This window comes from Curtobacterium sp. 260 (assembly GCF_030803485.1).
Taxonomy (GTDB): Bacteria; Actinomycetota; Actinomycetes; order Actinomycetales; family Microbacteriaceae; genus Curtobacterium.
The window spans coordinates 453,974-511,644 of the sequence record NZ_JAURUY010000001.1 but is presented as its reverse complement, the minus strand read 5'-3'; the positions used below and the strand labels follow the sequence as shown (position 1 = coordinate 511,644).

Genomic DNA, 57,671 nt, shown 5'->3' with positions numbered 1-57,671 from the left:
GCTCGCGCCCGCGGCCTCGACCCCGGGGAAGGTCAGCAGGATCGCGCCGACCGCGATGATGACGAGCACGGCGACCGTGAGTCGGCGGATGATGAGGACCTGGGTGCGGATGCGCCGTGCCACCCGGTTGTCGGGGACGTCGACGCGGTAGCGGTGCAGGCCGAGGTCCTCGAGGAAGATGGCGATCTGGCACGCCAGCCAGCAGCCGACGGCGATGGTGGCGATGAGGAAGGCGTGCGAGACCTCGTCGCGCCACGGGTAGGTGTCCTCGTCGTGCGGGATGCTCGTCGTGAAGGCCGTCCAGAGCAGCGCGATGAGCAGGATCGACCGCGCGGGGTGCTTGGTGCGCCGGGACAGGACCGCGGCCCAGCGTTCCCGGCGGGCGATGGTCCGGAGCACGAGGTGCAGGACGAGCGCTGCGGCGGCCGTCACGAGCAGGGCGATCCCGATCGCGACGAGGAGTCGGAGGAGGGTGTCCATCCGTCCATGCTGTCGGACCGGCGTCGGTGGGCGTTCAGCGTCGGCACACCTGTGGTGTCGTTCAGGGTGGGCTCCCGTTCCACCCCGGGCCGTCCACACATGTAGGTTGGCGCGCATGACAGCGCAGAACGACACGGGTGTTGCGAAGCCCGCGAACGACTTCTCGCACGAGCAGGAGGGCTACCAGCACGGTCTGAAGCCCCGGCAACTGCAGATGATCGCGATCGGTGGGGCCATCGGCACCGGGCTCTTCCTCGGCGCGGGCGGACGCCTGAACACCGCCGGCCCCGCGCTGGCGGTGACCTACCTGATCGCCGGCGTCTTCGCGTTCTTCATCCTGCGCGCGCTCGGCGAGCTCGTCCTGCACCGCCCGTCCTCCGGGTCGTTCATCTCCTACGCCCGCGAGTTCTACGGCGAGAAGTTCGCCTACGCAGCCGGGTGGATGTACTTCCTGAACTGGGCGATGACCTCGATCGTGGACACGACCGCCGTCGCGCTGTACCTCCACTACTGGAGCGCGTTCACCGCGGCACCGCAGTGGCTCCTCGCGCTCATCGCCCTCGTCGTCGTGCTCGCCGCCAACATGGTGGCCGTCAAGGTGTTCGGCGAGCTCGAGTTCTGGTTCGCGCTCATCAAGGTCGCCGCACTCGTCGCGTTCCTCGTGATCGCCCTCGTCTGGCTGATCTTCGCCTTCCCGGTGGAGACCGGCGGCGAGGCGGTCCGCACGGGCTTCTCGATCTGGGCCGACAACGGCGGACTCATCCCGAACGGCGTGCTGCCGGCGGTGCTCGTCGTCCAGGGCGTCGTGTTCGCCTACGCCGCCATCGAGCTCGTCGGCACCGCGTCCGGCGAGACCCAGGACACCGAGAAGGTCATCCCCCGCGCCATCAACTCCGTCGTCTTCCGCATCGCGGTCTTCTACGTCGGGTCGGTCGTCCTGCTCTCCCTCCTCCTGCCGTACACGTCGTACAAGGACGGGCAGAGCCCCTTCGTGACGTTCTTCTCGTCGCTCGGCAACCCGCAGGTCGGCGTCGTCGCCGGGTCGATCATGAACTTCGTGGTGCTCACCGCGGCGCTCTCGTCGCTGAACGCGGGGCTGTACTCCACCGGCCGCGCGCTGCACTCGATGGGCATGAACGGCTCCGCGCCGAAGTGGACCACGAAGATGTCGAAGGGCGGTGTGCCGTACGCCGGCATCCTGCTCACCGCGGCGTTCACCGTCGCGGGCGTCGCCCTCAACTACTTCGTGCCGGCGCAGGCGTTCGAGATCGCGCTGAACGTCGCGAGCCTCGGCATCATCACCGCGTGGGGCACGATCATCCTCTGCCAGATGAAGCTGCGGCAGTGGGCGAAGCAGGGGCTCGCGAAGGAGCCGTCGTTCAAGCTGCCCGGCGCCCCGGTCACCTCGTGGTTGACGCTCGCGTTCCTGGCGTCGGTGGTCGTGCTCATGGCGATCGACTACCCCGTCGGCACGTACACGATCGCCTCGCTCGTGGTCATCATCCCGCTGCTGATCGTCGGCTGGTTCCTGCAGCGCGACCGCATCCTCCGCATCGCCGCGCTCCGCGAGGGTGTGACCGGGCCGTTCCCGATCGGTGTCCGCGACCCCGCGAACCAGGTCCGCCGCGACGGACAGGACGGACCGGGCAGCTCCCGCGGCTGATCGCGCCTCCCGGACAGGGTCCGGTGCGCGCCGGTACGATCGGCGCGTGCCGGACCCTTCTGTCTCCCCCACGCTCGACCTCCAGCTCACCTGGCGCGGCACCTTCGGGCGGATCCGGGTCTACGAGGACACCGTCCGCGCGGAGACGAGCTTCGAGCGCGACGCACTGACGCGGGTGCCGACTGACCAGGTCACCGGGTGGCGCATCGAGCCGTGCGACTTCGACGCGGTGTGCGTGGAGTTCGTGTGCGAGGACGAGACGTTCCGCGTGCTGCTCGACACCGGCGACGAGCGGGTGGCGCGGCTCGGGCTCGAGCGGGCGCTCGGGGCGCCGCTGCCGCCGGCTTCCTGAGCCGTCCGGGTCGCTCGACGCGCGCGAGACGCCGGCATCAGCGCGAGACGCCGGCATCGGCGCGAGACGCCGGCATCAGCGCGAGACGCCGGCATCAGCGCGAGACGCCTGCGTTCGTGCGAGACACCGCAGGCGCCGCAAGACGCCGCCGGATACAGCGGCGTCTCGCCGGGACGGCGGCGGCTCACGAGCGCGTGGTGACCTCGGACGGACGGGAGGCGCGGTACCAGCCGGCACCGCCCCTCCCGTCCGTCAGGTGGTCAGGCGGACCGCGTCAGACCAGCAGCAGGATCCCCGCGACCACGGCGGCGAGGGCGATCGCGATCGCGATGAGCAGCAGCACCAGGTGCACCGTGTAGAACGTCGTCGGCTTGCCGGCCGCGTCGCGCGCCCGGCTGTCCTTCGCGACCCGCTGGAAGAAGCGCGGCCATGTCACGAGGTTGAACACGGCGGCGAGGAACAGGACGATGGCGGCGAAGACGGTCACCCGACGAGTCTAGACAGCGACGCGACCCCGGCTCGTGACCCGAGCGTGAGCCCGGGGGTGCTCGGCCGCCCCCAACGCGGCCGAGACCTCCCCGGCGTGCCGACGACGAGGGACCCCGTCGTGTAGCACGTGCTACAGACCCTACACGGAAGCACGCCGCAACGTCGAGCGCTGCTCGGGAACGTGATCCGACCGATGCAGACGAGCAGGACTCAGACGGAGTCGCGAGCAGGGGCGAGCGCTTCGTCGAGCGCGGACTCCGCCTCGGCGAGCACGATGCGCTCGTCGGCGTCCAGTGGTCGGCGCGAGCGACGGGCACCGTCGTTGATCTCCACGATGGTCCGGCTGAGCCGCGTCGCGGTGTCCTCGGTCGCCGGGTAGGCGTTGTCGGTACCGATGCGGGCGTGCAGCGGCTCGAGGGCGGCCAGGGCGGCGTCCAGGCGGCGCGCACGGCGTCGACGGGAGAGCTGGTGGCCGATGACCAGCAGCAGCATCCCCGAGGCCATGCAGAGCACCGCGCCGGGCGTCGTGACGTCGTACGGCGGGGTGAGCGCGCGGGTGACGTCGAGGCGACCGACCACGTGTGCGACGTCCATCACGGCGACGACGACCATCCGCGCGACACCGAGGACCCCGCCGAGCACGATCACCCACAGCCCGACCAGGTCCGCCGCCGTCCGGGCCTCCCGCAGGCGCATGATGCAGATCACACCGGTGGCGCCGACCGCGGTGCCGAGGTAGGTCGTCTGCGCGATCGAGTAGACGGCCGCGGCGGGCTGGTGCCCCGCGACGAGCATGAACGTCGTCGTGGTCGGCGGCTGGTCGAGCGCGAGGAACGCCGCCACGACCACCACCACGACGACCGCGAACGCGACGATGATGGCGGTCCGCAGCCACCGCCACGCTGCGCCGACGGCCTTCGCGACACCCCAGAGGAGCGTGCTCGTCCCGGCGATCATCAGGCAGTCGCTGACGACCGTGACGACGTTGCGGCCACCGACGAGCGGGTCGAGCCAGCGGTACAGCGGATCGACGTTCGTGACGATCGTCGCGGTGAACAGCAGGAACGTCACCGCGAGCGTCCGGTCCTGCCCCCGCTGCAGTCGGAACAGCACCACCGTCCCGACGACGAGGACCACCGCCATCGTGACGGAGACGATCACCCGAAGACCCCGCGGAAGGCGCTCGGACGACCTCGGTTCGACCGGATGAGGGCGGCGAGGCGGTCGGCGAAGAGCTCGGCCTCGTGCTCGTAGGTGTTCGAGAACAGCCCGCGCGCGAGTGCTCGCTCCACCTTGTACTCGGGGACGTCCGGGATCACGTCGCGCACGTAGGCCGACTGTGCCGCGTGCTCCGAGTGCCGGTGCAGCACGTGCCCGAGCTCGTGGCCGATGACGAACGACCGGAACGTCGCCGAGTTCGTCGGGGAGATCATCACGAGGTGCTGGTGCTCGAGCGTCGCCACGAACCCGCAGACCGGCTCGGCGCTGAGGAACGACTCCTCGCGCACGACGACCGGCTTGCCGACGTGGTCGGCGGCAGCGGCGACGGCCTGGTCGATGTCCGACCACCCCTCGGCTGCCCCGCGGGCCCAGAAGGCCTCGACCGAGGGGTCCGTCACGCCACACCCCCTCGTGCCGACTCCTCCTCGAGCACCTGGGCGATGCGCCGCAGGGCCTCGGGTGAGAGCTCCCCCGGGAACGTCCGCGCGGCGAAGCCGCTCACCCGCGCCGACCGCAGGGCACGGACGAGCGCGATCTGGGCGCCGATCCGTTCGGGCACGGCACTGTCCTCGAGCAGGAAGCGTTCGTCGACCTCGAAGAACCCGGCGAGCAGGCGCAGGAGGTCGGTGTCCCGGTTGCGTCGGCCGTCGCCGGAGAGCATGTACGTCCACTTGGCGCGGGAGAGCGAACCACCCTGCGCCGCGACGTACTCCTCGATCGCCGCGAAGGGCACGGGAGCGCCGCGCTGCGACTCCTCGAAGTCGAGCAACAGGTTGAGTCGACGAGCGAGCTCGGCAGCGTCGAGCGCGCCGCCCCTGGGATCCACGGTCGTCATGTCGATCGGACTCCTCCCCAGTCGTCGGCTGTGCACGCCATCGTAGCGCGGGCCGCCGACGGCGCGCGGCTACCCTCGAGCACGTGCCCCGCCACTTCCCGTCGACCATCGCCGGCACCGTCGAGCACGAGATCGTCGTCACGAGGTCGCGGTTCGTCACGACGGTCGTCCCCGTCAGCGGGGTCGAGGACGCGGAGCGCGCCGTCGCCGAGGTCCGCCGCCGGTACTGGGACGCCCGGCACAACTGCTCCGCGATGGTCACGGGGGTCCTCGGCGACCAGGCACGGTCCTCCGACGACGGGGAGCCGTCCGGGACCGCCGGGGTCCCGATGCTCGAGGTCCTGCGTCGTCGCGACCTGACCGACGTGGTCGCCGTCGTGACCCGGTACTTCGGTGGGGTGAAGCTCGGTGCGGGCGGACTCGTCCGCGCGTACTCGACCTCGGTGTCCGAGACGCTGGACCGCGCCACGACGCTGCAGCGCGTCGAGCTGACCCGCGTCGACGTCACCGCGCCCCACGCGGACGCCGGCCGCATCGACAACGTGCTGCGGCAGTGGGTGCAGCAGCACGGAGCGACCTTCGACCCACCGACCTACGGCAGCACCGTCGGGTTCACGCTCTGGGTCCCCGAGGACGCGCTCGACGTCCTGGGTGCCGAGCTCGCGGCGGCGACGGGCGGTGCCCTCGCACCCCTCGTCGGCGGGACGCGCGTGGTCGACCTCCCGACCACCTGAGGCCTCCCCGGGTCGGACTCGAGCACGTCGAGATCCTGGTCGCGGATCTGAGCCCCGACTGCACTCCGCGCGTGTCGCCCTCCGGGGCCGCCGACCGGACCGTCCCGGGGAACGAAGAAGGCCCGGTCGGAGTGATCCGACCGGGCCTTGCGGTGCGCCCCCTCGGACTTGAACCGAGAACCCACTGATTAAGAGTCAGTTGCTCTGCCAATTGAGCTAGAGGCGCATGGTGTTCAGTTGTCTGTCGCTCTCGCACTTCCGTGCTGCAACGGGAAACAACATTAGCATGACTTTCGCGTGCCCACGACCACTCGGGCGCCGCGACCGAACAGGAGCACCATGACCGACCGTCTCGCAGCCGGCGACACCGCCCCCGACTTCACCCTCCCGGACCAGGACGGCGCGCAGCACAGCCTCGCGGACCTGCGGGGTCGCAAGGTGATCGTGTACTTCTACCCGGCGGCGTCGACCCCCGGCTGCACGACCGAGGCCTGCGACTTCCGCGACAACATGTCGTCGCTCCAGGCGGCCGGCTACGAGGTCCTGGGCATCTCGAAGGACGAGCCCGCGAAGCTCAAGACCTTCCAGCACGAGCAGGCGCTGACCTTCCCGCTCCTCAGCGACCCGGACCTGTCGGTGCACCGGGCGTACGCCGCGTGGGGCGAGAAGAACAACTACGGGAAGATCGTCACCGGCACGATCCGGTCGACGATCGTCGTCGACGAGGACGGCGTCGTGCAGCTGCCGCTCTACAACGTGAAGGCGACCGGGCACGTGGCGAGCCTGCGGAAGAAGCTCGGCCTGGTCTGAGACCCGCCCCACGACGCACGGGAGGCGCGGTGCCGGTCGGCCCCGCGCCTCCCGTCCGTCACACGGTCGCGGCTACTCGTCGCGTGCGTCGCGCGGGACGAGCCATCCCGTCACGGCACGCGAGAGCACCAGGGTGAGCCCGAGCAGCGCGGGGATCAGGAGGGCCCAGCCGACCCAGGCGACCCGGAACACGCCCTGGAACGCACCGATGGCCAGGGCACCCTGCAACACCTGCCACACGAGGATGCCGGCGCGGACCCACGCCCGACGATTCCGCAGCCCGACGACCAGCGAGACCAGCCACAGCGCGGCGACCGCGCAGAGCAGGGTGAGCGCGACGGCCGAGGCGATGCTCGACGCCGGCGCGACGATCGACTCCACGAGCAGCACGACGGTCGTGACGACGAGCGCGAGGGCCTCGAGCCCCACCACGACGAGCAGGGTCGTGACGGCCGGCGGGCGGCCCGGGACGTGGTCCGGAGCGGTCGGGGTGGTGTCGGGCACAGCAAGCCTCCAGCATCGGGACCCTTGATTTGGTCATCCCAGTATGGAACGATATTCGAGGTCGTTTGGACGGCACGATGTGGTGTGCGTCTCCCGCGGTTCGACGCTTCTCCCCCGAGCGTCCAGCGGGCGTCAGACTCGCTCCCAGCGGAAGCCTCCCCCACAGGTTCCCCTCGTGCCCTGTGCATGCCAGCGTTCCGATCCCCGAGCCGCGGCCCCGGCCTGCCGTTCGAGCATCGACATCAAGGAGCACCACACATGGACTGGCGTGACCAGGCAGCCTGCCTCACCGCGGACCCCGAGCTCTTCTTCCCCGTTGGGAACACCGGACCGGCCGTCGACCAGATCGAGAAGGCGAAGTCGGTGTGCGCGCGGTGCACCGTGACCGAGATGTGCCTGCAGTACGCCCTCGAGAACAACCAGGACTCCGGTGTCTGGGGCGGCCTGAGCGAGGACGAGCGTCGTGCGCTGAAGCGCCGCGCTGCCCGCGCCCGCCGCGCCTCCTGACGCAGCGCTCCTGACACGACGACGCCCGTCCCTCCCCCGGGAGCGACGGGCGTCGTCGTGCGCGCGGGCGTCGCAGGCGTGCGGTGCCGCCCGCGGTCGCCCGCCGTCGCCGTGTGACGGCCGCCGTCGCCCGCGTTCGCCGTGGGACGGCCGCACAACCGGAAGCACCTCGCACCACGGAAGCCCGCGGCGCGAGGTGCTTCCGGTTGTGCACGGGCAACGGACGCCACACGAACACGCCCGCGACGCGTCGGGCTAGGCGGCGCCGGCGGCCGTCAGCCAGCGGAACGGGATCGTGATCGTGACCTCGGTCCCGCTGCCGGTGAGCGTGTGCCAGTCGATCGTGCCGCCGAGCTCGCCCTGGATGAGCGTGCGGACGATCTGCGTGCCGAGACCCGAGCCGACCTTGCCCTCGGGCAGGCCCACACCGTTGTCACGGACCTCGATGTCGAGGTGGTCGTCGGCGCGGTTCGCGACGATCTCGACCTCGCCATCGCGCCCGTCGAGCCCGTGCTCCACGGCGTTGGTGACGAGCTCGGTGAGCCCGAGCGCGAGGGGCGTCGCGGCTTCGGAGGGCAGCACGCCGAACTCACCGGTCTTCTTCGGGCGGACGGTGGTGTTGTGCGATGCGGCGACCTCGGTCACGAGCTTGAGCACCGAGTCGAACACCTCGTCGAAGTCGACGTTCTGGCTGAGACCGGTCGACAGGGTGTCGTGCACGACGGCGATCGCGGCGACGCGGCGCATCGCGTTCTGCAGCGACGTGCGGGCCTCGTCCGAGTGGGTCCGTCGGGCCTGGATCCGCAGCAGCGACGCGACCGTCTGCAGGTTGTTCTTCACCCGGTGGTGGATCTCGCGGATCGTCGCGTCCTTGGTGATGAGCTCACGCTCCTGGTGCCGCAGCTCGGTGACGTCGCGGCAGAGCACGATGGCACCGATGCGCTCCCCGTGGTCACGCAGCGGGATCGACCGGAGCGACACCGTCACGCCCTTCGCCTCGACGTCGGCGCGCCACGGCGCACGACCGGTCACGACGAGCGGGAGGGACTCGTCCACGTCGAGCTTCGCGCCGATGAGCTCGGTGGTCACCTCGGCGAGGGACTTCCGCTCGAGCTCCCCCTCGAAGCCCATGCGGTTGAACGCGCTCAGGCCGTTCGGGCTCGCGAAGGTCACGGTGCCGTTCGTGTCGAGGCGGAGCAGACCGTCGCTCGCGCGGGGCGCACCGCGGCGCGGACCAGCCGGCGCCCCGAGGTCCGGGAAGTCACCGGTCGCGATCATGCCGAACAGGTCGTTCGCGCTCGCGGTGAAGTTCAGCTCCTGGCGGCTCGGCGTCCGCATCTCGTCCTGGTTCGAGTGCCGGGTGACCACGGCGATCGGACGGTCGGTCGTCTCGGTGCTGTTCGTCGTCAGCCGGCGGAGCACGGGGATCGCACGGACCCGGGTCGGCGTGTCCTCGTACCAGTCGGGTTCGGCCGAGTCGACGACCGTCGCACTCGCGAAGCACTGGGTGACCTGGTCGCGCCACTCCTCACGCATCTCCTGCCCGACGATGTCGCGGTAGAACAGGGTCGCCGCCGAGCTCGGACGCGCGTGCGCCACGGCCATGAACGAGCCGTCCACGGCCGTCGGCACCCACAGCACCATGTCCGCGAAGGAGAGGTCGGCGAGGAGCTGCCAGTCCCCCACGAGCAGGTGGAGCCACTCCACGTCCGCTTCCGAGGACCGGCCTTGTGCGAGGACGAGATCACTGAGGGTCGACACCCGGCAAGTCTAGGTGCGCCCGTCTGTGGAGAACGACGCCCCTCCACAAGCACGACGACATCGGTATTTCACATGCGCAATTTGTCCGTACGCTCGGAAGCGGAGGGGACATGGCGGCAGGAGAAGCGCGTCCGATCACGGCGGACGACCAGAGCGGACCGGTACCGCGGACGCTCGCCCCGGTGACCGGCAGGACACCGAGGAGCCAATCCGAGCACCGGGAGCTCGTGGCGGCGAGCGGGGACCACCCCGACGTCGCGGACTGCGCCGAGGCCGGGACGTCGTCCGAGACCACGACCACGACGGCGACACCGGACGTCGCCGACACGGCGCGGGCGCTCGGGCTGTGCGTCGTCGAGGTCCTGACCGGTGGGCGCGAGGTCGACAGCATCGCGCGCTGGATCACCGAGGACGTGCAGCGGCACCTGCTGCAGCGTGCCGCCCTCGGCGCTCGGGCGCGGTCGATCGGGAGACGGTCCCGCGCCCGCCCGATCCTGCAGGTCGGGAGCGTCCGGGTCTGCGAACCGGCGCCCGGCGTCGCGGAGGCAGCCGTGGTGGTGCACACGCGCAGCCACGCGCGTGCCGTCGCGCTCCGGCTCGAGCTGCGGCAGGGGCGCTGGCGAGCGACCGCGATCGGGGTGCTCTGATCCCGCACCGGGGACACGACGGACGGGAGGCGCGGTGCCGTCCGGCACCGCGCCTCCCGTCCGTCGTCGTGGAGCGTCAGCCCTTCTTGGCGGCCTGACGACGCTCCGCGCGGTTCCCCGCGGCAGCCTGTCCGGAGGCGGTCGCCGCGTTGCCGAACGCCGACCCGTGCTCCGGACCGGCGGCCTCTGCCTCGGCCTCGGCCTGCGCGCGCTGCGCGCGAGCGGTGGCGGCCTGCTCCAGGCGTCCGCGCTCGTCGCGCACCTCGACCTCGCCGTCGATCGACGGCGCCGAGTACTCGAGGCCGGTGGCCTCGGACTCCCCGAGCCCCTTCGCCTCGATGACCGCGTTGTCGCCGTCCGACTGCACCTGGACCTCGAGGTTGAACAGGTACCCGACCGACTCCTCGCGGATCTGGCCCATCATGCTCTGGAAGAGCGCGTAGCCCTCGCGCTGGTACTCGACCAGCGGGTCGCGCTGTGCCATCGCGCGGAGGCCGATGCCGTCCTTGAGGTAGTCCATCTCGTACAGGTGGTCACGCCAACGACGGTCGATCACGGAGAGGACGACGCGGCGCTCGAGCTCGCGCATGGCCTCGTCACCGAGGAGCTCCTCACGCTGCTGGTACGCGAGCTTGGCGTCGGACAGGATCTCGCGTGCCAGGAACTCGCGCGTCGCCTTGCCCTTCGAACCGGCCTCGGTGATGACCTCGTCGATGGAGATCGAGATCGGGTACAGCGTGCCGAGCTCGGTCCACATCGCGTCGAGGTCCCAGTCGTCCGGGGAGCCCTCGCCGGTGTGCGTGTCGATGACGTCGTCGATCACGGCCTTGAGGAACGACTGCGCACGGTCGTTGATGTCGTCACCCTCGAGGATGTGACGGCGGTCGCTGTAGATCGCCTCGCGCTGGCGGTTCAGGACGTCGTCGTACTTCAGGACGTTCTTGCGGATCTCCGCGTTGCGGCCCTCGACCTGCGCCTGGGCGGACCGGATCGCCCTGCTGACCAGCTTGTTCTCGATCGCCATGTCGTCCGGCACGTTCGAGCGGCCCATCAGGCTCTCGGCCGCACCGGAGTTGAACAGGCGCATCAGGTCGTCGGTCAGCGACAGGTAGAAGCGGCTCTCGCCCGGGTCGCCCTGACGACCGGAACGACCTCGGAGCTGGTTGTCGATGCGGCGCGACTCGTGGCGCTCCGTACCGAGGACGTACAGACCGCCGGCGTCGCGGACCTTGTCGGCCTCTTCCTTGATCTCGGCCTTGACACGGGCGAAGACGTCGTCCCAGGCGGCCTCGTACTCCTCCGGCGTCTCCGTCGGGGACAGGCCCTTGGCGTGCATCTCCTGCACGGCGAGGAACTCGGAGTTGCCGCCGAGCATGATGTCGGTACCGCGGCCGGCCATGTTCGTGGCGACCGTGACGGCGCCGAGTCGACCGGCCTGCGCGACGATCGCGGCCTCGCGGGCGTGGTTCTTCGCGTTGAGGACCTCGTGCTTGACGCCCTTCTTCGCGAGGAGCTTCGACAGGTACTCGGACTTCTCGACGCTCGTGGTGCCCACGAGGACCGGCTGGCCCTTCTCGTGGCGCTCGGCGATGTCGACGGCGACCTGCTCGAACTTCGCCTTCTCGTTCTTGTAGACGAGGTCGGTCTGGTCGATGCGCTGCATCGGCTTGTTCGTCGGGATGGGGACGACGCCGAGCTTGTAGGTCGACATGAACTCTGCCGCTTCGGTCTCGGCGGTACCGGTCATGCCGGAGAGCTTCTGGTACAGGCGGAAGTAGTTCTGCAGCGTGACGGTCGCGAGGGTCTGGTTCTCGGCCTTGACCTCGACGCCCTCCTTCGCCTCGATCGCCTGGTGGATGCCCTCGTTGTAGCGCCGGCCCATGAGGATGCGACCGGTGTGCTCGTCGACGATGAGCACCTCACCGTTCATCACGACGTAGTCCTTGTCCTTCTTGAACAGGGCGACGGCCTTGATCGAGTTGTTCAGGAAGGAGATGAGCGGGGTGTTCGCCGACTCGTAGAGGTTGTCGATGCCGAGGTAGTCCTCGACCTTCTCGATGCCGGGCTCGAGCACGCCCACAGTGCGCTTCTTCTCGTCGACCTCGTAGTCCTCGCCCGGGATCAGGCGGGTGGCGATCGACGCGAACTCGGTGAACCAGCGGTTCGCCTCGCCCGAGGACGGCCCCGAGATGATGAGCGGCGTGCGGGCCTCGTCGATGAGGATCGAGTCGACCTCGTCCACGATCGCGAAGTAGTGGCCGCGCTGCACCATGTCGGAGGCCTGCCACGCCATGTTGTCGCGCAGGTAGTCGAAGCCGAACTCGTTGTTCGTGCCGTAGGTGATGTCGGCCGCGTACTGCTCGCGGCGCTCGGCCGGCGACTGGTTCGCGATGATGCAGCCGGTGGTCATGCCGAGCGCACGGAAGACGCGACCCATGATCTCGGACTGGTACGACGCGAGGAAGTCGTTGACCGTGATGACGTGCACGCCGCGCGACGGGATCGCGTTGAGGTAGGCGGCGGTCGTCGCGACGAGGGTCTTGCCCTCACCGGTCTTCATCTCGGCGATGTTGCCGAGGTGCAGGGCCGCGCCGCCCATGAGCTGCACGTCGAAGTGCCGCATGCCGAGGGTGCGCTTGGCTGCCTCGCGCACGGCGGCGAACGCCTCCGGCAGGAGGTCGTCCAGGGACTCCCCGTTGGCGTACCGCTCGCGGAGCTCCTTCGTCTCGTCCTGGAGCTCCTCGTCGGTGAGGCTCGCGAAGTCGTCCTCGAGGTCGTTGATGGCCGAGGCGTACGCCTTCAGCCGTCGGAGGGTCCGTCCTTCGCCGATGCGGAGGACCTTCTCCAGCACGTTTGCCACGTGAGCTCCTTACGGGGTCGTCGCGCGCGACCTGCGCGATCCGAACAGCCAGTCATGCTAGCAACCCGCCGGAGCGCTGCGCTGGGAGACGGGCGGTGCACCGAGCAGGGACCGCCGACGAGGGCAGCGGGTGCGCACGGTCCGACGAGGACCGCACGCACCCGCTGGTCGGCGACGGTGCGCTACGCGACGGCCGCTGACCCGACGGCGTCGGCGTCGGCGGTGCTGGCGTCCGCGCTCCCGTCGTCGATGCCGATCACGCCGTAGTCCCAGCCCTTGCGGCGGTAGACGACGCTCGGACGCCGGGTCTCGGCGTCGACGAAGAGGTAGAAGTCGTGCCCGACCAGCTCCATGCGGTAGAGCGCGTCGTCGAGGGTCATCGGGGCCTCGGTGAAGACCTTCTGCCGGATGACCACGGGCGAGTACGCCTCGACGTCCTCGTCGTGCGACTCCTCGACCACGGGGACGGCACCGGTCGCGACGGTCTCGATGAGCCGTCCGTCGGCCGGCGTCACACCCATGCGCTCGAACCCGGTGCCGGCGGCCTCGGCCACGGAGGTCGGGCGGTGGCGACCACGGTGCACCTTGCGGCGGTCACGTGCCCGACGCAGGCGCTCGGTGATGCGGGCGAAGGCGAGGTCGAACGCCGCGTACTTGTCCGAGGCGGCGGACTCGGCCCGCACGAGGGGCCCCGGGCCGATCAGGGTGAGTTCGACGCGGTCCTCACCCTGGGCGCCGCCGGCCTTCTCGTTGTGGCGGCTGAGGCGCACCTCGAAGGCGAGGGCGCGGTCGGCGAGCACGTCGATCTTCTCGGACTTCTGTTCCACGTAGGTGCGGAATCGGTCGGTGACCCCGACGTTCCGGCCCGTGATCGTCACGTCCATGTGGCGGCTCCCATCCGTACTTCGGCGCGTCGCCTCCATCCGGCGATCCCGAACGCCTTGCCGCGAGGCTAGACCCCCGGCCCGAGCGGCGTCACCACCCACCGGCGGGTCGCGCAGGACACCCACCGGACGCTCAGGCGTCGCCGGGCGTCCACCCGGCGTCCACCCGGCCGACCAGCGCCGCACCCACGGGGCCGGTGCACGACCCGTCCTGGTGCTGCCCGAGCGGTCACTCCTCGACCTCGGCGAGCGCGACGCACCGCACCACGCGCCCCCCGGCCGCACGGACCGCGCGGACCGCCTCGGCCATGGTGACGCCGGTCGTGACCACGTCGTCGACCACCACGACGTCCCGGCCCGCGACGTGCGCCGCACGGAGCGTGCCCACCGTCGCCTCGACCCGTTCGAGTGCCGTCCGCTCCTTCTGGCCGTGCACGACGCGCTTCGTGGCGCGGGAGCCGGGCCGGTCCGCGAGGACCCGCCCCCGGACGCGCCGGAGCGCCTTGCGCGGCGCGCGACGGGCCCGCCCACGCGCAGCACCCGCGCGGCGGAGCAGCAGCACGACCGGGTCGAACCCGCGCCGCCGCGTCCCGGCACGCGACGGCGGCACACGGACGAGCAGCGCTCCCGGGACGTCGGCCAGGGCCCCGTCGACGAGCGCGCCGAACCGTGGCGCGAGCACCGGCACGAGGTCCGTCCGGCCACGGAGCTTCAGGTCGAGGACGAGGGCCCGCACGGTGTCCCGGTAGGCGAAGGCCGCGTCGAGTCGGACACCCGCGACCAGCCGGCGTCGCTGCGGCTCGGCGTCGAGTGCGTCACGGCAGGGCCGGCAGACCGCGCGGTCCGGCGCACCGCACCCGACGCAGGCCACGGGGAGCACGAGTCCGAGCACCGCGGCGACGGCGTCCGACCAGGCGGACGGTGCGGTGGCAGGGGCGGTGGGAGGGGCGCCGGCAGCGCGGGTGCGCCGGCGGCGCGGGTCGGTCGTGGACACGGGGTGATCGTGACGCCCGGCACACCACCGAGGTGGGCCGTCGCGGCGGACGGTGGACGGGCCTCCCGGCCGCGCCGCGCGTGCAGGAACGGCCGCGCCGCGCGTGCAGGGACGACCGCGCCGTCGGTGCAGGGACGACCCTGCGGCCCGCGCAGGGGCGCGCCGCAGGGGCGACGCGTGCCGCGTCAGCGCTGGGTACCGAGCACGTCCGCGGCGACCCCCGTGGTGTCCCAGCGGCCGCCGGTGGACTGCAGGACCGTGCCGTCCGACATGCGCAGCAGGACCGATCCGCCGCTGCCGCCCGCCACCGAGGTCGCCGTCCCGTCCGGCTTCGGCAACGTCGTCGACTGGCCGCCGACCGTCGACCGGACGACCTCGGGGCCGGCCTCCGTCTGCCCGACCGACACGACGTCGCTGTCGTTCACCCAGGCCGCACCGACGGCGTCACCCGTGGTCGCCTGCACGCGCACCGGCGAGCCGAGGCCCGTCGGCGTGCGGTCGCTGCCGCGGACGATCGCCATCACGTACAGGGCGGGCCCGTCGCCCGTCTCGATGAGGGCGAGCGCCCGTGTGGAGTCGCGGGAGATCTGGAACGAGACGAGCCGACCGCGTGGCAGCGTCGTGGCGACCTCGTGCGGGTCGCCACCCAGCCCGTACGCCGTCACCCGGCTCGTGTCGTCACCGCTGCCGACCCAGACGAAGCCGAGGTCGTCGAGCGTCGGCGGGACCAGTCCGTCGGTCGCGTCGATGCGCAGTGCGTCCCGACCGCGCACCACGACCACGCCGCTGGCGTTGCCCACCGCGGCGACCGTGCCGGACGTGGAGAGCGAGAACGACTCCGGGTCGAGGGAGGCGATCGTCGTGCTCGCGTCGCCGCCGAGGGCCGCGATCCGACCGTTGCCCGTCGCGTACCCGACCTCGTCGTCGCGGTCGACGAGCGGTCGCGGGTCGACGTCGGGGTTGAGACGCGCCGTCGCGTCCTGCTGCTCCGGCTCGGCGAAGGTCGCCCCCTCGATGGTGATCGAGACGGACGACACCGAGGCGACCGACGCGAGCGAGCGGGTCAGCTGCTCGCGCATGCGCGCCTTGTCCTCGCCGCTCGAACCGAGGGCGTCGCGCGACAGGTCGACGAGCGCGGAGCCGTTCTCGATCGTGACCGCGTTGAGCGAGAGCTGCGTCCCCTCCGGGAAGGCCGACACGACGGCGCCCTTGAGCCAGTCGGACGGCCCGGCCAGCAGCGCGCTGGCGATGCGGGTGCTCGTGGACGACCGGGCGAGGAACCACCGTTCGTCGGGTACGAGGTAGCGGTACGTCGGATCGAAGAAGTACAGCGCGTGCTGCTGGAACTGCGACTCGAAGCTCACGGGCGTGAGGATGATCCCGTCCGGGGCGTAGGCGATCCGCCACTCCCCGCCCTCGCGGACGAACTGGAACGTCAGGGTCGACGTCGTCGGCCGGACCGCCTGGGTGTACTCGCCGTCGGCGTCGACGGTCGCACTGGCGGTCAGCGTGTAGGTGAGCTCGCGGTCGGCGACCCGCTCGATCGCGCCGCTGCCCTGCAGGACGGTGACGCCGCGGCGCGGGTTCCACTTCTCGGCGAACCCCGTGGCGAGGAACTCGCGGGCGGTGCCGTAGTCGTCCTGCGCGCCGGTGCCGGCGGCGACGAAGCCGCGCAGGATCGCGGTCTGGTCCATGCCGGCGACCGGTCGGTCCGGGCGGAGCTCGAAGCCGGAGATCGCCTCGTCCTTCACCGACTGCCCGGTACGCACGCCGCCACCCGTCGGGATCGCCGCGCACGCCGAGAGGGCGACCACGGAGAGCGCCGCGAGCGTCACCACCACCAGGGTCCGGAGTCGTGCGCGCATCAGTCCTCCCCCCGAACGGCGCGGGGGCCGTCGTAGGTCTCGTCGAGTTCGGGCAGCGGGATGGCGGAGGTCGCGGTGCCGAGCGACTCGCCACGCGGCAGGGTCAGCACGAACGTCGAGCCCTCGCCGGGGCGCGACCACACGTCGATCCGACCGCCGTGCAGGTTCGCGTCCCCGAGGGAGATCGCGAGACCGAGGCCGGTGCCGCCGATGGTGCGCTTGCGGCTCGGGTCGGCGCGCCAGAAGCGGTCGAACACCCGCGCTGCGTCCTCCGGTGGCATCCCGACGCCCTGGTCACGGACCGCGATCGCCACGGACCGGGAGTCGCTGTCGACGACGACCTGGACGGGCTTCGCGTCGCCGTGCTCGACCGCGTTGCCGACCAGGTTCCGCAGGATCCGCCGGATGCGCTTCGCGTCGAGCTGCATCGTGGTGTGGCCGCCGGGGGTGACGAGCTGCAGGTCGACGCCGGCACGGTCGGCGAGCGGGCGGAACTCCTCGACGATGTCGGCGGCGAGCGCGGCGGGCACGACGGGTTCGGTGTCGAGCTGCACCGCCTGGGCGTCGTAGCGGGAGATCTCGAGCAGGTCGGCCAGCAGCAGCTCGAAGCGCTCGACCTGTGCGTGCAGGAGCTCGGCGGACCGGCTCACCGACGGCTCGAAGGCGTGCCGCGAGTCGTAGAGCATGTCGCCCGCGAGCCGGATCGTGGTCAACGGCGTGCGGAGCTCGTGGGAGACGTCGGACACGAAGCGCTGCTGCACGCGGGAGAGCTCGGCGAGCTGGGTGATCTGCCGGCTGACCGCGTCGGCCATGTCGTTGAAGCTGCGCGCGAGGATCGCGATGTCGTCGTGACCCCGGACCGGGATGCGCTCGTCGAGCCGGCCGGCGGCGATCTTGCGACTCGTCTCGGCGGCACCGCGGATCGGCACGACGACGAGCCGCACCACGAGCGAGGTGACGAGCGCGATGAGGACGATGAGTGCGACGCCGCCGACCGACAGCGTCTGTGACACGAAGTCGAGGGTCTGCTGCGCGTCGGACAGGTCGTACACGATGTAGAGCTCGTACTGTCCGGCGCTCGGGACCTGCAGGACGGACCCGACGGCCAGGCCCGGCTCGCGGCGGCCGCCGTCGTCGAGCTGCACGGGCTGCAGGCTCAGTCGCCCGGTGTCCTTCCCGACCTCGCGGCGCAGGGCGTCGGTGATCACGGCGTCCGGGAAGCCCTGGCTCGCGAGGTTCTGCAGGGTCTGGGGCGTCGACTGGCCGGGCGTCCGCTCGATGGCGATGCTCGTGCCGCCCGGGCTCGTCGTGTTCGAGAGGATCGCCTGCTGCGCCTCGCTCTGCAGGGTCTCCAGCTCGGTCTGGTTGTTGTCCTCGGCCGCGGTCGCCGCGTCGAAGATGCCCTGCGCGACGATCGTCGCCCGGGCCGACTCGGACTCGATCTGGTCGCGGCGCTGCGCGTAGACGTTGTTCGAGATGCTGATCATGACCGCGGTGCCGATGACTGCGACCGCGAGGCCGGTCGTCGCGACGGTGATCGCGACGCTGCGCACCATGAGCGACCGGCGCCACAGCCAGGCGACCGCGTACCACCCGCGACGGAGCCAGCGGCGGAGCCGACGCCGCACACGGGCGGCGCGACCGGGGAACCCGCGGCCGGCCCGCGGTGCGCCCCCGCCCCCCGCGGTACCGGACGACGCCGACGGCACGGTGCTCAGGCTCCTCCGGCCCGGTAGCCGACACCGCGGACGGTGGTGACGATCTTCGGGTTGTCCGGGTCGTGCTCGATCTTCGCGCGGAGCCGCTGCACGTGGACGTTCACGAGCCGGGTGTCCGCCTTGTAGTGGTAGCCCCAGACCTGGTCGAGGAGCATCTCGCGGGTGAAGACCTGGTTCGGCTTCTCGGCGAGCGCGCGGAGCAGGTCGAACTCGAGCGGGGTGAGCGCGATCACCGTGTCGCCGCGACGGACCTCGTGCGCGGCGACGTCGACGGTCAGGTCGCCCGCGTGCAGCACCGACGCGTCCCCCGCCGTCGGCCGCAGCCGCGTCTTGATGCGCGCGACGAGCTCCTTCGGGTTGAACGGCTTGACGACGTAGTCGTCGGCACCGTTCTCGAGGCCGGCGACGACGTCGGCGGTGTCGCCCTTCGCCGTCAGCATGATGATCGGGGTGCCGCTGTCCGCGCGGATCCGCTTGCAGACCTCGATGCCGTCGATCCCCGGCAGCATGACGTCGAGCAGCACGAGGTCGGGCTTCGTGCTGTGGAACGTCTCGACGGCGTCGTTGCCGTCGGCGCTGAACTCCGGGTCGTACCCCTCGGAACGGAGGACGATGCCGATCATCTCGGCGAGGGCCTGGTCGTCGTCGACGACGAGGATGCGCGGTGTCATGTGCATGGACTCCGTGGGACGGGCGGCGGTGCCGAGAGCCGGCACCCACAGTCACGATAGCCGAGCACCCGTCGCACCGGGATCTTGCGACAGTATGGGTGCACGGTCGTGCGTTCCGCTGCGCGACACGAGCACGACGAGGGGGCGGCGATGGCCGACTGGCAGGTTCCGGGATCCGGTGGGGGCGAGGACCGGACGGGAGGCCCGTCCCACCCCGCAGGGCAGCCGTCGTCCGCCGGGTGGTCGGGGCAGCAGCCGTGGCCGGCCCAGCAGGGCTGGCAGCAGCACGCCGGCCCCGGGCGTCCCGGTCCCGGTCCGCAGCGACCGCCGGCGCAGCGCCCGGTCGTCCCGCTCCGTCCGCTCGGCCTGGGCGACGTGCTCGCGGGGGCGTTCACGGTGTTCCGGCGGAACCCGCGCGTCCTGCTCCTCTGGAGCCTGCTGCTCAGCGGTGTGCTCGGGCTCCTCGCGACGCTGGCGAGCACCTTCGGGCAGCAGTCGCTGCAGGCGCGCAGGTCGTCGGCGGTCGAGGCCGGCGGGAGCGGCGCGGGGGACGTCGTCGCCGGGTCCGTGACCCTCTTCCTCGTGCTCTCGGTCGGGCTGCCCTTCCTGGCCTACCTGGGCCGGGCCTTCCTCGTCGCGCCGGTCGCGGCGGACACCGGGCAGCGCGTGCTCGGGCGCCGCGCGAGCTTCCGCGGCCTCTGGGCGCTCCTCGCCGGTCGGCGGTGGCCGGTCCTCGCGTGGATCCTGCTGCAGCTCGCCGCGGGCCTGGTCCTCGGCGCGGTGTTCGGCGGACTCGTGGTCGGCATCGCGGCCGGTCTGGTCGCGGGTCGCTCCGGCATCGGCGGCTTCATCGGCGCGTTCTTCCTGCTCGCCCTCGGCGCACTCGTCGTGGTCGCCTGGCTGGCGACGAGGTTCGCGTTCACCGTCCCCACGATCGCCCTCGAGGGCCGGGGCGTCTTCTCGGCAGCGGCGCAGTCGTGGCGACTCACCCGCGGGGCGTTCTGGCGCACCTTCGGCATCGTCCTGCTCGTCCAGGTCGCATTCGGGATCGCGGGGTCGATCGCGTCGATCCCGCTCACGTTCGGCACGGTCCTGGCCATCGGCGCCTTCGACCCGCTCGGTCAGACGGGCGCGGCCGCCGGTGTGGGCGTCGGGGCCGTCGTGGCGATCGTGCTCGGTGCGCTGCTGTCCATCGCCGTGCAGTGCGTCACCGACGTGCTCAGCGCCTCGGTCCTGACCTTCCTCGCCCTCGACCGCCGCATCCGCACCGAGGCGCTCGACCAGCGGATCGCCGCGCACCTGGACACCGGGGAGCCGTCGGACCCGTTCGCACCGGCGCCCGCCGTCGCCCGCCCGCCGTGGCCCGGTCAGCAGGGGCCCGGACAGCAGGGCCCCGGACAGCCCTGGCCGGGTCAGCCGTCGACGCAGCAGTGGCCCGGCCCGCAGCAGCCCACGCAGCAGTGGCCCGGCCCACAGCAGCCGTCGCAGCAGTGGCCGGGGCAACCGTGGCCGGGCGGCTCGTGACGCTCGGTCCGGACGAGGCACGTCGACTGCTCGAACGCGAGCTCGAGCGAGCCGACTACGACGGTGCGCGCGCGACCTGGTGGGACCGGGCCTCGCGCCACGTGCTCGAGTGGCTCGGGTCCTTCCGCCCGGGCGGCGGGCTGGACTCCCCCGTCCTCGGGCAGTCCGTGCTCTGGATCGCGGTCGTCGTGCTCGTGGCGGTCGTCGTGCTCGTGGTCGTCGCCCGCGGTCTCCCCCGTCGCCGGGCCCGCACCGCGCGGTCCGACGACGGGAGCGTCTTCGACGCCGACGACGTCCGGTCCGCCCGCGAGCTCGGCGACGCCGCCCGCTCCGCCCTGCGCGCGGGCGACTGGTCCGCCGCGGTCCTCGACGGGTACCGCGCCGTCGCGCGCGGACTCGCCGAACGCGACCTCGTGCGCGAGGTCCCCGGCGCCACGGCACGGGCCGTCGCCGGCCGCGCGGCACCGTGGTTCCCCGACCACGCGGACCGGATCGACCGGGCAGCGCGCGCCTTCGACGACGTCCGGTACCTCGGCACCGAGGCCGACGAGGCCACGGCACGCTCGGTCATCGACACCGAGGCGACGGTCCGCGGTGCCCGACCCGCGGTCGCACCGGCGGTGTCGACGTGAGCGCCGCCGCGACCGCGATCCGCGTCGTCCGCGCCCCGGGCAGGCTCGGTCGTGTCGCCTTCTGGGTCGTCATCGTGCTCGTCGGCCTGCTGCTCGCCGGGCTCACCGCGGCCGTGCAGTCCTCCACCGACCCGTCCCGCGAGCCGCTCGACCCGGCCTCGACGACGGCGAGCGGTGCCCGGGCGCTCGTCCGGGTGCTCGAGCAGCAGGGCACCCGGGTCGACGTGGTCGACCGCGTGGACGGCCTCGACGGCGACGCACTCCGCGGTGCGACGCTCCTGGTCGACGACTCCGCCGGCGCCCTCGACGCCGGGGTCGCCCGCCGACTCGGTCGCTCGGCCGAGCACGTCGTCCTGGTCACCACGGACCAGGCCGTACTCGACGCCCTGGGCCTCGACGTGGTCGCCGCCGGCCCCGTGCTCGGGGACGACACCGTCGCGACCACCGGGTGCGCCGTCCCGGCCGTCGCCGCCGCCGAGCGCATCACCACGAGCGGCCAGGGCTACCGCCCGCCGTCGGACGGCCCCGTCCCGTCCGGCACCGACCTCTGCGCCACGACCGGCAGCGGGGACGACCGCGTCGCCGGCATCGTCCGGACCGCCACGCCCGGCGGCGACGTCACCCTGGTCGGCACGACGGGGGCGCTGCGGAACGACACGATCACGACCGCGGGCAACGCCGCCTTCGCACTCGACCTGCTCGGTTCCGGTGACCGGCTCGTCTGGTACACGCCGACCCGGACGTCGGCCGACGCCGCGCCGACGATCGGCTCGCTCGCACCGTCGTGGGTGCCCGGCGCCCTGCTGCTGCTCGGCCTCGTCGCGGTCGCGGCCGGTGTCTGGCGCGGTCGCCGGCTCGGGCCGCTCGTCGTGGAACGGATGCCCGTGGTCGTCCGCGCCTCCGAGACCACCGAGGGGCGCGCACGCCTCTACGCCAGGACCCGGGACCGCACGCACGCGCTGGACACCCTGCGGCTCGCAGCGCTCCGACGGGTCGGGCACCGCCTCGGGTTCCCCCGCGGTGCGCACGTCGACGAGGTCGTCCGTGCCGCGGCCCGCGCGACCGGTCGTCCCGACCCCGCCGTCGGCGCCGTCCTGGTGGGCGGCCCGACGACCGACGACCGTGCGCTCCGCGACGGCGCAGCGGCCCTCGACGAGCTCGAGCGTGCCGTCCGCGCGGCGACCGGCGCCCCCGTCCCGCAGACCTCCACCCCCCGAACGCCCCACCGCAACCGACGAGGAGCACGACCGTGACCGATCCGTCACCCGCCCAGGAACCGAACGGCACGACCCGGACCGACGCTGCGTCCACCACCAGGACGCGGCCCGCCACGGAACCGGACGCCACGGCACGCCCGACCGGCGGCACCGACGCGCTCCGGGACGCCTTCGGCCGGCTCCGCGCCGAGGTGGGCAAGGCCGTCGTCGGCCAGGAGGGCGCCGTGTCCGGGATGATCGTCGGCATCCTCGCGCAGGGCCACGTCCTGCTCGAGGGCGTCCCCGGCGTCGCGAAGACGCTGCTGGTGCGCAGCCTCGCAGCGGCCATGTCGCTCGACACGAAGCGCATCCAGTTCACCCCGGACCTGATGCCCGGGGACGTCACGGGCTCGCTCGTGTTCGACGCGTCGACCGGCACCTTCCCGTTCCGCGAGGGCCCGGTCTTCACGAACGTGCTGCTCGCCGACGAGGTGAACCGCACGCCGCCGAAGACGCAGTCCGCACTGCTCGAGGCGATGGAGGAACGCCAGGTCAGCGTGGACGGCGCCGCGCGGCCGCTGCCCGACCCGTTCTTCGTCGCCGCGACGATGAACCCCATCGAGTTCGAGGGGACCTACACGCTGCCGGAGGCGCAGCTCGACCGCTTCCTGATGAAGCTCACGCTCGACGTGCCGCCCCGGGACGTCGAGTGGCAGGTGCTCCGTCGGCACGCGGACGGCTTCGTCCCGCGGGACGTCCGGTCCGCCGGAGTCCGGCCGGTGCTCGGCGTCGACGAGGTCCTCGCGGCGCAGCGGGCCGTCCGCGCTGTGGGGGCGCGCGACGACGTCCTGGCGTACGTGGTCGACCTCGCCCGCGCCACCCGGCAGGCGCCATCCGTCCGCATCGGCGTGAGCCCCCGCGGTGCGACGGCGCTCCTCGCCGCCGCGAAGGCGTGGGCGTGGCTCACCGGCTACGACGCGATCACGCCGGACCACGTGCAGGCGATGCTCCTGCCGGTCTGGCGGCACCGGCTGCGCGTGGCCGCGGACGCCGAGCTCGAGGGCGTCGGGGCGGACGGGGTGCTGCAGCAGGTCGTCGAGCAGGTCCGGGTGCCCTTCTAGTGGCCGTCTCCGGTCGCTTCGTCGCGCTCCTGGCGGTCGCGATCGTCCCCACGGTGCTGCTCGGCAGCGCCTGGGGCGGCGTGGCGTGGGCGGCCGTCGTGGTGCTCGCCGCCGGGCTCGACGTCCTGCTCGCCGCCGATCCGGGCTCGGTCCGCGTCGAGCGACGGATGCCGCAGCTGGTCCGACGCGGCAGCACCGCCGACGGCACGCTCGTCCTGGCGAACGACGGACGTCGGCCGCTGCGCGCGGTCGTCCGGGACATGTGGGAGCCCTCCGCCGGCCACGGGCCGCACCGGATCCGCTCGACGGTGCCCGCCGGGGAACGCCGGACCGCCCGGGTGCGCTTCACGCCCTTCCGTCGCGGCCGTCGCACCAGCGCCGGGGTCGCCGTCCGGTCCTTCGGCCCGCTCGGCCTCGCCGCCCGGCAGGCCGTCCTGGACGCGCCCGGTTCGCTGGTGGTCACGCCGCCCTTCCGATCGCGTCGGCACCTGCCCTCCCGGCTCGCCCGGCTCCGCGAACTCGACGGTGAGACCACCCTGCAACTGCGGGGTCACGGGACGGAGTTCGACTCCCTGCGCGACTACGTGCGCGGCGACGACGTGCGGTCGATCGACTGGCGCGCGACCGCCCGGCGGCAGGACCTGGTCGTCCGGACGTGGCGACCGGAGCGTGACCGCCGCGTCGTCATCGTCGTCGATGCCGGTCGTGCCGGCGCCGGACGCGTCGACGACGAGCCGCGGCTCGACACGTTCATCGAGTCCGCGCTGCTGCTCGGCGCGCTCGCGACGGCTGCCGGCGACCGGGTCGAGCTGGTCGTGCTCGACGACACCGTCCGCGACCGGGTCCACGGTGCGACGCGGACCGACGTGGTGCGACGCTTCGGCGAACGGCTCGCACTCGCCGAGCCGGGCCTCGCGGCGACGGCCTGGTCGGCGGTCCCGGCAGCCGTCGACGCCGTGACGACCTCACGTTCGTTCGTCGTGCTCCTGTCGAGCCTGGACTCCGTCGGCGCCTCGGCCGACCTGCTCGCGGTGCTCCCCCGGCTCGCGCGACGGCACGCCGTCGTCGTCACGAGCATCGCGGACCCGGCCGTCGAGCGGATGGCGAGCGGGGTCGCCGAAGCCGGTCACGGGACACCGGAGCAGCGGGACGGACGGATGTCGCGCCTCCTGGCCGGGTCCGGTGCCGAGCGCGACGTCTACCGACGAGCGGCCGCGGAACGGACCCTGCTCGACGCGGACGGCGTCGGGGACGTCGCACGCCGGGCCGGCGCCGAGGTCGTGCGCGGTGGGCCCGGGACCGTGCCACCGGCCGTCGCCGACGCGTACATCCGCGCGAAGGCGGCCGGCCGGCTCTGAGCCGCGGGCGGCGGGCGCACGACCCACGGCGCAGCCCTCGGCTCAGCCCGCGGTGAGCGCCGTCGCGCCGCGCTCGAACTCCTCGACGTCACCGCGCTCACCCGCGCGGAACGCACGGCCGCCGAGCACCCACTGGTACCAGAGCACCGCGGCCAGTGCGACCGTGCCGATCCCGATCTTCACCGGCCACGGCCAGTCCTGGCGGGTCACCACGCCCTCGACCAGCCCGGAGAGGAGCAGGGTGAGCGCGAGACCGACCGCGACCGTGAGGAGGGCTCGACCGTCCTCCGCCAGGGCCTGCGCCCGCGTGCGCGCACCGGGGGCGATCCACGACCAGCAGATCATCAGGCCGGCGGCACCGGCGAGGAAGACCGAGTACAGCTCGAGCTGACCGTGCGGAGCGATCCAGAGGAAGAAGTCGCCGAGCCGCCCCTGCGAGTGCATGATCGCCGCGGAGACGCCGAGGCTCACCGCGTTCTGCACGATCGACACCGGGACGTAGAGCCCCGTGATGCCGAAGGCCACCATGCGTGCCGCGATGAAGGCGTTGTTCGACCACACCTGCGCGGTGAACGCCCCCAGGCCGTGGTCGGAGTAGTACGCCTGGAAGTCCTCCGTCGCGTACTGCCGCAGGGCCTCCGGCGTGCCGAACGTCGTGACCGCTCCCGGGGTCGACGCGATCCACACGGCCACGATCGCCGTGATCGCGACCGTTGCCGCCGCGACCCAGACCGTGACCCAGCGGATGCGGTACAGCGCCGCCGGGAGGTGCCGCGCGAAGAACGTCGTGACGGCGGTCAGGGGGTCGACCGGCGTGCCCGTGAAGCGCAGTCGTGCGCGGAACACGGTGCGGGACAGGCGGTCCCCCACCGCGGAGCCGGGCGCGACGCCGCGGACCCGCGCGAGGTCGGTCGCGACCTCCTGGTAGCCGCTGACCAGCCGGTCCGCGTCCGCGCCCGACCCGTGTCGGGCGCGGGCGAGCCGGTCGACCTCGTCCCAGCGGTCGCCGTGCACCGCGCTGTAGGCCTCCAGGTCCACGTGCCTCCCCCGATCGCACACACCGGGCCCCCGAGGGGACCCGCTCACGAGAGAATGATCCCATGGGGAAGACGCGCGTGCCACGCGACCTGTCCGACGCCCGCTTCGGCGGGACGCTCGACGAGACCGCCGACGAGCTCGTCGTCGGCGAGGCCGTCGCGCTCGACGTGCAGCCGGCCGGCATCGTGCTGCGACTCGCGGCGGCGCTGCTCGACGGGGTCTGCCTCGTGGCGCTGCTCGCCATGCTGCTGTTCGGGCTCGCGAGGGTGTGGCCGCCCGGCGCCGACACCGTGTGGCTGCTGCCCCTCGGCATCGGGGCCGCGGTGACGGTGCTCGTGCTCGTCCCGGCCGGGGTCGAGACCGTCACGCGGGGCAAGAGCGTCGGACGGTACGCCGCCGGGACCCGGGTGGTGCGGGTCGACGGGGGCGCGATCGGGTTCCGGCACGCCTTCACCCGCGCACTGGTCGGGCTGCTCGAGCTCTGGTCCACCCTGGGCTCCGTCGCGTTCGTCGTGGCGCTGTTCGGCTCGCGCCCCAGACGCCTCGGCGACCTGCTCGCCGGCACCTTCGTGCAGCACGAACGCGGCGCACGTCGGCGTGACGTCGAGGTCCTGCTGCCGGTCGAACTCGTGCCGTGGGCAGCGGTGGCGGACGTGTCGGCGCTGCCGCAGCGGCTCGAGGACCGCCTCGGGGCCTTCTTCCGGTCGGCCGGCGACCTGCGGCCGGAAGCGCGCGAGACCGCCGCGCGGATGCTCGCGGCGGCGGTCGCGGAGCACGCCTCACCGGTGCCGGACGTCCACCCCGAGGTGTTCCTCGCGGGCGTCGTCGCCGTGCGGCGGGAGCGCGACGTGCGGGCACTGCGGGCGCGGGCAGCACTGCTCGACGGTGCAGCGGCCGTCGCCGGGGCGAGGCCGCCGGGCTTCCCGCGCTGAGGCGCTGGCGCCGCCCCGCGCGGCGACGGGAGCCGAGCAGCAGCGCGGTGCCGGCGCGGTCAGTACCGGTAGTGGTCCGGCTTGTAGGGGCCCTCGACGGGCACACCGATGTAGGCGGCCTGCTCCGGCCGGAGCTCGGTGAGCCGGACCCCGAGGGCGTCCAGGTGCAGGCGCGCGACCTTCTCGTCCAGGTGCTTCGGCAGCACGGAGACCCCCGTCGGGTACTCCTCGCGCCTCGTGTGCAGTTCGATCTGCGCCAGGACCTGGTTCGTGAACGAGTTGCTCATCACGAACGAGGGGTGCCCCGTCGCGTTGCCGAGGTTCATCAGCCGCCCCTCGCTCAGCACCAGGACCGAGCGGCCGTTCGGCAGCCGCCACTCGTGCACCTGCGGCTTGATCTCGACCTTCTCGACCCCCGGCAGCGCCTCGAGCCCCGCCATGTCGATCTCGTTGTCGAAGTGTCCGACGTTCGCGACGACCGCCAGGTGCTTCAGCGCGAGCACCTCGTCGACCCCGACGACGCCGAGGTTGCCGGTGCAGGTCACCACGATGTCGACCTCGCCGGCGACGTCCGCCAGCCGGGCGACCTGGTAGCCGTCCATCGCCGCCTGCAGTGCGCAGATCGGGTCGACCTCGGACACGACGACCCGGGCGCCCTGGCCGCGGAGCGCCTCGGCGGCGCCCTTGCCGACGTCCCCGTAGCCCACGACGAAGGCGACCTTGCCGCCGATGAGCACGTCGGTGGCCCGGTTGAGCCCGTCGGGCAGCGAGTGCCGGATGCCGTACTTGTTGTCGAACTTGGACTTCGTCACCGAGTCGTTGACGTTGATCGCCGGGAAGCGCAGCTGGCCCTTCCGAGCGAGCTCGTACAACCGGTGCACGCCCGTGGTGGTCTCCTCGGTGACGCCCTGCACCTCGGCCGCGATGCGGGTCCAGCGATCGGTGGAGCGCTCGAGCGACGCGGCGACGGTCGCGAGCACGATCCGCCACTCGGCGCTCGCGTCGGCCCCCGGCTCCGGAGCACGTCCGGTGGCCTCGGCGTCCGCACCGGTGTGCAGGAGCATCGTCGCGTCCCCGCCGTCGTCGAGGATGAGGTTCGGCCCCGTCCACGACTCCCCCGCTGCAGCGGCCTCGGCGCTCCAGTCGAAGATGCGGTCGGTGCACCACCAGTACTCGTCGAGCGTCTCGCCCTTCCACGCGAACACCGGGACGCCCGCGGGTGACGCCGGGGTCCCCGTGGGCCCCACAGCGACCGCCGCGGCGGCCTCGTCCTGCGTGGAGAAGATGTTGCAGCTCGCCCAACGGACCTGCGCGCCGAGGGCGACGAGGGTCTCGATGAGGACCGCGGTCTGGACCGTCATGTGCAGGGACCCGGCGATCCGCGCACCGGCGAGCGGCTGCGACGGCCCGAACTCCTGACGCAGGGCCATCAGGCCCGGCATCTCGTTCTCGGCCAGGCGGATCTGGTGGCGACCCGCCTCGGCGAGGGCGAGGTCGGCGACGCGGAACGGGGCGGCGGTGCGGGTCTCGGTCGACATGGCGTCAGTCTGGCACGCCGGGAGGCGCGGACCGTCAGACGACGTCACGGACGTCGGGCGGGCCTCCAGGCCGCACCGGGAGACGCTGGACGGACCGGCTCACCTCCGGCGGGGGGGCCGGGACACGTCCCACCGGAACCGACGCACACGGCGGCCGTCGGTCGGCGGCGCGGGCCACCGGGACCGCCGTGCGCCGCTTCAGTCGGCGGGCGCTGCGTCCCGCCGGATCGGTTCGCGCCGCACGACGTCCCAGCCGCGGGGCACGCGCAGGCGGGCCGCGTGGCGGGCACAGAGGTCGTACCCGTGCGGCTCGACACGGGTGGAGAGGGGCCCGACGACGACCATGGAGTCGCCGTAGTCGTACGTCAGGGTCGCCGAGGCGCTCGCGCCACAGGCGACCTTGCTGCAGATCCGTACGTCCATACCGGCACCGACCCTACCGGGCGGACCACCGCGACGGCCTGCCGAGGGCCGTCGCCGGGGTCGGCCACGCCCTCGCCGCGTACGATGGCGGGATGCGTCGGAAGCACCCCACCGTCACCCCCGTCGACCGCGCCCGTGGTCGGTCACGGCACGGACGCGGTGGCCGGTCGAGTGTCACCGGACCGGAGCTCGCGCCCGTCATCACGCGCGCCGAGACGTTCGACCGCATCGTCGGCGACACCGCCCACTACCTGATGGGGCTCTGGCCGGACGAGCTCGCCGGGGTGGTGTTCCAGGTGGCCGACATGCCGACCGACCAGACGCTGCCGGACCGCCTCCCCCGCTGGCGGGTCGACCGCGACGACCGGCGTGTGACGCTGTTCCGGATCCCCGTCGAGCGGGTCACCCGGAGTCCGGAGAAGGACGACACGGACCGCCGCGTGATCATCGAGACCGCGGTGTTCCGTGCGGTCGGCGAGCTCATCGACAAGGACCCGTGGGACCTGGCGCCCGACCGGTACCGCCACTGGTGACCGACAGGGACGACGCGCCGGACGGGCACCGCCACCGCTGATCGACGGGCCTCGGCGTCAGGGGTAGACGCGCACCGGGGTCGAGACCTCCGTCGCCGGCCGAACCGGGAAGCCGGCGATGCCGTCGTCCGCGTCGTAGCTGACGCCCGCGACGAGCCCCTCGGCGCCGGTGAGCTCGAGCTGCGTCGACACGGGGACCTGCACGGTGGCCGTGCTGCCCGAGGCGACGTCCACCTCCTGCTCACGGTCCCCCGAGGTGATCGTCACCGTCGCGTCCGACCGCGTCGGGTTGACGAGGGTCATCCGCGACCCGCCGCCGGGCGCGACCGCGGTCACGACACGGTCGCCGAGGGGCTCCGCGGACGCGAACCAGCCGAGGTCGGTCCGACCGTCGTCGGTCGGCTTCGTGGTGCGGGCCCCCGCGACGAGCGGCTCCGTCGACGTCACCGTGAGCGAGTACCGCCCGTCCGGGAAGTCGTCGAGGGCGACGTCGGTGACGACCCCGGGCTCAGCGGTCGCGTTCACCGTCGACCCGCCGCCGTCCGCCGTCGTGATGCCGACGGTGACGCGTGCAGCGCGGTCGCCGGGGACGAACAGGCGGAGCACCGGGGTGGCGTCCTCGGTGTCGTCGCCGCGCTGCGCCTCCTCGGCGCCGCTCAGCACGACCGCGGGGATCACCTGCGTCCGCGCCGGCGCGGCGCCGCCGGAGACGACGTCGTAGCCGCCCGGGGTCAGCGTCCGCACGATGCTCTCCTGCATGTGCGCGACGATCTGCCCGCCGGACGAGGTCACGTGCACGACCGTCGACCCTTGGTCGGCGACGAAACCGGACAGCGGCACGACCTTCTGCGTGTTCGGTGCGACCACGATGCCGGTGGTCCCGGGCGCCTGCACGGTACCGGAGGCGTCGAACACGTCGAGGTCCACGGTGGCGTTGACGTCCGTCGGGTTCGACAGCGTGATGAGGCTGGTCCGGCCGGTCTCGGTGGAGCCGCCGACCAGCCAGGTCGACTGGCCGGGGTCGTCGCAGGACGCCGCGCCGAAGCCGACGAGGTCCCCCGACGACACGCTCTGCGAGGTGCTGCCGGCGACTCGCGGCGTGCTGTCACCGGCGGGCGCGGTGAGGAGCTGGGGGTTGCTGCCGCCGGTGGTCGACGAGCCGAGGGTCGACCGATCGACGGTGCTGCCGGTGGTGCCGGTCGCGACCTCCGACGACCCGACGGTGCTGGCCGTCGTCGCGTCGTTCCCGGACTCGTCCGAGAGCCGCAGCGCGCTGCCGGCGCACACGCGCTCGGCGTCGGCGGGCACCGGCGTGACGAGTCGACCCGCCGGGCGGAGCGCGGTGCTCTCGGTGCCGATCGCGTGCGCGGCCGTCACGGCGCCGGCGGCGACGACCACGGCGACCGCGGTCGCGGTCCCGCGGACGACCCACCGTCGGACGGACCGGTGCTCGGTGTTCATTCGTCGCGCTCCTCGTCGAAGGTGGTGGCGGGTTCCTCGGCCTCGATGACGTTCGAGGTGGCACGGCGGCGACGCGGTGCGGTCGGGACGGCGAGCAGGGCCGCTGCGCCGAAGACCACGCCGAGCACGATCAGGTACAGCACGTGCGTCGCCTGGGTCGCGGCCGAACCGGTGGACACCCGGTCGACGTCGCCCTCGTAGTGGAAGAGCCGGCCGGAGGTGGTCTCGCCGATGCTCGTGAACCGGGCGTCCTGGCCGATCGCTCCGGCCGCACGGTCGTGCACCTGCTGTGCCGCGTCGGCGTCCGGTGCGTCGTCGAGCAGCACGAACGAGATGCCGAGCTCGCGGAGCGCGGGTTCGGGGTCGTACCCGCTGCGGCTGGCGAGGTTCCCGGCGAGCGTGGCCAGCTGCGCGCCCGACCTGCTGAGGCGGAGCGCGGTGGAGTCGAGCGTCGTCTGGTCGTCGAGCGTCGAGCCCTGGCCGCGTTCGAGCGACACCGCGAGGGAGCCGTCGGTCTGCGGGTCGACCACGAGCGTGCCGACGTCCGGGTTGGCCTGGGCCTCGGCGTTCACGTACGCGCTCAGGACCCGTCCGGTGGTCGGCTGCAGGAGCGTGTCACCGAGGGTGGACGCGGCGAAGGCGGGGGTGACCGCGACCCCGGCGAACACCGCCGCGACGAGTGCGGTGACCGGAGCGGTCCGCGGCAGCACGTCGATGCCGATCGACGCCGCGAGCACGATGCCGAGCGCCGTCACGGACAGGGCGCTGCCGGGCCACACGATCGTCGTGGTCGAACCGACCCCGGTGACGGTGAGGTGGGTCGCACCGAAGGCCGTCGCGTAGCCGAGGAGCGCCAGGACGAGCGCTGCACCGGCGACGGCCCAGCGGTGTCCGAGGAGCGCCCCGACCGCGAGCACGATGACCGGCAGCGCGAGCACGGCCATCGCGACGGGCAGGACCGACGCCGCGAGCCCGAGGGGCGTCGTCGCCGGGAGCCACCCGCTCCAGTCCGGCAGCGGCTGCCCGACCGCGAGCTGGAGCGCCGAGGGGGCGCGCGTGGCGGAGGGGACGCCCGGGTCCGCGAACACGGCGAGCGGGTTGCCGCGGGCGACCTGCGCCAGGACGAGCGGCAGGAAGAGCACGGCGGCGGGGACCGGGATGAAGACCCGACGGTGCGCACGCCGCCAGCCGACGACGAGGGACACGACCCACCCGACCAGCAGGACCGGCAGCAGCGACGGCGCCGAGGCCGCGACGACCGCGAAGAGCAGCGACGCGCCGGACGCCCACGCCCACGAGCGGTGCGCCTCGAGCACCGCCAGCAGCAGCCACGGGAGCAGCACGTGCGCGATGACGGCCCCGAGGTGTCCGGTCGTGACGGCGCCGACGAGCGTCGGGGTGATCGTGTAGAGCGCGGCACCGACGACGGGCACCCAGGTGCGGGTGGTGACCTTGCGGACCACGAACCAGGCGCCGAGCGCGGCGAGCGGGAACGAGAGCAGGAGCACGACCACGACCGAGGTCGACGGCGACCAGGCGGTGATCGAGCCGAGCACGGCGAGCACGGCGGCGAACGGGTCGCTCGGGCCGGTGGAGCCGGTCCCGACCGAGTGCCAGCCGTAGCCGACGTTCTGCCACAGCCGCCCGACCGAGGTGCTGAGCGGCAGGAGTCCACCGCCCGTGACCGCGGGGGTGCCGAGCAGCGGGTAGAGCGTCACCACGCTGAGCGCGGCCGCCGCGAGCACGACCCACACGCCGCCGTCGCCGAGGAACGACGCCCGCGCGATCGGGGCGTCCTCGACCCGGGCGAGTTCGACGTCGCGCGAGGTGGTCCGTCGCTCGTGCACCCGGCGCCAGCTGACACGGAGGGGCTCGATGGCAGCCCACCCGACCCGACGGGTCCGCGCGGCGTTCGCCCGCGCCCGTCGGACGCCGCCACCGAAGGCCACGGCGAGGGCGGCGGCGAGTTCAGCGGAGACCGCGGCGGGGTGCTTCGCGACGAGGTGGCCGACGGCCCGGACGAGCGCGGTCGGCACGAGCAGCAGCCAGTGCAACCAGAGCAGCCCGGCGGGGGCGTACGTCAGTCGGCGGTGCAGTTGCGCCTGGCGGTGCAGGCGCACGCGCCGCCCCTCGGAGACGCGCTTGCGGCCGAACTCCTCGATCGGTCCGGCACTCGTCACGCGGGCCTCGGGCACCACGGCGACACGGTGTCCGGCGAGGCGCGCACGGATGCAGAGGTCGAGTGCGGCGTCGACGTCCGGCAGCGCCGGGTCGAAGCCGCGCAGTTCGCGCCAGACCGAGCGGCGCACGAGCATGCCGGCGGCGGACACACCCATCACGTCGGTGTGCCGGTCGTGCTGGCCCTGGTCGAGCTCGTCCTGCACGAGGGCCAGCGATCGACCGGCGCGCGTCGTGCTCTCCCCGAACGCACGGATCCGTGCCGGGTCGTCCGTGTCGACGAGCTTCGGCCCGGCGACCACGACGGACGGCGCGATCTCGACCGCGGAGAGCATCTCGGCGAGTGCGGTCGGTGCCGGCGCGTTGTCGTGTCCGAGCAGCCACAGCCACTCGTCGGGCGCTGCGTCGGTCCCGTCGTCGCCGTCCGGGGTCGGCGCTTCGCGCTCCCCCGCCGCGACGGCCTCGCCGAAGGGGCGACCGGCGGGCAGGCGCACGAGCCCGGCGGATCCGCCCAGCGCGAGCTCGGTCGTCGACCCGTCGGTGGAACCGACGTCGACGACGACCAGGTTGTCGGGGTGCCGGGTCTGGGCGACGAGGGCGTCCAGGGTCCGGTCGAGGTGCTCGCCGCCGTTCGCGGTCACGAGGACCGCGGTGACGCGGGGCTGGGCGGACCGGGGCTGCGCGGGACTGGGCTGCATGACGCGCGTCACTCTACGGTCTGGAGGCGCGGGACCGGTCTGCGGGAACGGCGCGCCGTCAACCTGTGCGCACCATCAACGGACGGTGGGTGGCGGAGGCGGGAAACGCCTCCTGGCCGGCCGGCGCCCGTCGCGCTGCGCGCGGTGGGTGCCTCAGGCGCGGCGGCGGAGCTTCCGGCGCTCGCGCTCGGAGAGGCCGCCCCAGATGCCGAAGCGCTCGTCGTTCTCGAGCGCGTACTCGAGGCACTGCGATCGGACCTCGCACGACCCGCAGATCTTCTTCGCCTCGCGGGTGGAGCCGCCCTTCTCGGGGAAGAACGCCTCGGGGTCGGTCTGGGCGCAGAGCGAGTCGACCTGCCACGACAGCGGGTTCTCCTCGTCGCCCTCGGCACGACGGACACCGGGGACACCGAGCGACACCGGGTCGACGTGCCAGTCCTCCGGCACGCCGGCGTGGAAGTCGGAACCGTTCACCCTGATCACCCCTGACATGTCGACGACGGCCTGCAACGACCGAAGCCGCTGCCTGTAATTACAGCGGTGTGATTCCGTTCCGTCAAGTCGCGGATCATAGAAGGTGCTGACCGCGGCGGCGTGTCACGTCCCCCGTACTGGCGTGTCGCGGGCCGTCTGTCCGGCGATCGGGGGACACACTGCGCGCTCCGACCGCCGTGCCCGGGCCTCAGCCGACGCGGCGACGGGCGTCCCAGGCGCTGGACACCATCTCGTCGAGCGAGTGCCGCATCGCCCAGTCGAGGTCGCGCGCGGCGGCCTCGCCGGTCGCGACGATCCGGGCGGGGTCGCCCGGGCGCCGGGGCGCGACCTCGGGCTCGAACGCGATCCCGGTGCCCGACGCCATGGCGTCCATGATCTGCCGGACGCTCACCCCGTCCCCGCTGCCGAGGTTGTAGGCGCGCTCGAGCTGCTCGCCCGCCTCGAGCTTCTGCGCCGCGACGGCGTGCGAGTGCGCGAGGTCGGCGACGTGGATGTAGTCGCGGACGCAGGTGCCGTCCGGGGTGTCGTAGTCGTCGCCGTTGATGCGCGGCACCCGGCCGGCGAGCAGCGCCTCGAACACGAGCGGGAACAGGTTGTGGGGGCTGGCGTCGTACAGGTCCGGCTCCCCCGACCCGACGACGTTGAAGTAGCGGAGCGAGGTGGTGGCGAACCCGGCCGCGACCTCCATGTCCCGGAGCAGCCACTCGCCGATGAGCTTGGACTCGCCGTACGGCGACTCGGGTGCCTTCGGGGTGTCCTCGACGACGACGTCGACGTCGGGTGTGCCGTAGACCGCGGCGCTCGACGAGAACACGGCCTTGGTGACGCCGTTCTCCGCCATCGCCCGGAGCAGGGTCGCGGTACCGGTGACGTTCTGCTCGTAGGTGTGCAGCGGCCGCTCGACCGAGACGCCGGCGTACTTGAAGCCGGCCACGTGCACGACGCCGGTCACCGCGTGCGCACGGAGGGTGCTGGCCAGCAGGTCGCCGTCCAGGATCGTCCCCTCGACGAACGGCACGTCCTCCGGCACGAAGGCACGGAACCCGCTCGACAGGTCGTCGAACGCGACGGTGTCGATCCCTGCGGCGCGCAGGGCGCGGACGACGTGGGACCCGATGTACCCGGCACCGCCGGTGACCAGCCAACTCATGCTCGTCACGCTAGCGGACGGCACCGTCCCCCCGGGCCGCAGGCCGCTGCGTGTTCACGCACCGGTCGCGATGAAGACCGTCGACGTCAGACCGGTCGCGGCGTCCGCCTCGACCGTCACGTCGCCCTCGTCCGGGGTGACGTAGCAGGACTCCCCCTGGCGGAGCAGGGTCGCGGACCGCGCGCCGACGAGGGTCACGGCGCCCGTGGTGCAGACCGCGATGCTCGGACCGGAGAGCGGTGCCACACCGCCGGTGCCGAGGCCGACCGGACGACCGTCGCCGGTGACGCGGACCAGCGCGAACCCGACCCCGTCCGGAGCGAACCGGTCGACGCCCTGGTCGAGGCGTTCCGGGGTCAGCACCGGTGCCGGGTACGCGGTGAAGTCGAGCACCCGCAGGAGTTCCGGGACGTCGACGTGCTTCGCCGTCAGGCCCCCACGGAGCACGTTGTCCGAGGGTGCCATGAGCTCGATGCCGAGTCCGTCGAGGTAGGCGTGCACGTTGCCCGCGGGCAGGTACATCGCCTCGCCGGTCCGGAGCGTGACGCGGTGCATGAGCATCGACACGACCACGCCGGGATCGCCCGGGTACGCGGCGGCCAGGTCGACCGCCGTCTGCACGTTCGGGGTGCGGTCGTCCTCCGGCAGGGCGGTCGCGAGGTCGGACGCCGCCTGCACCACGGCGAGCGCCGACGCATCGGCGGTCTCGAGCCAGCGCACGGTGTCCTCGAGCCCCTGCGCGAGGTGCGCGAGCAGCGGGCCGAGCCGTCCGCTCCCACCGTCGAGCGACTCCACCTCGGCCACGGTGTCGCCGACCGGGCGGAATCCGCTGAGCGCCTCGAACCGGTCGCTGAGGGCGACGACGAGCTCGGGCTTGGGGAAGGGGTCCTTGTAGTTGCGCGCCGGGTCGTCCAGCGGGATCCCCGCGGCCTCCTCACGCGCGAAGCCCTCGCGGGCCTGCTCGGGCGTGGGGTGTGCCTGGAGCGACAGGGGTGCCGCGGCCGCGAGGAGCTTCAGCAGGAACGGCAGGCCGCTGCGGTCCGGGCCGAGCGCGGCCTCGGGCTCGGCGTCGATCCAGTCGCGCAGGGTGTCGGCACCGCCCACCATCGCCGGGTTCACGACGACGCTGGGGCTCCCCGCGTGCGCGCCGAGCCAGAGCTCCGCCTGCGGTGCACCGGTGACGGTGCGGCCGAGGAGTTCGGGGATCGCGCTGGTCGAACCCCAGGCGTAGTCGCGTGGCGTGTTGGTGATGCCGAGGAACATGCCGCGAGCGTACCGGGCGGGGACCGGCGTCCGCTCGGCGCCGCACGTGGTGCCGGAGCCGGCCGGAGCATCGACGATCCGCTCCCTCATAGACTCCCCGCGATGTCCGAGCCGCGCCGCCCCGAGTCGACCCGATGGGACGTGCAGGCCCTGCGCGCCTTCGCCGTGCTGGCCGTCGTGCTGTACCACCTGTGGCCGAACCGGCTGCCCGGCGGCTTCGTCGGGGTCGACGTCTTCTTCGTCGTCTCCGGCTTCCTCATCACCGGCCACCTCGTGCGCGAACAGGCCGCGACGGGGCGCATCCGCCTCGGCGCCTTCTGGGCACGACGTGCCGGGCGGTTGCTGCCCGGCGCGTTCCTGACGCTCCTGGCCACGGGCGCCGCGGTGCTGCTGCTCGTCCCGAGCTCGCTGTGGGGGCAGTACGGGCGCGAGCTGATCGCGTCGACGGTGTACCTGCAGAACTGGCAGCTCGCGTCCGACGCCGTCGACTACCTGGCGAGCGACAACCGGCCGTCGCCGTTCCAGCACTTCTGGTCGCTCTCGGTCGAGGAGCAGTTCTACATCGCACTCCCGGTGCTCCTCGTGCTGCTCGGCGCCGTGCTCGCCCGCGCCCGGCGTCGGGACCCCGTCCTCACGGCACGCCTCCTGCTCGGCACGGTCGCGGTCCTCTCCCTCGCGTGGTCGATCGTGCAGACGCAGACCGCGCCCGGCATCGCCTACTTCTCGACCACCACGCGCGCGTGGGAGTTCGCGCTCGGCGGGTTGGTCGCGACGGTCCCGCTCGCCGTCGCCCGTTCGCGTCGGTCGCGTGCGGTCCGGACGGGAGGCACGTGGCTGGGCGTCGCGGGCCTGGTCGCGTCGGTCCTCGTGATCACGCCGACGACCCCCTACCCCGGCACCGCGGCGCTCCTGCCCGTCGTGTCGGCCGCGCTCGTGGTCGCCCTCGGTGCCCGCAGCGGCCTCGACGTCGTCGGCCGGACCCCGCCGGTCGCGTTCGTCGGCCGGACGTCGTACGCGGTCTACCTGTGGCACTGGCCCGCCGTCGTCCTGGTGCCGATCGTGCTCGGCCACCCGCTCGGCACCACGAGCAAGGTGGCGGTCCTGGTCGGGGCACTCGTCCTCGCCGCGGCGTCCACGCTGCTGGTCGAGGAGCCGCTGCGCGCCCGGGTCCGTTCCGCACGTGTCCGTCCGCGACGCGTCGCCGTGCTCGGCGTGGTGGCGTCGGTGGCCGTCGTCGCGCTCGGCGCCGGCACGCTGGCCGCGGTGCAGGTCCAGCAGGTGCAGGCGGCCGCGTTCGCCGAGCGCCTGACGCGCGGGGACGTCGACTGCTTCGGCGCGGCCGCGCGCATCGGCTCGGACGACCCGTGCGTCAACCCGCGCCTCGCCGACGTCCGGGTGCCCGCCCCGGCCGCCGCCCAGCACGACGACGCGAACTCGGGCGACTGCTGGTCGAACACGACGGCCGACTTCAACGTCTGCGCGCTGGGACCGAGGACCGGGTACCGGAAGCACCTGCTCGCCGTCGGTGACTCGCACAACAACGCCCTGATGACGGCCTACCGCGGGGTCGCCGAGCGGGAGCACTGGCGCATCGACGTCGCCGGGCACATCGGCTGCTACTTCACGACGGCCGTGCAGCAGGCCCCCACGCAGGGCTACACCGACAGCTGCCAGGGCTGGAAGCAGAACGCCGTGGACTGGGTCCGGCAGCACGACGACGAGCTCGACGCCGTCGTGGTGACGCACGCGGCGACCAAGAGCCCGGTCATCGTCCCCGACGGCAGCAGCAACGACGCGACCGTGGTCGACGGTCTCGTCGGCGCGTGGCGGGCGGCGACGGACGCGGGCGTCCCGGTGATCGCGATCCGCGACAACCCGACCGCGCGCGACGACGTCATCGCGTGCCTCGCGCAGATGCAGGGCCCGACCACCGGGGCCTGCGACCTCCCGCGCGACCAGGCGATGGCGGCCTTCGACGGCAGCGAGCAGGCCGTCGCGGCGATCGGGGACCGTGCCCGGTACGTCGACATGACGGACTGGTACTGCGACCGGACCACGTGCCCCGCGGTGATCGGCGGGGTCGTGACGCACCGCGACCCGACGCACCTGACGGCGACGTTCGCGACGACGCTCGCCCCGGCACTCGGCGACCGGCTCAGCTCGGCGCTCGCGTCGCTCGAGCGCTGAACCGGGGGCGCTAGCCTGTCTCCCGTGACGAACACCTGGCCGATCGCCCGCGGGACCGTGTCCGAGCGTGAAGCGTTCGCCCTCGCCGTCACCGTCCTGCTGACGATGTTCGCCGGGGACGCGGTCCCGAACACGACGACGTGGTACGGCGCCGCGACGATCTGGGCGATCGAGGCCGCCTGGGGCATCAGCGTCGTGGTGCGTGCGCGACCGCCGCTGACCCGGACGCCCCGCGCGCTCTGGTTCTTCCTCGCCTGGTGCCTGGTGTCGGTCGCGTGGTCGCACTGGCGACCGGCGACGCTCGCGAGCATCGTGGCGCAGGTGGTCTGCGCGCTGGTCGCCTTCGCGATCGCGTCGACGCTCTCCTGGCGTCGGATCCTCGACGCCGCGAGCACCGCGTTCCGCTGGGTCGTCGGCCTCTCCCTGGTCTTCGAGGCCGTGGTGGCCGTCGTCGTGCGGCACCCCATCGCGCCGATCTGGACCGACTACGGCGACCGGGACATCCCGGACGCCTTCTACTTCTCGCGCGCCGAGCTGTTCACCGGCGGACGCATCCAGGGTCTGCCGGGCAACGCCAACCTGCTGGCGATGGTCGCCCTGCTCGCGGCGATCGCCGTCGCGGTGCAGCTCGTCGACGGCCGGATGCGCCGGGGCCGGGCGGTCGCGTGGCTGGTCGTGGCGGCCGCCACCCTGCTGCTCACCCGGTCCTCGACGGTGTTCCTGGCCGTGGTCGCGGTGGTCGTGGCCCTCCTGGTGACCCTGTGGATCCGACGCGTCCCGAGCGGGCGCCGCGGACCGCGTGTGCTGGCGGTGGTCGCCGGCCTGGTCGTCCTGGTCGTCGCCGCCGTCGCCGCGCGCGGTCCGCTGCTGGCGCTGCTCGGCCGTTCGTCCGACCTGACGGGCCGGGGCACGATCTGGACCGCGGTCGTGGGTCTGGCAGAGCAGCGCCCGGTGCTCGGCTGGGGGTGGATCGGCTACTGGTGGCCGAACATCCCGATGCTCGCCGAACTCGCGCCGCGGAACGGCGTCCAGTACCTCCAGGCGCACGATGCGGCGCTCGACGTGTGGATGCAGACCGGCCTGGTCGGTCTGGCGCTCTTCCTCGTGTACGTCCTGACCACCTTCGGCAGGTCGTGGTCGGGGGCCGTGCGGGAGTCCTACGGTCCCGGGCTCGTGCCGCGGCCGTTCGATCCGGTCGCGCTCTTCCCGCTGCTCGTCGTGGTCGCGCTGCTCGTGCAGGCGCTCGCGGAGTCGCGCCTGCTCTACCAGGGGAACTGGGTGCTGTTCGCCCTCGTGGCGATCAAGACGCGGATCGTGCTCGTGAACGAGGAACCGCCGTCGACCGGGGACGGGCCGCGCACCCCCCTCGCCCAGCGCGCCTTCCGCGCCACGTCGGCCTGAGGGGCGGCGTCACCGCGCGGTGGCACCGCTGCGGAGCACCAGTGCGCAGGGCACCCGCGCTCCCCACGGCAGCGCTCCGATCCTGACGGTCCCGGCAGGGTCCTGTCGGCACCGTGCCTCGGCGGCGACCACCTGCGGGTACCACTCCGGCCCCGTCGCACGCTGCGCCGTACCGGGGAAGGCGGCGACCCAGGTGGCCACGAGGACCGCGACGACCGCCCACCCGAGGACGCCGCGGACCACCCGGACCGACCGGTGCCCACCGACGACCGTCGCGTCCGTGTCCGTACCCGTGCCCGTGTCGGCGCCCGTGGTGCGCACGGCGCCCGACCGCAGCACGTGTCCGACGACCACCGACGCCGACACCACCAGCGCTGCGCTCAGCAGCATGCCGGCCGCGGCCGCGTAGCGCGAGGGAGTCGCGTCGAGCAGCGCGCCGGGGTCGGACCGCGACCACCGTCCGTTCGCCGAGGCGTTGGCCAGCAGTGCCGCCGACCACACCACGACCGAGCCCACGGCGAGGGCAGACGCCAGCAGCACCGCACGACGGCGTCGCTCCCGCAGCCCGACGACGACCGCCGTGACGACGATCGCGACGAGCACCGCAGCGGGGACCCCGACCACCCACCACCCCGAGGCCACGACCGCGCGTCCGACCGCGGCCAGGTCCGCTCGCCACAGGCCACCGACGGTCTGCAGCAGGTACCCCGAGGCCACGTCGCGGACCGAGGGGTCGCCCCGCGGCGAGTCCCGGTCTGTGGTGAGGGCCGTCACGACCTGCGCGGCCCCAGCGCCGAGGGCCGCGACGGTGACGGGCAGCGCGCGGAGGACGCGCGCACGGCGGGAGGGCACCGCGGACGATGCGGGGGGCACCGCAGCAGACGCCGCGTCGGCGCGTCCGGCGGACGCCCCGGTCGCCCGGGCACGGTCGCGTCCCGGCGCCCAGGCGAGCAGGAGCAGCGGCAGGAAGAGCAGCGCCTGGACCTCGGTGGTGAGGACGAGCACGGCGACCAGGGCGAGCGTCACCGCCCCGGTCCGGGTCCGGGCACGGTGCGCGAACACCCACGGCGCGAGCAGGAGGGCGGTGGTGTGCAGGTTCGCAGCGTTGCCCAGCACCTCCCACGGCGCCGTGGGCAGCAGGACCGGCACCGCGGCCAGCACGATGCGGAGCACCGCCGACGGGACGGCGTCCGCGGCGAGGACGAAGACGCCGGCGCACGCAGCTCCGGTCAGGACGCAACAGAGCGTCGTCACCGTGAGTGCGTACCAGGCGATCGGCAGCGCGAACCCGACGTCCACGACGAGTCGCGGGACGACGTGCAGGTACCCCGCGTACGGCTCGACGACGCTCGCGGCCGCCCCGAGGGCGAGGTGCTCGCGGAAGAAGAGCCCGGCGTCCTCGGCCCAGGCAGTGCCGCGCGCGACGGGTCCGAGTCGGACCCACGCCGCGAGCGCCGCCAGCAGCCCCACACCGACGGCCGCGCCCGAGCGTCGGAGCCGGTCCCTCGTCGATGTCATCGGGGTCCGACGTTAGCGAGCGATCGACGACCCGCGATATCGACCCTCCGGTCCGGCGCAGGTCCCGTGCGGCCGAGTACGTCAGACTGGACGGATGACCGACGGCAGGACGACGCGACGCATCCGCGCGCGCCGCTACCTGTCCGCCTGGATCGGATTCTCCGCCGGCGGTCGGTTCAGCCAGGCACTCGCGACGACCATCGTGCTCTTCGCGTTCGGCGAGCCGACCGTCCGCGTCCTGGTGGGCCCTGCGGGCACCTGGTCGGTGCTCGTGACCCTCGCCGTGCTCGCCGGGCTCAGCCTGCTCGGGCAGCGCTACCGGATCGAGTGGCACGGCGTCCTGCCGCTGTCACTGCTCGTCTTCGTCGGGTACTGCGCGCTGAGCGTGCTGTGGAGCGAGTACTCCTGGGTCGCCCTGCGCGGGCTCACCGCCACCGTCGGGTTCGTCGGACTCGGACTGTACCTCGCGCTCGGTCGCGACCTCGTCCAGGTCATCCGGGCGTGCGGCGACGCCTTCCGCATCCTGCTCGTCGTGTCGCTCGGGCTCGAGGTGCTGTCGGGGCTCGTGCTCGACCTGCCGATCCCGGCGTTGGGCATCCGCGGTGACATCGCCTTCGGGGGTCCGATCCAGGGCATCGGCGGGACGCGCAACTTCATGGGCTTCATCGCGGTGACCGCCCTGGTGACGTTCGTCGTGGAGTTCCTCACCCGCTCGGTGGCCCGGTGGCGTGCAGTCGCGTCGATGGGCGGTGCGGTCGTGACGCTCATGCTCGTGCAGTCGCCGATCACCGGGCTCGCGACGATCGCCCTCGCCGGGACCGCGCTCGCCCTCTGGACCCTGCGGCACGCACGGCCCTCGGTCCGACCGCTGCTCGACGGCGTCCTCGCCACCCTGGTCGTCGCGGCGGGAGCGGTGCTCGTCGTGACCCGCGCACGGGTGCTCCCCCGCATCGGAGCTGCCGGTGGGACGACGACCCGGCTCGAGCTCTGGGAGCAGATCCGCACGTTCATCGAGCAGAAGCCGATCCAGGGCTGGGGCTGGGTGGGCACGTGGCCGAGCGAGCCCGTCGTGCCGTTCGTCACGTTCATCGATCCGTCCGGCGCCCGGTTCACGTCCGGCTTGGACGCCGCCGTCGACGCCTGGCTGCAGGTCGGCCTCGCGGGCATGCTGCTGCTCCTCGGAGCGGGACTCCTCGCCTTCGCCCGGTCGTGGGTGACGGCGACGACCTTCCCCGGCGTGGCCTACGTCTGGCCCGCGGCGGTCCTCGTGCTCCTGGGCGTGACGAGCCTGGCCGAGAGCTACCTGCTGCACGGCGCGGGCCTGATGCTCTTCGTCACGGTGCTCGTGGTCGCCGCGCGCCGACGCTCGTGGCGCGTGCGGCTCCCCCGGCTCGAGGAACGCCCGCACCCCTGACCGTGCGCGGCTACCGACCGCGTTGCCGTCGCAGCCGATCGCGTTGCCCTCGCAGGCGACCCCGCGGCCGGTGGCCGGCGCCGGGCCGGGGCCGGGGTCCCTAGCGTCGGGTCCGCGGTCGGAACCGGCGCTGGAGCCCCCACTGCGTCGTCCGCACCATCGCCTCGACGATGATGTCCTTGCTCATCTTGGAGACACCGTGGATGCGGTCACGGAACCGGATCGGCACCTCGACGATCCGCCCGCCGAGGTCGTGGGTCCGGATGGTCATGTCGATCTGGAAGCAGTAGCCCTTCGAGTCGATCGACCCGAGGTCCATGCGCGCGATCGCGTCCGCCCGGTAGACGCGGAACCCGGCGGTGATGTCGTGCACGTCGATGCCGAGCATGATGCGCGCGTAGGTGTTGGCCCCACGGCTCAGGAACTCGCGGCGCTTGGGCCAGTCCACGACCGAGCCACCGCGCATCCAGCGCGAACCGATGGCGAGCAGGACGTCGTCCGACGGGTCCGCGTCGGCGACCGCGGCGATGAGCGCCGGCAGGCGGTCGGCCGGGTGCGAGCCGTCGGCGTCCATCTCGACGAGCAGGTCGTAGCCGTGCTCGAGCCCCCAGCGGAACCCGGCGACGTACGCCGTCCCGAGGCCGAGCTTGCCGGAGCGACGGAGCAGGTGGACCCGCTCGTCGGTCCGGGCCATCGCCTCGACGAGGTCGCCCGTGCCGTCCGGGCTGCCGTCGTCCACGACGAGCAGCCCTGCCGAGGGGACGGTCTCGAGGATGCGTGCCGCGATGTCCTTAATGTTCTCGGCCTCGTTGTAGGTCGGCACGATCACGAGGGGCTTGGCTTCGGTGTTGCGGGTCATGTCCTGCTCACGGTCGGGGTGGTCCGGCGCGGTCAGCGCTCGGCGTCCTGGTCGATGACGGCACACGGCACCGTCACGGCCCACTGCGGGCCTGGGGCGATCTGCACGGAGGCGGTTCCGTCCGGGTGGGCTTCGCACCGGCCCTCCGACGTCCGGACCTGCTGTTCCCAGATCGGTCCGCCCTGCCGGTTCGCCTTGTCCACCGCGAAGTTCGCCGCGAACGACGCGACGACCGCCAGCAGCAGGAGCGCGCCGGCTGCGGTCGCGATCCAGGCGGAGGGAGTGCGTGGTCGGTCCCGCGGACCCCGGACCCAGACACCCGGCAGGCGGACGCCGCGGCTCAGTGCGACGTCGGCGATGACGACGAAGGCTCCGATGACGTAGATCGAGGCTGCGGCCGAGTACCGGAAGGTCCAGTTCCCCAACCACTTCGCCGTGTCGAAGTGCGCGAAGGCGAGCATCTCGTTCGGGTTGAGCACCACCGCGCCGAACCACACGGCGGCCGAGCCCCAGAGCATCGCGCCGAGTGTCCAGCGCTGCGCGGACGTCCCCGCCCAGAACGCGAGCGCGGCGAGCAGCACGGCGAGGGCGAGCGGCACGAGGACGACCCAGGTGCCGTGGTGCGCGATGACCTCGCCCACACGCGGCATGCTCCACGTCGCGGAACCGGCGAACGGCTGCACCGCGTACCCGAGCAGCATGTCCGCCACGGAGTCGGGCTCCGCGGTCGGCGCGGCACGCGGGTGCGAGAGCGTCGTCACGACCTGTGCGAGACCGCCCACGAGGGTGCCCGCGATCACGGGCCAGCGCCGGCGGTTGCGGATGCCGAGGAGGAAGAGCGGGAAGAACGCGACGACCTGGATCTCGGTGAGGCCGGCGAGCAGCGTCGCGACGCCGAGCACGATCCCCCGCGTCCACGAGCGGACCGGCGCGAGCAGGGCGAAGGGGACGAGGAACATCAGGAACCAGTGCAGGTTCGCGGCGTTGGCCTGGATCTCCATCGGTCCGAGCGGCACCAGCGCCGGGACGAGCGCCAGCAGGAGCCGGGCGACGACGGAACGGAGCACGCCGGCCGTCAGGACCCAGACCGCGGCGCCGACCGCTGCCGTGACGGCGACGCAGAGCGCGGAGACGGTCACCGCGAACCGGTCGACCGGGGCGACCTCGCTGGCGATCGCGATCACGATCCGGGGCACGACGTGCAGGTAGCCCGCGTAGTCGTGGAAGAGCGCCCCCGCGAAGCCGAGTCGGTACTGCTCCTCGAGGAACACCTTGCCGTCCTCGGCCCAGAGCGTGTTCCGGACCTCGGGTGTCAGGCGCAACCACCCGAGGGCGGCAATGACGAACCAGAGGACGACGGGGACCGCGACCGTGGTCAGTCGCCGACGGAAGGTCGTCGTCCGGCCGGCCGCACCGTCCGTCACCCCCGGCGCGGGCGGTCTGGTCTCGAGCACCGGACGATCCTCTCACAACGGACGACGGCGGCGGCGCACCGTCGAGGTGCGTCGCCGCCGTCGTGGGCGGACCGGGCACGGTCCGCGCCCGGTCTACGGGACCTTCACCGTCCGGCACCCGAGCGTGGTGTTCGCGCCCGCCTGCGAGTCGATCGCGTAGACGCAGACCGAGCGGGACCCGGTCTTCGCCGGGAGCTTCACCGAGAACCCGTGCGCGGCGCCGGCGCCGGAGTACGCGGCGGCGACGTCGGGACGCGACGTCTTGGCGACGACGCGCTTGCCGACCCCGTCGACGTAGACGTCCACGGGGATCGACGTCGCCGGCGTGTCCGTGTCGATCGCCCACCCGGAGACCTGCACCGCCTTCGAGACACCCGTCACGGCGTCCAGGCTGCCGATCGGCTTCGCGTTCGTCACGGTCACCTGCTTGCACCCGATCGACGCCGACGCCGGCCCCGCGCCGACGCCGTTCACCTGGACGCACACGGTGTGCTTGCCGGGCGTGGCCTTCCACGTGCCGGAGAAGCCGTGCGCGGTCCCCCACGCCGGGTAGGTCTTCGCGACGTCCTGGCGGGCGCGGTCGGCCCGGATGCCGTGACCGGCTCCGTCGATGATCACCCGAGCGGTGAGCGACTGCGTCGAGTCCCCGTCGATCGCCCAACCGGACACGCGGATCGAGCTCGACGTCGTCTTGATGGCGGTGATCTTGCCGATCGGGGTGCTGCCGGGCGTCACCACGGTGCGGCAGGTCCCGATCCTGCGGTCCGATCCGGCCTTCACGTTGACCCCGGTCACGCAGTACTCGTGCGTGCCGACCGTCGTGCGGACCGTGGTCGAGAACCCGTGTCCGCCGCCGAGCGCCGGGTACTTCGCCGCGACGTCGGACCGCATCGTCCCGGCGCTGATGCGGGTCACGTAGGCGCCGTCACGGTAGATCCGGACGCCGATCGCACCCTTGGCCTCGGGGTCGACGGCCCACCCGGTGAGGGTGACGGTCCCGCCCTGGTTCGCCACGACCGAGTCGAGCGACCCCGTCGGGGACCCCTCCGCCACGGTCACGGACCGGCACCCGAGCGACACGTCGCTCTTCCCGTCGGCGGCCTTCGCCGTGACGCACACCTGCTGCGTCCCACCCGGGACCGTCAGCGTCGCGCTGAACCCGTGCTTCGGCCCGGCTGCCGGGTAGGCGGCGCCGATGTCCGGTCGGTTGCCGGTCGCGGCGAACGTCCCGGTGACCGACCCCGCGGTGACGACGACCTTCGTGCCCGCCTTCGTGGCGGTGTCCAGCGCCCACCCGTTGACGGTCACCGCGTTGTAGGCCGTCGAGACCCCGTCGAGGCTGCCCTTCGCGGTCGTCGCCTTGCCGGTCGGGCTCCCGAACCAGTCGCTGTACATGCGCCAGAAGTTGCGGTTGCCGTAGGCGGAGCAGCCGTCACCGGTGCCGTACAGGTTGTTCAGCGCGGCGGTGTTCGGCGTGTAGGGCGTGTAGTAGTACAGCGCGGCCGTCGCCTTGTTCTGCACGTTCACCGGCTTCGTGCCGCAGGACACGGGCACGTTGTACTGGATGTTGCGGGTGGCACCCGGGTTGAACCAGGTGAAGTAGTTGCTCGTCCCCGGCGGGTTGCTGTACCGCTTCCACTGCCAGGCCGACCAGTACATCTGGTTGCCGACCCCGGCGTACGCGGGGTCGCAGCGTCCGCCGACGTTGTCCGGGCACGCGTAGCCCATCGCCCGCTCGAGCACCGCAGCGGAGGGACCGCGGTTCGTGACCAGGCTCTGCTCCTTCTGCAGCGTGACGAGGAGCACCTTGGGGCTGATGCCGCAGGCCTTGCTGACGCGGGTGACGATCTGCGCGGTGGAGAGGGACGAACCGCCGGTGACGGCCGAGCACATGGCGTCCCCACCGCGGCTGTTCATCGAGAACCGCCCGTTGCGCAGGCAGTTGCTGTTCGTGCAGGACGACACCTGGCTGTCCAGGAACGCCTGCACCTGGTCGGCGGTCATCGCCGTGCCGTCGTAGAAGTTGGCGTCGGAGATGATGTTGCCGGCCTGGAACGACGACCCGCTGAGCGCCGAGGCGGGCTCCTGCGATGCGGTCGGACCGGACACCTGCAGACCGACGAGCACGCTGGCGACCGCCAGCACGCTCGCAGCCATGGCGAGGAGCTTCTTCACGTCGGGGGCCTTCCTGAGGGGCGGACGACGGGTGCGAGCGAGCACGTGCTCCGGGAGCGGTCCGGAACGACCCTGTCCACGGTCCAGACCACACGTGTCACGAAACTGTACCTCCGTCACAGTGATCACACAGCCCCCGCGTCGACCCCCGTCCGGGAGGCGCACCGCACCGCCGCCGGTTCCCCGCCGGTCCGGCGGGGAAGCGGCTCCACCCCGCCCCCGCTCGCTCCTGAGACGGCGCTCAGGCGCCGGCGTCGAGCAGTGACTCGACGGCGCGACGTGCCGCAGCGCCCGTGCCGTCCCCACGTCGGGCGCGACGCGCGTGCGCGACGAGACCGGGTGCCTCCCGACCGAGTCGCGCCCACTGGGCCGGCGTCAGCTGTCCACCTGCGGGGCGGACCAGGTCCCGGGCGGCGCGTGCGAGCGTCCGCAGGACGACCCGGCGCACCATCTGCGGCGAACCGTTCCGCAGCACGACCGCCAGGCGGTTCCGCATGCTCTGGTACCGCACCAGCGGGGAGTCGCTGCCGGAGCTCGCCGCGTGACGGTGGGTGACGACCGCGTCCGGGGCGTGGCGGACCTCGTACCCGGCGAGCCGGAGCCGCCACGACACGTCGAGGTCCTCGTAGTACATGAAGAGGGACTCGTCGAAGCCCCCGACGTCGGCGAGGGCGTCCCGGCGCAGGAGGACCGCCCCGCCGGAGAACCCGAAGAGCGGCGCGGTCTCCGGGGCGTCCTGCAGCGGCCGCAGCCAGTCGCGGTCCCGGCCGTTGCCCGAGCGGTCGAGCACGACCCCCGTGCCGTTCACCAGCGTGCGACCGTCGGCGTCGCGGCGCCACCGTCGACCGTCGACGCCCACCAGGTCGTCCGGACCCGGGGCCGTCGCGGCGGGGACGGGCACGAAGCCGCCCTCGAGCACGACCGTCGCGGCGACCCCGGCCACCCGGTCCCCGCCTGCGGCGAGCGCGGCGAGGCCGCGAGCGAGGAAGCCGTGGTCGGCGACGGCGTCGTTGTTGAGGAGCGCGACGACGGGTGCCGAGGCCGCGGCGATGCCCCGCGCGACCCCGCCGGCGAAGCCCGCGTTCGTCGGCTCGGCGACGATCACGACCGCGGGCAGGTCGGCGCGGTAGGCCGCGACGGTGCGGTCGTCCGCCTCGTTCACGACGAGCACCACCTCGACCTCGGCGTCGACCCGCTGCGACCGCACGGAGTCGATCGCTCGCCGCGTGAGCTCGGGCTGGTGCCAGTCGACGATGACCACGGAGACGTCCACGGGACCAGTCTCGCAGGCCGCGTGCCCCCGGTCCGCCGAGAGCGCCCGGGTATAGTGGTGCCGCTTTCCGGGCTCCGTCCCGGAGGGCGCCCCCGCAAGCCGACGTACGGAGTCCTCCCATGTCCACCTTCGCGCCCCGCGTGTCCGTCGTCGTCATCAACTTCCGCGGCACGGACGACACGCTCGAGTGCATCGCCCGGCTCAGCGAGGTGGACTGGCCGGCCGACCGGCTCGAGATCGTCGTGGTCGAGAACGGCTCCGGCGACGACAGCGAGGCACGTCTGCGCGCCGAGCTCGGCGACCGGGCGAACGTCCGCATCATCGTCTCCCCCGAGAACCTCGGCTTCACCGGCGGCAGCAACCTCGGCGCGCGCGAGGCGACCGGCGACGTGGTCGCGTTCCTCAACAACGACGCCAAGCCGCACCCGGACTGGGTGAAGGAGGGCATCGCCGGGTTCGCCCCGAGCCCACGCGTCGCCGCCGTGGCGAGCAAGGTCCTCGACTGGGAGGGCCGCACCATCGACTTCGTCGAGTCCGGCCTGAGCTGGTTCGGGATGGGCTACAAGGCGCACATCGCCGAGGTCGACGACGGCCGCTTCGACGAGCCGCGTGACCTGCTCTTCGGAACCGGGTCGGCGCTGTTCGTCCGCCGTGACGTCTTCCTCGAGGTCGGCGGCTTCGACGACGGCCTCTTCATGTTCTACGACGACGTCGACCTGGGCTGGCGGCTCAACCTGCTCGGCTACCGCGTCCGGTTCGCGCCACGATCGGTCGTCTTCCACAAGCACCACGGCTCGATGAAGTCGTTCGGCGACCACCGCGAGATGTACCTGCTCGAGCGGAACGCCCTGCACCTGCTCTACAAGAACCTGTCCGAGGAGAACCTCGGCGTGTTCCTGCCGGCGGCCCTCGCGCTCCTGGCCCGACGCGCGGTCGCCAAGAGCGGACGGGACTCGCAGGAGTTCGACATCCGCCGCTTCACGGGTGCGCCCGACGAGTTCGACCCGCTGACGCCGATCTCGAAGGAGACCGTCGCCGGTTTCTTCGCGCTCGACCAGTTCGTCGCCGACCTGCCGCGCCTGTCCGAGGAGCGTCGCCGGATCCAGGCGCAGCGCGTCCGGAGCGACAAGGACGTGTTCCGCCTGTTCGGCGACGCCTTCAAGCCGCTGTTCGAGGACGGGTACTTCCTCGAGGGCTACCGCGCGATCCTCGAGTCCTTCGACGTCGAGGCGCCGATGCACCGCACGAAGGTCCTCGTCATCACGGGCGACGCCCTGGGCGAGAAGATGGCCGGCCCCGGTATGCGGGCGTGGAAGATCGCCGAGTCCCTCGCCCCGGACAACGACGTGCGCCTGGTCACCTGGAACGTGGCGAACCGCAAGTCCGACGCCTTCGACGTCGCCCGTGTCCCGCTGCAGCACGAGCGGACGATGCGGGAGCACGAGGAGTGGGCGGACGTCATCTTCTTCCAGGGCTACGCGCTGCACCACTTCACGACCCTGCAGCGGTCGAACAAGATCATGGTCGTCGACCTGTACGACCCGATGCACCTCGAACAGCTCGAGCAGGCACGTGACAACGGCGACGTGGGCTGGCGCAACCAGGTCACGAGCACGACCGAGGTCATCAACGCACAGCTCGAGCGCGGCGACTTCTTCCTCTGCGCCTCCGAGCGCCAGCGCCTGTTCTGGCTCGGTCAGCTGGCGGCGGTCGGTCGCGTCAACCCCGACAACTACCTGGCGGACGACAACCTCGAGAAGCTCATCGCCATCGCCCCGTTCGGCATGGACTCGAAGCCGCCGCAGCACGAGCGCAAGGCGATCCGCGGCGTCACGCCGGGCATCGGCGAGGACGACAAGGTCGTCATCTGGGGCGGCGGCATCTACAACTGGTTCGACACCCCGTCGCTCGTCCGCGCGATCGCCCAGGTCGCCGAGCGCCACGACGACGTCCGGCTGTTCTTCCTCGGCGTCGCACACCCGAACCCGGACGTGCCCGAGATGGCCATCGTCTCGGAGACCCGCCGCATCAGCGACGAGCTCGGCCTGACCGGCAAGCACGTCTTCTTCAACGAGCAGTGGGTCGCGCTCGACGACCGCCAGAACTACCTGCTCGAGGCCGACGCCGGCGTGAGCACGCACTTCGCGCACATCGAGACGACGTTCTCGTTCCGCACCCGGATCCTCGACTACATGTGGGCGAACCTGCCGATCGTCACCACCGACGGCGACAGCTTCGGCGACCTCGTCGCTGCCGAGGGCATGGGTGTCGCGGTCGAGGAGCGCGACGTGGACGCCCTCGCCGCAGCCCTCGAGTCGATGCTGTACGACCCCGAGGCCGCCCAGGCTGCCCGCGACGCGGTCCGTCGCGTCCGGAGCGACTTCACATGGGAGCGGGCACTCGCACCGCTCGTGGAGTTCTGCAAGGACCCGCAGCCGGCGGCGGACCGTGCGCACGACGCCGCGGTCCCGGCCGGATCCGTCACGGCGGGGAGCCGTCCGCGCGTCGCGCTGAGCCCGGCGCGCCAGCGGGAGATGGCCTTCCACGAGATCGCGAACAGCCGCCACGGCGTCGTCCGCGACGTCCGGCTGGCGACCTGGTACCTGCGGCAGAACGGCGTCGGCGGGCTCCGCGCCAAGGTGCAGGACCGCGTCCGGCTGATGCGGGAGAGCAGGAACGGGCGCTGACGTCCACACCGGGCACACGCGGGCACCGTTGTACAGTTGTCCGTCGCCCCGGTGCACCCGTCCCAGCGCACGAACACAGAGGAACCCATGAGCAACATCGTCAGCGAGCGGTTCGAACGCCTCCGGCAGGAACGCATGGTCCCGGCAGGGCGTCCGGCGTCCGCCGTGGTGGGCTCGATCCGTGAGGTCCTCGCGCACCGGCAGCTCCTCGACCTGCTGATCCGCCGCGACCTGAAGTCCCGGTACAAGGACAGCGTGCTGGGCTTCGCCTGGACGCTGATCCGGCCGCTCGTGCAGCTCGCGATCTACTACTTCGTGCTCGGCCAGATCCTCGGGGCCTCGCGGAACATCCCCGAGTTCGCGATCTACGTCTTCTCCGGCCTGACGCTGTACGGCCTGTTCAGCGAGATCGTGGCGTCCGGCACCGCGTCGATCGTGAGCAACGCGGGGCTCATCAAGAAGGTCTACCTGCCGCGCGAGATCTACCCGCTCGCGAGCGTCGGGTCCGCGCTCTTCAACTTCGGCGTGCAGCTGGTCGTCCTGCTCGTCGCCGCGGTGCTGCAGAGCGGCTTCGCCTGGTGGCGCCCGGACCTGCTGTTCTTCTTCCCTGCCACGCTCGTGATCCTGATCTGGGCGACGGCGCTCGCCCTGCTCCTCGCCGCACTCAACGTGTACCTGCGCGACATGCAGTACCTGGTCGAGGTGCTCGTGCTCCTGCTCATGTGGGGCTCCCCCATCGTGTACAGCTGGCAGATGGTCGCGACCCGCGCGCCGGAGTGGCTCCTGACGCTCTACACGTCCAACCCGATCACGCTCGCCGTACTCGGCATCCACCGGGCCTTCTGGTCCGCCGGCGACGACGCGCAGTACCCCGACCACCTGCTGCTCCGCCTCGGCATCGCCGCGGTCGTGGGCCTCGTGGCACTGCTCGCGTGCCAGCGCGTGTTCGCCAAGCTGCAGGGCAACTTCGCCCAGGAGATCTGATCGATGAGCATCGACAACGACACGACCACCGACGCCGGCTCGCCCGCGTCGCCCTTCGCCGGCGCCCCGGACGTCGTCACGGTCCGGAACGTCTCCAAGAAGTTCACGATCCGTAAGGACAACTCGCTCAAGGAGCGCGTCGTCACGCTCGGCCGCGCCGGCCGACGGCACAGCGAGGACTTCTGGGCGCTCCGTGACGTCAGTCTCGACATCCCGGCCGGCACCACCATCGGGCTGCTCGGACCGAACGGGTCGGGGAAGTCGACCCTGCTCAAGACGATCGGCGGCATCCTCGAGCCGAGCTCCGGCACGGTCGAGCGCCGGGGGCGCCTCGCCGCGCTCATCGAGCTCGGTGCCGGCTTCCACCCGGACCTGACCGGTCGCGAGAACGTCTACCTGAACGCCGCGATCCTCGGGCAGACGCAGGAGGAGACCGAGGCCCGCTTCGAGGACATCCTGCAGTTCTCGGGCATCGGTGACTTCATCGACACCCAGGTGAAGTTCTACTCGTCGGGCATGTACGTCCGGCTCGCCTTCGCCGTCGCCATCAACACCGACCCGGACGTCCTGCTCGTCGACGAGGTCCTCGCCGTCGGCGACGAGCAGTTCCAGAAGAAGTGCCTCGACAAGATCCGCGAGTTCCAGGAGCAGGGCCGCACCATCATCCTGGTCTCGCACTCGCTCGGACAGGTGCAGGAGCTCTGCGACTCCGCGGTGGTCCTGCACCACGGTGAGGTCAAGTTCCAGGGGTCCGCTCGGCTCGCGGTGAAGAACTTCCGCGAGATCCTCGAGGACCGTCGTGTCGCCGAGGTCGAGGCGAACCACCCCGAGGAGCAGGCCACCCCGGGCAAGGTCGAGCACGTCGAGCTCGAGATCCCCGGCAAGCAGCCCGGTGTGGAGCACGTGCACGGCGACGACCTGGTCGTCCGCGCGACCTTCTCGCACACCACCGTGCTGCCCGAGTGGCGCGCGGGCATCAAGATCGAGACCCACCTCGGCCACCCCGCGTTCGGTGTCGACAGCCGACACACCGGCACCATCTACCCACCGCTCGAGGGCACCGCCACGGTCGAGTGGCACCTGCAGGACCTGCGGCTCGGCGGCGGACAGTACTTCGTGCACGTGTTCCTCGCGAAGCCGAACGGCGAGCACATCGTGATCCAGCGCGAGGCAGCTCGCTTCGTCGTCGCCGACGAGGACACACAGTCCGGCATCGCCTGGACGAAGACCACCGAGCGCCAGGTCCACTGACGTGGGGGCAGTCCCCGTGCTCGTCGACGCGACCTCGGTGCCGCCGAGCCGCGGCGGCGTCGCGCGCTACATCGCCGGTCTGCTGCAGGGCCTCGGCGACCTCGACGTCCGCGTCGACGTCGTCGTGAAGCCCGGCGACCTCGCGTGGCTGCGCGGACTCGCACCGACGCACCGGTACCACGCCTCCCCCGGCTGGACCGCATCGCGGCCGCTCCGGCTGCTGTGGGAGCAGGTCGGTCTGCCGGGGCTGCTCCGTCGCACCGGGGCGACCGTCCTGCACAGCCCGCACTACACGTTCCCGGTGACCCGGGCTTCCCGGACGGTCGTCACGCTGCACGACGCGACGTTCTTCTCCGACCCGGCGGCGCACTCGCGCCTGAAGCGCACCTTCTTCCGCACGTGGACCCGGCTCGCACGGCGGTGGGCCCGAGGCACGGTCGCGCCGAGCGCGGCAACGGTCGCCGAGCTCGACCGGCTGGCCGGTCGCGCCCGCCGAGCGACGGTCGTCGCGCACCTCGGGGTGGACGCGACCGTCTTCCGCGTGCCGTCCGCCGCCGAGACGGCGGCCTTCCGCGCCGCACACGACCTCGGCCCGGACACCACCTGGATCGCGTTCCTCGGGACCGTCGAGCCGAGGAAGCAGGTGCCGGCGCTCCTCGCCGCGCACCGAGCACTCCGCAGTCGGGGCGCCGCCGTCCCGCCGCTGCTCGTCGCGGGAGGCCTCGGCTGGGACGAGGAGGCGCGGGCCGAGCTCATCGCCGTCGGCGACGAGCCCGGCGCACCCGTGCGCTACCTCGGCTACCTGCCGATCGAGGAACTCCACGTCCTGCTCGGCGCCGCACGCGTCACCGCCTACCCGAGCACCGGCGAGGGCTTCGGGCTGCCGGTGCTCGAGGCCATGGCCTCCGGCGGCGACGTCCTGACGACCCGGCGGCTCGCGATCCCCGAGGTCGGCGGCGATGCCGTCACGTACACGGAGCCGGACACCGACGCCATCCGCGACGCCCTCGCGGCGATGCTCGCCGAGCCCGCCGACGTCCGGGCGGAGCGCGTGCACCGTGCGCGGGTACGGAGCGCCGAGTTCACCTGGGCCGCCTGCGCCGAGCGCCACCTGGGGGTCTACGCATGAGCGACCGGACCGAGCAGGGCGGTGCGGTCCCCCACCGTGCCGCGATCGTGACGGTGTCGTACGAGTCCGGCGACGTGCTGCCCGCGTTCCTCGCCTCCACCGCCGCCGCGAGCAGCCGGGACGTCGAGGTCGTGGTCGCCGACAACGACTCGGCGACCGCCGACGCACTCCGCCGCGTGACCGAGACGGCCGGGGCGCGCTTCGTCGCGGTCGGCGCGAACCTCGGGTACGGGGCCGCCGTGAACCGCGCCGTCGCCTCGCTCGACCCCGACGTGCGGTGGGTCCTCGTGTCCAACCCCGACGTCGTGCTGTCCCCCGGAGCGCTCGACCGCCTGATCGCCACCGCCGAAACGGACGGGACGATCGGGGCCGTCGGGCCGCGCCTGCTCGAGCCCGACGGTGCGGTCTACCCGTCGGCGCGGCTCGTCCCCTCGCTCCGCACCGGGCTCGGCCACGCGGTCTTCGCGAACGTCTGGCACGGTAACCCGTGGACGAAGCGCTACCGGCAGGAAGGTGACCACACGGTGCGTCGTGACGCCGGCTGGCTGTCCGGCGCGTGCGTGCTCGTGCGCCGCGACGTGTACGACCGCCTGGGTGGCTTCGACGAGACCTACTTCATGTACTTCGAGGACGTCGACCTGGGGTGGCGCATCGGCCGCCTCGGCCTGCGGAACGTGTACGAGCCGGAGGCGGTCGCCACCCACGTGGGCGGTACCGCGACGCGTGGGTCCTCGGAGCGGATGCGCCGCGCCCACCACGAGAGCGCGTACCGCTTCCTGGCCGGCAAGTACGCCGCGTGGTGGCTCTGGCCGCTGCGAGCGGTGCTGCGCGTGGCGCTGTCCGTCCGTGCACGTGCCACGCGGACCCGCTGAACCCGGATAACCTCTCAGGGAAGCACGCCCACCCGCCCTCCCCCGACCCGGATTGCAGCACATGATCCTCGCCGTCACCCTGATGGTCCGCGACGAAGCGGACGTCATCCCCGCCTGGCTCGACCACCACGTCGCCCAGGGCTTCGACGTCTTCGTCATCACCGACAACGGTTCGGTGGACGGGACGAGCGCCCTGCTCGAAGCCTTCGCCGAACGCGACGACGTCACCGTCGACCTGCGCCACGACCCCGTCCACCGCAAGCAGCAGGGCACCGTCGTGACCGGCATGGCCCGCGACGCCGCGTCGGTGCACGGAGCCGACTGGGTGGTGAACGCGGACGCCGACGAGTTCATCCTGCCCGTCGACCGGACGCTCACCGTCCGACAGGTCTTCGAACGCCTCGACCCGGTGATCGGCGCGTTCTTCGTGCCGGTCGTCAACCTGACCGGCGAACTCGCCGAGTCCGGGGCCGGCATCGAACGCCTGCACTGGCGCGACGAGCGGTCCGTCGAGGAGCTCCGGGCCGTCGGTCTCATCGCCCCGCCCACCGCGAACACGGTGCACGTCGGCGACCCGGCGGTCACGGTCGTGCAGGGCAACCACCGTGCGAGCGTGGCGAACGGCGCTCCGGTGCCGGAGGGCCTCGCGCTCGAGGTCCTGCACCTGCCGTGGCGGTCCTGGGCGCAGTACGCGCACCGCGTCGAGGTCACCGGCCGCGCCTACGACGACAACCCGGACCTCACGCCGAGCCCGCGGCACCACGGCATGCGCGACTGGCGCCGGCTGCAGGAGGGGGTGCTCGAGGCCGTCTTCTCGCTCCGCTTCGTGACCGACGACGAGGCAGAGGGCGGACCCTTCACTCGTGACGACGGCATCGCCGAGGTCCTGCACCGTGCGGGCTCGACCGCGCTCGGTGCGCCGGAGCCCGTCGTCGCACAGCAGCGGCTGAAGGCCCTCCGGTCGTTCGGGCGCTCGATCGCCGACCGCGACGCCCGCATCGCCGCGCTCGAGGACGAGGTGCGCGACAGCGCGGAGCTCGCCGACTCGCTGCGCCGGACGGTGCAGTTCGAGCGCGACGCGCACCGTCGGACCGAGGCGGCACTGGCCGCCGTCAGGGCCCGACGGATCGTCCGCCTCGCCGACCGAGCCGGGGATGCCGCCCGGCGCATCCAACGACGCTGACCCGCGTCGGGCGCGCGGCTCAGCGTTCCGCGCGCGCCCGACGGACGGCGTCGAGCAGCGTCTCGGCCCGGTTCCGGAACGAGTGCTCGGCACCGATCCGCTCCCCCCGCGCCACACGGTCCTCGAGCGTCGCCGACTCCCCCGCGCGGACGGTCTCCCGGAGCTGCTCGACCGAGGTGTACGTCCGCACCGCGCCGTGGAAGAGGTCGTCGACCCCCGGCACCGGATCGGTCACGACCAGCGCTCCGGATGCAGCGGCGTCGAACAGCCGGTTCGACAGGAAGCCGTCCCGCGCCATGTCGTCCCAGTGGTCGTTGAGCACCACCCGGGCGGTCCGGTAGAGCGCCGGCAGTTCGTCGTTCGCCACGAAGACACCACGGTGCACGCCCTCGGGCAGGAGCCCCTCCCAGCCCTCGCCCCACACCGCGAGGTCCACCCCGGCATCGACCGCGTCGCGGACCACGGGCCGGAACACGCGTCGTGTCTTCCCGACGAACGCGGCGTCGAGCGCACCGAAGGCGGCGTCCGGAGCACCCGGGTGGAAGCGGGCAGGGTCGGTCGCCTGCAGCAGCGGCGCGACCGGCAGCCCCGTCTCCCCGGCGACCCGCGTCGCCCACACCGGCCCGGCGGCGAACCGCAGGTCGTAGCGTGCCAGCTCCGCCGGCGTCACGAGGTCCGGGTGCGAGATCACCCAGAGCACGTTCGTCGCCGAGGGGTGCACCGGGGTGTCGTCGAGTCCGCGCAGGGTC

At 72.8% G+C, this 57,671-nt stretch carries 49 protein-coding genes and 1 tRNA gene (2 of these 50 running past the window's edge); 22 read left to right on the top strand and 28 right to left on the bottom strand.

The features are described 5' to 3' along the window. On the bottom strand, nt 1–480 hold the beginning of the coding sequence (locus J2X59_RS02390; protein ID WP_066654941.1) for a mechanosensitive ion channel family protein. It extends 699 nt beyond the left edge of the window; 480 of the gene's 1,179 nt are visible here — the first part of the coding sequence; it begins with the start codon at nt 478–480; its stop codon lies off the left edge, out of view. A gap of 115 nt (nt 481–595) precedes the next feature. On the opposite strand from J2X59_RS02390, the gene J2X59_RS02385 reads away from it, so the two are divergent. Further along, a complete protein-coding gene (locus J2X59_RS02385; RefSeq protein WP_326495562.1) occupies nt 596–2,143 on the top strand; it encodes an amino acid permease in 1,548 nt (515 codons plus the stop codon). A gap of 46 nt (nt 2,144–2,189) precedes the next feature. Next, nucleotides 2,190–2,495, top strand: a complete 306-nt coding sequence (locus J2X59_RS02380) for a hypothetical protein (protein ID WP_326495561.1) — start codon at nt 2,190–2,192, stop codon at nt 2,493–2,495. 274 nt (nt 2,496–2,769) lie between these two features. Here the strand turns inward: J2X59_RS02380 and J2X59_RS02375 are convergent, their stop codons facing one another. From J2X59_RS02375 to J2X59_RS02360, 4 genes are all read right to left on the bottom strand, one after another. Next, nucleotides 2,770–2,982 (bottom strand): SCO4848 family membrane protein, encoded by a 213-nt coding sequence (locus tag J2X59_RS02375; RefSeq protein ID WP_326495560.1) that lies wholly within the window; start codon nt 2,980–2,982, stop codon nt 2,770–2,772. Between the two features lie 212 nt (nt 2,983–3,194). Beyond that, nucleotides 3,195–4,145, bottom strand: a complete 951-nt coding sequence (locus tag J2X59_RS02370) for a hypothetical protein (protein WP_326495559.1) — start codon at nt 4,143–4,145, stop codon at nt 3,195–3,197. Continuing rightward, on the bottom strand, nt 4,142–4,603 hold the full coding sequence (locus J2X59_RS02365) for an ImmA/IrrE family metallo-endopeptidase (protein WP_066654952.1): 462 nt from the start codon (nt 4,601–4,603) through the stop codon (nt 4,142–4,144). Before J2X59_RS02365 ends, J2X59_RS02370 begins: the two co-directional genes overlap by 4 nt. Next, complete coding sequence (locus J2X59_RS02360; RefSeq protein WP_066654954.1) at nt 4,600–5,040, bottom strand: hypothetical protein; 441 nt, start codon at nt 5,038–5,040, stop codon at nt 4,600–4,602. Before J2X59_RS02360 ends, J2X59_RS02365 begins: the two co-directional genes overlap by 4 nt. An 83-nt stretch (nt 5,041–5,123) precedes the next feature. Between J2X59_RS02360 and J2X59_RS02355 the strand changes: the two genes are divergently transcribed. Further along, a complete protein-coding gene (locus J2X59_RS02355) occupies nt 5,124–5,774 on the top strand; it encodes an IMPACT family protein (protein ID WP_066654956.1) in 651 nt (216 codons plus the stop codon). Between the two features lie 153 nt (nt 5,775–5,927). Here J2X59_RS02355 and J2X59_RS02350 read toward each other — a convergent pair. Next, nucleotides 5,928–6,000, bottom strand: a tRNA-Lys gene (locus J2X59_RS02350). Nucleotides 6,001–6,113: 113 nt separating this feature from the next. Here J2X59_RS02350 and bcp point away from each other — a divergent pair. Beyond that, nucleotides 6,114–6,584 (top strand): thioredoxin-dependent thiol peroxidase, encoded by a 471-nt coding sequence (bcp, locus tag J2X59_RS02345; RefSeq protein ID WP_326495558.1) that lies wholly within the window; start codon nt 6,114–6,116, stop codon nt 6,582–6,584. Between the two features lie 72 nt (nt 6,585–6,656). Here bcp and J2X59_RS02340 read toward each other — a convergent pair whose 3' ends face one another. Further along, a complete protein-coding gene (locus J2X59_RS02340) occupies nt 6,657–7,088 on the bottom strand; it encodes a hypothetical protein (RefSeq protein ID WP_326495557.1) in 432 nt (143 codons plus the stop codon). A gap of 258 nt (nt 7,089–7,346) precedes the next feature. Between J2X59_RS02340 and J2X59_RS02335 the strand changes: the two genes are divergently transcribed. Then, the gene (locus tag J2X59_RS02335) at nt 7,347–7,595 is read left to right on the top strand and encodes a WhiB family transcriptional regulator (protein ID WP_022904217.1); all 249 of its coding nucleotides are present in this window, start codon (nt 7,347–7,349) and stop codon (nt 7,593–7,595) included. Nucleotides 7,596–7,850: 255 nt separating this feature from the next. On the opposite strand, the gene J2X59_RS02330 is transcribed toward J2X59_RS02335, so the two are convergent. Further along, nucleotides 7,851–9,356, bottom strand: a complete 1,506-nt coding sequence (locus J2X59_RS02330; protein WP_326495556.1) for a sensor histidine kinase — start codon at nt 9,354–9,356, stop codon at nt 7,851–7,853. Between the two features lie 110 nt (nt 9,357–9,466). On the opposite strand from J2X59_RS02330, the gene J2X59_RS02325 reads away from it, so the two are divergent. Beyond that, nucleotides 9,467–10,003, top strand: coding sequence for an Rv3235 family protein (locus tag J2X59_RS02325; RefSeq protein ID WP_326495555.1), 537 nt, complete (start codon nt 9,467–9,469; stop codon nt 10,001–10,003). Between the two features lie 76 nt (nt 10,004–10,079). On the opposite strand, the gene secA is transcribed toward J2X59_RS02325, so the two are convergent. The 6 genes from secA to mtrA all read right to left on the bottom strand — a co-directional run bounded on the left by secA (nt 10,080) and on the right by mtrA (nt 18,995). Further along, nucleotides 10,080–12,863, bottom strand: a complete 2,784-nt coding sequence (gene secA, locus J2X59_RS02320; RefSeq protein WP_326495554.1) for a preprotein translocase subunit SecA — start codon at nt 12,861–12,863, stop codon at nt 10,080–10,082. 182 nt (nt 12,864–13,045) lie between these two features. Beyond that, a complete protein-coding gene (gene hpf / locus J2X59_RS02315; RefSeq protein ID WP_326495553.1) occupies nt 13,046–13,747 on the bottom strand; it encodes a ribosome hibernation-promoting factor, HPF/YfiA family in 702 nt (233 codons plus the stop codon). 229 nt (nt 13,748–13,976) lie between these two features. Further along, the gene (locus tag J2X59_RS02310; RefSeq protein WP_326495552.1) at nt 13,977–14,741 is read right to left on the bottom strand and encodes a phosphoribosyltransferase family protein; all 765 of its coding nucleotides are present in this window, start codon (nt 14,739–14,741) and stop codon (nt 13,977–13,979) included. A gap of 185 nt (nt 14,742–14,926) precedes the next feature. After that, nucleotides 14,927–16,606 (bottom strand): LpqB family beta-propeller domain-containing protein, encoded by a 1,680-nt coding sequence (locus J2X59_RS02305; protein WP_326495551.1) that lies wholly within the window; start codon nt 16,604–16,606, stop codon nt 14,927–14,929. Next, nucleotides 16,606–18,315 carry an MtrAB system histidine kinase MtrB gene (gene mtrB, locus J2X59_RS02300; protein ID WP_326495550.1) on the bottom strand — a complete coding sequence of 570 codons (1,710 nt, stop codon included), beginning with the start codon at nt 18,313–18,315 and terminating at the stop codon, nt 16,606–16,608. The genes J2X59_RS02305 and mtrB overlap by 1 nt, the downstream gene beginning before the upstream one ends. A 5-nt stretch (nt 18,316–18,320) precedes the next feature. Then, the gene (mtrA, locus tag J2X59_RS02295) at nt 18,321–18,995 is read right to left on the bottom strand and encodes an MtrAB system response regulator MtrA (RefSeq protein ID WP_066658387.1); all 675 of its coding nucleotides are present in this window, start codon (nt 18,993–18,995) and stop codon (nt 18,321–18,323) included. Nucleotides 18,996–19,145: 150 nt separating this feature from the next. On the opposite strand from mtrA, the gene J2X59_RS02290 reads away from it, so the two are divergent. Genes J2X59_RS02290 through J2X59_RS02270 form a run of 5 tightly spaced genes read left to right on the top strand, consistent with a single transcriptional unit; the run spans nt 19,146 to nt 24,826 of the window. Beyond that, nucleotides 19,146–20,519, top strand: coding sequence for a glycerophosphoryl diester phosphodiesterase membrane domain-containing protein (locus J2X59_RS02290; RefSeq protein WP_326495549.1), 1,374 nt, complete (start codon nt 19,146–19,148; stop codon nt 20,517–20,519). Beyond that, nucleotides 20,486–21,151, top strand: coding sequence for a DUF4129 domain-containing protein (locus J2X59_RS02285; protein WP_066654974.1), 666 nt, complete (start codon nt 20,486–20,488; stop codon nt 21,149–21,151). The genes J2X59_RS02290 and J2X59_RS02285 overlap by 34 nt, the downstream gene beginning before the upstream one ends. Then, the gene (locus J2X59_RS02280; protein WP_326495548.1) at nt 21,148–22,404 is read left to right on the top strand and encodes a DUF4350 domain-containing protein; all 1,257 of its coding nucleotides are present in this window, start codon (nt 21,148–21,150) and stop codon (nt 22,402–22,404) included. Before J2X59_RS02285 ends, J2X59_RS02280 begins: the two co-directional genes overlap by 4 nt. Beyond that, on the top strand, nt 22,401–23,468 hold the full coding sequence (locus tag J2X59_RS02275; protein ID WP_374109591.1) for an AAA family ATPase: 1,068 nt from the start codon (nt 22,401–22,403) through the stop codon (nt 23,466–23,468). The genes J2X59_RS02280 and J2X59_RS02275 overlap by 4 nt, the downstream gene beginning before the upstream one ends. After that, a complete protein-coding gene (locus tag J2X59_RS02270; RefSeq protein ID WP_326495547.1) occupies nt 23,468–24,826 on the top strand; it encodes a DUF58 domain-containing protein in 1,359 nt (452 codons plus the stop codon). Before J2X59_RS02275 ends, J2X59_RS02270 begins: the two co-directional genes overlap by 1 nt. Before the next feature lie 42 nt (nt 24,827–24,868). Here J2X59_RS02270 and J2X59_RS02265 read toward each other — a convergent pair whose 3' ends face one another. After that, nucleotides 24,869–25,864 carry a stage II sporulation protein M gene (locus J2X59_RS02265; RefSeq protein ID WP_066654991.1) on the bottom strand — a complete coding sequence of 332 codons (996 nt, stop codon included), beginning with the start codon at nt 25,862–25,864 and terminating at the stop codon, nt 24,869–24,871. Nucleotides 25,865–25,926: 62 nt separating this feature from the next. Between J2X59_RS02265 and J2X59_RS02260 the strand changes: the two genes are divergently transcribed. Then, entirely contained in the window at nt 25,927–26,796 is an 870-nt protein-coding gene (locus tag J2X59_RS02260) for an RDD family protein (protein WP_326495546.1), read from the top strand. Between the two features lie 59 nt (nt 26,797–26,855). Here the strand turns inward: J2X59_RS02260 and ahcY are convergent, their stop codons facing one another. Both ahcY and J2X59_RS02250 read right to left on the bottom strand, forming a co-directional pair. After that, nucleotides 26,856–28,334, bottom strand: coding sequence for an adenosylhomocysteinase (gene ahcY, locus J2X59_RS02255; RefSeq protein WP_326495545.1), 1,479 nt, complete (start codon nt 28,332–28,334; stop codon nt 26,856–26,858). A gap of 198 nt (nt 28,335–28,532) precedes the next feature. Then, complete coding sequence (locus J2X59_RS02250) at nt 28,533–28,757, bottom strand: DUF3499 family protein (RefSeq protein WP_066654995.1); 225 nt, start codon at nt 28,755–28,757, stop codon at nt 28,533–28,535. 92 nt (nt 28,758–28,849) lie between these two features. Here J2X59_RS02250 and J2X59_RS02245 point away from each other — a divergent pair, with 92 nt between their 5' ends. Then, nucleotides 28,850–29,290 (top strand): hypothetical protein, encoded by a 441-nt coding sequence (locus J2X59_RS02245; protein ID WP_326495544.1) that lies wholly within the window; start codon nt 28,850–28,852, stop codon nt 29,288–29,290. Between the two features lie 57 nt (nt 29,291–29,347). Here the strand turns inward: J2X59_RS02245 and J2X59_RS02240 are convergent, their stop codons facing one another. The 5 genes from J2X59_RS02240 to manA form a co-directional block, all read right to left on the bottom strand. Then, complete coding sequence (locus tag J2X59_RS02240) at nt 29,348–30,751, bottom strand: DUF5719 family protein (protein WP_326495543.1); 1,404 nt, start codon at nt 30,749–30,751, stop codon at nt 29,348–29,350. Further along, a complete protein-coding gene (locus tag J2X59_RS02235; protein WP_326495542.1) occupies nt 30,748–33,627 on the bottom strand; it encodes a glycosyltransferase family 2 protein in 2,880 nt (959 codons plus the stop codon). The genes J2X59_RS02240 and J2X59_RS02235 overlap by 4 nt, the downstream gene beginning before the upstream one ends. A 153-nt stretch (nt 33,628–33,780) precedes the next feature. Next, nucleotides 33,781–34,119: a WhiB family transcriptional regulator gene (locus J2X59_RS02230; RefSeq protein WP_081985311.1), complete on the bottom strand. Its 339-nt coding sequence runs from the start codon at nt 34,117–34,119 to the stop codon at nt 33,781–33,783. Between the two features lie 190 nt (nt 34,120–34,309). Then, entirely contained in the window at nt 34,310–35,272 is a 963-nt protein-coding gene (galE, locus tag J2X59_RS02225) for a UDP-glucose 4-epimerase GalE (protein WP_326495541.1), read from the bottom strand. A gap of 54 nt (nt 35,273–35,326) precedes the next feature. Further along, the gene (gene manA / locus J2X59_RS02220) at nt 35,327–36,535 is read right to left on the bottom strand and encodes a mannose-6-phosphate isomerase, class I (protein ID WP_326495540.1); all 1,209 of its coding nucleotides are present in this window, start codon (nt 36,533–36,535) and stop codon (nt 35,327–35,329) included. Nucleotides 36,536–36,637: 102 nt separating this feature from the next. Here manA and J2X59_RS02215 point away from each other — a divergent pair, with 102 nt between their 5' ends. After that, nucleotides 36,638–38,722, top strand: coding sequence for an acyltransferase family protein (locus tag J2X59_RS02215; protein ID WP_326495539.1), 2,085 nt, complete (start codon nt 36,638–36,640; stop codon nt 38,720–38,722). 24 nt (nt 38,723–38,746) lie between these two features. Then, nucleotides 38,747–40,123 carry an O-antigen ligase family protein gene (locus J2X59_RS02210; protein ID WP_326495538.1) on the top strand — a complete coding sequence of 459 codons (1,377 nt, stop codon included), beginning with the start codon at nt 38,747–38,749 and terminating at the stop codon, nt 40,121–40,123. 9 nt (nt 40,124–40,132) lie between these two features. Here the strand turns inward: J2X59_RS02210 and J2X59_RS02205 are convergent, their stop codons facing one another. Next, a complete protein-coding gene (locus tag J2X59_RS02205) occupies nt 40,133–41,641 on the bottom strand; it encodes a hypothetical protein (protein WP_326495537.1) in 1,509 nt (502 codons plus the stop codon). Between the two features lie 94 nt (nt 41,642–41,735). Between J2X59_RS02205 and J2X59_RS02200 the strand changes: the two genes are divergently transcribed. Then, on the top strand, nt 41,736–43,055 hold the full coding sequence (locus J2X59_RS02200; protein WP_326495536.1) for an exopolysaccharide production protein: 1,320 nt from the start codon (nt 41,736–41,738) through the stop codon (nt 43,053–43,055). Between the two features lie 100 nt (nt 43,056–43,155). On the opposite strand, the gene J2X59_RS02195 is transcribed toward J2X59_RS02200, so the two are convergent. From J2X59_RS02195 to J2X59_RS02180, 4 genes are all read right to left on the bottom strand, one after another. Continuing rightward, complete coding sequence (locus tag J2X59_RS02195; protein ID WP_326495535.1) at nt 43,156–43,914, bottom strand: polyprenol monophosphomannose synthase; 759 nt, start codon at nt 43,912–43,914, stop codon at nt 43,156–43,158. Between the two features lie 32 nt (nt 43,915–43,946). Continuing rightward, nucleotides 43,947–45,368 carry a hypothetical protein gene (locus J2X59_RS02190; RefSeq protein ID WP_326495534.1) on the bottom strand — a complete coding sequence of 474 codons (1,422 nt, stop codon included), beginning with the start codon at nt 45,366–45,368 and terminating at the stop codon, nt 43,947–43,949. Between the two features lie 93 nt (nt 45,369–45,461). Then, a complete protein-coding gene (locus J2X59_RS02185) occupies nt 45,462–47,543 on the bottom strand; it encodes a hypothetical protein (protein ID WP_326495533.1) in 2,082 nt (693 codons plus the stop codon). A 241-nt stretch (nt 47,544–47,784) separates the two neighbouring features. Further along, a complete protein-coding gene (locus tag J2X59_RS02180; RefSeq protein WP_326495532.1) occupies nt 47,785–48,816 on the bottom strand; it encodes a glycosyltransferase family 2 protein in 1,032 nt (343 codons plus the stop codon). A 119-nt stretch (nt 48,817–48,935) separates the two neighbouring features. Between J2X59_RS02180 and J2X59_RS02175 the strand changes: the two genes are divergently transcribed. The 6 genes from J2X59_RS02175 to J2X59_RS02150 all read left to right on the top strand — a co-directional run bounded on the left by J2X59_RS02175 (nt 48,936) and on the right by J2X59_RS02150 (nt 56,922). Beyond that, the gene (locus tag J2X59_RS02175) at nt 48,936–51,503 is read left to right on the top strand and encodes a glycosyltransferase (protein WP_326495531.1); all 2,568 of its coding nucleotides are present in this window, start codon (nt 48,936–48,938) and stop codon (nt 51,501–51,503) included. Between the two features lie 87 nt (nt 51,504–51,590). Then, complete coding sequence (locus tag J2X59_RS02170) at nt 51,591–52,487, top strand: ABC transporter permease (protein ID WP_066655013.1); 897 nt, start codon at nt 51,591–51,593, stop codon at nt 52,485–52,487. Between the two features lie 3 nt (nt 52,488–52,490). Beyond that, the gene (locus tag J2X59_RS02165; protein ID WP_326495530.1) at nt 52,491–53,738 is read left to right on the top strand and encodes an ABC transporter ATP-binding protein; all 1,248 of its coding nucleotides are present in this window, start codon (nt 52,491–52,493) and stop codon (nt 53,736–53,738) included. 1 nt (nt 53,739) lies between these two features. Further along, on the top strand, nt 53,740–54,867 hold the full coding sequence (locus tag J2X59_RS02160) for a glycosyltransferase family 4 protein (RefSeq protein ID WP_326495529.1): 1,128 nt from the start codon (nt 53,740–53,742) through the stop codon (nt 54,865–54,867). Beyond that, nucleotides 54,864–55,739, top strand: a complete 876-nt coding sequence (locus tag J2X59_RS02155) for a glycosyltransferase family 2 protein (RefSeq protein ID WP_326495528.1) — start codon at nt 54,864–54,866, stop codon at nt 55,737–55,739. The genes J2X59_RS02160 and J2X59_RS02155 overlap by 4 nt, the downstream gene beginning before the upstream one ends. 61 nt (nt 55,740–55,800) lie before the next feature. Continuing rightward, nucleotides 55,801–56,922: a glycosyltransferase family 2 protein gene (locus tag J2X59_RS02150; protein WP_326495527.1), complete on the top strand. Its 1,122-nt coding sequence runs from the start codon at nt 55,801–55,803 to the stop codon at nt 56,920–56,922. A gap of 19 nt (nt 56,923–56,941) precedes the next feature. Here J2X59_RS02150 and J2X59_RS02145 read toward each other — a convergent pair whose 3' ends face one another. Further along, a protein-coding gene (locus J2X59_RS02145) for a glycosyltransferase family protein (RefSeq protein WP_326495526.1) crosses the window boundary here: on the bottom strand, nt 56,942–57,671 show its 3' end. Its footprint extends 1,196 nt past the window's final position; only the last 730 of its 1,926 coding nucleotides appear in the window; its start codon lies off the right edge, out of view; it ends in the stop codon at nt 56,942–56,944.

Coding starts and splice junctions, on each gene's coding strand:
- J2X59_RS02385 (WP_326495562.1), top strand. CDS start 596: ATGACAGCGCAGAACGACACGGGTGTTGCGAAGCCCGCGAACGACTTC.
- J2X59_RS02360 (WP_066654954.1), bottom strand. CDS start 5,040: ATGACGACCGTGGATCCCAGGGGCGGCGCGCTCGACGCTGCCGAGCTC.
- bcp (WP_326495558.1), top strand. CDS start 6,114: ATGACCGACCGTCTCGCAGCCGGCGACACCGCCCCCGACTTCACCCTC.
- J2X59_RS02335 (WP_022904217.1), top strand. CDS start 7,347: ATGGACTGGCGTGACCAGGCAGCCTGCCTCACCGCGGACCCCGAGCTC.
- J2X59_RS02325 (WP_326495555.1), top strand. CDS start 9,467: ATGGCGGCAGGAGAAGCGCGTCCGATCACGGCGGACGACCAGAGCGGA.
- hpf (WP_326495553.1), bottom strand. CDS start 13,747: ATGGACGTGACGATCACGGGCCGGAACGTCGGGGTCACCGACCGATTC.
- J2X59_RS02305 (WP_326495551.1), bottom strand. CDS start 16,606: ATGCGCGCACGACTCCGGACCCTGGTGGTGGTGACGCTCGCGGCGCTC.
- mtrA (WP_066658387.1), bottom strand. CDS start 18,995: ATGACACCGCGCATCCTCGTCGTCGACGACGACCAGGCCCTCGCCGAG.
- J2X59_RS02290 (WP_326495549.1), top strand. CDS start 19,146: ATGGCCGACTGGCAGGTTCCGGGATCCGGTGGGGGCGAGGACCGGACG.
- J2X59_RS02260 (WP_326495546.1), top strand. CDS start 25,927: ATGGGGAAGACGCGCGTGCCACGCGACCTGTCCGACGCCCGCTTCGGC.
- ahcY (WP_326495545.1), bottom strand. CDS start 28,334: ATGTCGACCGAGACCCGCACCGCCGCCCCGTTCCGCGTCGCCGACCTC.
- J2X59_RS02250 (WP_066654995.1), bottom strand. CDS start 28,757: ATGGACGTACGGATCTGCAGCAAGGTCGCCTGTGGCGCGAGCGCCTCG.
- J2X59_RS02245 (WP_326495544.1), top strand. CDS start 28,850: ATGCGTCGGAAGCACCCCACCGTCACCCCCGTCGACCGCGCCCGTGGT.
- J2X59_RS02240 (WP_326495543.1), bottom strand. CDS start 30,751: ATGAACACCGAGCACCGGTCCGTCCGACGGTGGGTCGTCCGCGGGACC.
- J2X59_RS02235 (WP_326495542.1), bottom strand. CDS start 33,627: ATGCAGCCCAGTCCCGCGCAGCCCCGGTCCGCCCAGCCCCGCGTCACC.
- J2X59_RS02230 (WP_081985311.1), bottom strand. CDS start 34,119: ATGTCAGGGGTGATCAGGGTGAACGGTTCCGACTTCCACGCCGGCGTG.
- galE (WP_326495541.1), bottom strand. CDS start 35,272: ATGAGTTGGCTGGTCACCGGCGGTGCCGGGTACATCGGGTCCCACGTC.
- manA (WP_326495540.1), bottom strand. CDS start 36,535: ATGTTCCTCGGCATCACCAACACGCCACGCGACTACGCCTGGGGTTCG.
- J2X59_RS02215 (WP_326495539.1), top strand. CDS start 36,638: ATGTCCGAGCCGCGCCGCCCCGAGTCGACCCGATGGGACGTGCAGGCC.
- J2X59_RS02205 (WP_326495537.1), bottom strand. CDS start 41,641: ATGACATCGACGAGGGACCGGCTCCGACGCTCGGGCGCGGCCGTCGGT.
- J2X59_RS02200 (WP_326495536.1), top strand. CDS start 41,736: ATGACCGACGGCAGGACGACGCGACGCATCCGCGCGCGCCGCTACCTG.
- J2X59_RS02195 (WP_326495535.1), bottom strand. CDS start 43,914: ATGACCCGCAACACCGAAGCCAAGCCCCTCGTGATCGTGCCGACCTAC.
- J2X59_RS02175 (WP_326495531.1), top strand. CDS start 48,936: ATGTCCACCTTCGCGCCCCGCGTGTCCGTCGTCGTCATCAACTTCCGC.
- J2X59_RS02170 (WP_066655013.1), top strand. CDS start 51,591: ATGAGCAACATCGTCAGCGAGCGGTTCGAACGCCTCCGGCAGGAACGC.
- J2X59_RS02165 (WP_326495530.1), top strand. CDS start 52,491: ATGAGCATCGACAACGACACGACCACCGACGCCGGCTCGCCCGCGTCG.
- J2X59_RS02155 (WP_326495528.1), top strand. CDS start 54,864: ATGAGCGACCGGACCGAGCAGGGCGGTGCGGTCCCCCACCGTGCCGCG.
- J2X59_RS02150 (WP_326495527.1), top strand. CDS start 55,801: ATGATCCTCGCCGTCACCCTGATGGTCCGCGACGAAGCGGACGTCATC.